At 68.3% G+C, this 56,715-nt stretch carries 47 protein-coding genes and 2 pseudogenes; 24 read left to right on the top strand and 25 right to left on the bottom strand.

Going from position 1 to position 56,715, the window contains the following annotated elements; translation table 11 throughout:
• Positions 1 to 205: 205 nt before the first annotated feature.
• The gene (dnaA, locus tag AC1DIQ_RS12310) at positions 206 to 1,540 is read right to left on the bottom strand and encodes a chromosomal replication initiator protein DnaA (protein ID WP_046272260.1); all 1,335 of its coding nucleotides are present in this window, start codon (positions 1,538 to 1,540) and stop codon (positions 206 to 208) included.
• Positions 1,541 to 1,793: 253 nt separating this feature from the next.
• On the opposite strand from dnaA, the gene rpmH reads away from it, so the two are divergent.
• The 5 genes from rpmH (at position 1,794) to AC1DIQ_RS12285 (ending at position 6,771) form a co-directional block, all read left to right on the top strand.
• Positions 1,794 to 1,934 (top strand): 50S ribosomal protein L34, encoded by a 141-nt coding sequence (gene rpmH, locus AC1DIQ_RS12305; protein WP_006404565.1) that lies wholly within the window; start codon positions 1,794 to 1,796, stop codon positions 1,932 to 1,934.
• A 5-nt stretch (positions 1,935 to 1,939) separates the two neighbouring features.
• The gene (gene rnpA / locus AC1DIQ_RS12300) at positions 1,940 to 2,431 is read left to right on the top strand and encodes a ribonuclease P protein component (RefSeq protein WP_121043725.1); all 492 of its coding nucleotides are present in this window, start codon (positions 1,940 to 1,942) and stop codon (positions 2,429 to 2,431) included.
• Complete coding sequence (gene yidC, locus AC1DIQ_RS12295) at positions 2,431 to 4,128, top strand: membrane protein insertase YidC (RefSeq protein ID WP_121043722.1); 1,698 nt, start codon at positions 2,431 to 2,433, stop codon at positions 4,126 to 4,128. Before rnpA ends, yidC begins: the two co-directional genes overlap by 1 nt.
• Positions 4,129 to 4,236: 108 nt before the next feature.
• Positions 4,237 to 5,580, top strand: coding sequence for a tRNA uridine-5-carboxymethylaminomethyl(34) synthesis GTPase MnmE (gene mnmE, locus AC1DIQ_RS12290; protein ID WP_121043719.1), 1,344 nt, complete (start codon positions 4,237 to 4,239; stop codon positions 5,578 to 5,580).
• A gap of 135 nt (positions 5,581 to 5,715) precedes the next feature.
• Positions 5,716 to 6,771 carry a glycerophosphodiester phosphodiesterase gene (locus tag AC1DIQ_RS12285; RefSeq protein WP_478050238.1) on the top strand — a complete coding sequence of 352 codons (1,056 nt, stop codon included), beginning with the start codon at positions 5,716 to 5,718 and terminating at the stop codon, positions 6,769 to 6,771.
• A 35-nt stretch (positions 6,772 to 6,806) separates the two neighbouring features.
• Here AC1DIQ_RS12285 and AC1DIQ_RS12280 read toward each other — a convergent pair whose 3' ends face one another.
• Both AC1DIQ_RS12280 and AC1DIQ_RS12275 read right to left on the bottom strand, forming a co-directional pair.
• Complete coding sequence (locus tag AC1DIQ_RS12280) at positions 6,807 to 7,589, bottom strand: rhomboid family intramembrane serine protease (RefSeq protein ID WP_152152800.1); 783 nt, start codon at positions 7,587 to 7,589, stop codon at positions 6,807 to 6,809.
• A gap of 97 nt (positions 7,590 to 7,686) precedes the next feature.
• Positions 7,687 to 8,646, bottom strand: coding sequence for a TerC family protein (locus tag AC1DIQ_RS12275; protein ID WP_478050127.1), 960 nt, complete (start codon positions 8,644 to 8,646; stop codon positions 7,687 to 7,689).
• Positions 8,647 to 9,061: 415 nt separating this feature from the next.
• On the opposite strand from AC1DIQ_RS12275, the pseudogene AC1DIQ_RS12270 reads away from it, so the two are divergent.
• Positions 9,062 to 10,177 (top strand): annotated as a pseudogene (locus AC1DIQ_RS12270) (class I SAM-dependent rRNA methyltransferase); the annotation flags it as partial.
• Positions 10,178 to 10,296: 119 nt separating this feature from the next.
• Positions 10,297 to 11,547: a dipeptidase gene (locus AC1DIQ_RS12265; RefSeq protein ID WP_478050126.1), complete on the top strand. Its 1,251-nt coding sequence runs from the start codon at positions 10,297 to 10,299 to the stop codon at positions 11,545 to 11,547.
• A 125-nt stretch (positions 11,548 to 11,672) separates the two neighbouring features.
• Here the strand turns inward: AC1DIQ_RS12265 and AC1DIQ_RS12260 are convergent, their stop codons facing one another.
• From AC1DIQ_RS12260 to AC1DIQ_RS12250, 3 genes are all read right to left on the bottom strand, one after another.
• Entirely contained in the window at positions 11,673 to 13,085 is a 1,413-nt protein-coding gene (locus AC1DIQ_RS12260; RefSeq protein WP_313211280.1) for an amino acid permease, read from the bottom strand.
• 146 nt (positions 13,086 to 13,231) lie between these two features.
• Positions 13,232 to 13,642 (bottom strand): hypothetical protein, encoded by a 411-nt coding sequence (locus AC1DIQ_RS12255; RefSeq protein ID WP_478050125.1) that lies wholly within the window; start codon positions 13,640 to 13,642, stop codon positions 13,232 to 13,234.
• 101 nt (positions 13,643 to 13,743) lie between these two features.
• Positions 13,744 to 14,739: an aldo/keto reductase gene (locus tag AC1DIQ_RS12250; protein WP_478050124.1), complete on the bottom strand. Its 996-nt coding sequence runs from the start codon at positions 14,737 to 14,739 to the stop codon at positions 13,744 to 13,746.
• Positions 14,740 to 14,839: 100 nt separating this feature from the next.
• Between AC1DIQ_RS12250 and AC1DIQ_RS12245 the strand changes: the two genes are divergently transcribed.
• A complete protein-coding gene (locus tag AC1DIQ_RS12245) occupies positions 14,840 to 15,739 on the top strand; it encodes a LysR family transcriptional regulator (RefSeq protein WP_121043699.1) in 900 nt (299 codons plus the stop codon).
• A 10-nt stretch (positions 15,740 to 15,749) separates the two neighbouring features.
• Here AC1DIQ_RS12245 and AC1DIQ_RS12240 read toward each other — a convergent pair whose 3' ends face one another.
• The 3 genes and pseudogenes from AC1DIQ_RS12240 to AC1DIQ_RS12230 form a co-directional block, all read right to left on the bottom strand.
• A complete protein-coding gene (locus AC1DIQ_RS12240) occupies positions 15,750 to 16,106 on the bottom strand; it encodes a hypothetical protein (protein ID WP_121043696.1) in 357 nt (118 codons plus the stop codon).
• A 185-nt stretch (positions 16,107 to 16,291) separates the two neighbouring features.
• Entirely contained in the window at positions 16,292 to 16,918 is a 627-nt protein-coding gene (gene leuE, locus AC1DIQ_RS12235) for a leucine efflux protein LeuE (RefSeq protein ID WP_461770314.1), read from the bottom strand.
• Between the two features lie 16 nt (positions 16,919 to 16,934).
• Positions 16,935 to 17,902, bottom strand: a pseudogene (locus tag AC1DIQ_RS12230) (LysR family transcriptional regulator); the annotation flags it as partial.
• A 90-nt stretch (positions 17,903 to 17,992) separates the two neighbouring features.
• On the opposite strand from AC1DIQ_RS12230, the gene AC1DIQ_RS12225 reads away from it, so the two are divergent.
• The 4 genes from AC1DIQ_RS12225 (at position 17,993) to AC1DIQ_RS12210 (ending at position 21,680) form a co-directional block, all read left to right on the top strand.
• Positions 17,993 to 19,000, top strand: a complete 1,008-nt coding sequence (locus tag AC1DIQ_RS12225; protein WP_478050123.1) for a zinc-binding alcohol dehydrogenase family protein — start codon at positions 17,993 to 17,995, stop codon at positions 18,998 to 19,000.
• Positions 19,001 to 19,037: 37 nt separating this feature from the next.
• Positions 19,038 to 20,621: a DNA recombination protein RmuC gene (locus tag AC1DIQ_RS12220; RefSeq protein WP_478050122.1), complete on the top strand. Its 1,584-nt coding sequence runs from the start codon at positions 19,038 to 19,040 to the stop codon at positions 20,619 to 20,621.
• Positions 20,622 to 20,706: 85 nt separating this feature from the next.
• Complete coding sequence (locus tag AC1DIQ_RS12215) at positions 20,707 to 21,063, top strand: hypothetical protein (protein ID WP_152152814.1); 357 nt, start codon at positions 20,707 to 20,709, stop codon at positions 21,061 to 21,063.
• A gap of 56 nt (positions 21,064 to 21,119) precedes the next feature.
• A complete protein-coding gene (locus tag AC1DIQ_RS12210; protein ID WP_121043679.1) occupies positions 21,120 to 21,680 on the top strand; it encodes a glutathione peroxidase in 561 nt (186 codons plus the stop codon).
• Between the two features lie 57 nt (positions 21,681 to 21,737).
• On the opposite strand, the gene AC1DIQ_RS12205 is transcribed toward AC1DIQ_RS12210, so the two are convergent.
• From AC1DIQ_RS12205 to AC1DIQ_RS12180, 6 genes are all read right to left on the bottom strand, one after another.
• The gene (locus AC1DIQ_RS12205) at positions 21,738 to 22,739 is read right to left on the bottom strand and encodes an MlaA family lipoprotein (protein WP_152152848.1); all 1,002 of its coding nucleotides are present in this window, start codon (positions 22,737 to 22,739) and stop codon (positions 21,738 to 21,740) included.
• Between the two features lies 1 nt (position 22,740).
• A complete protein-coding gene (locus tag AC1DIQ_RS12200; RefSeq protein ID WP_121043673.1) occupies positions 22,741 to 23,052 on the bottom strand; it encodes an STAS domain-containing protein in 312 nt (103 codons plus the stop codon).
• Complete coding sequence (locus AC1DIQ_RS12195; protein WP_121043669.1) at positions 23,042 to 23,704, bottom strand: MlaC/ttg2D family ABC transporter substrate-binding protein; 663 nt, start codon at positions 23,702 to 23,704, stop codon at positions 23,042 to 23,044. The genes AC1DIQ_RS12200 and AC1DIQ_RS12195 overlap by 11 nt, the downstream gene beginning before the upstream one ends.
• Positions 23,701 to 24,228: an outer membrane lipid asymmetry maintenance protein MlaD gene (gene mlaD, locus AC1DIQ_RS12190; RefSeq protein WP_019183994.1), complete on the bottom strand. Its 528-nt coding sequence runs from the start codon at positions 24,226 to 24,228 to the stop codon at positions 23,701 to 23,703. The genes AC1DIQ_RS12195 and mlaD overlap by 4 nt, the downstream gene beginning before the upstream one ends.
• A gap of 81 nt (positions 24,229 to 24,309) precedes the next feature.
• Complete coding sequence (locus AC1DIQ_RS12185) at positions 24,310 to 25,059, bottom strand: MlaE family lipid ABC transporter permease subunit (RefSeq protein WP_019183993.1); 750 nt, start codon at positions 25,057 to 25,059, stop codon at positions 24,310 to 24,312.
• Positions 25,059 to 25,847, bottom strand: coding sequence for an ABC transporter ATP-binding protein (locus AC1DIQ_RS12180; RefSeq protein ID WP_019183992.1), 789 nt, complete (start codon positions 25,845 to 25,847; stop codon positions 25,059 to 25,061). Before AC1DIQ_RS12180 ends, AC1DIQ_RS12185 begins: the two co-directional genes overlap by 1 nt.
• 224 nt (positions 25,848 to 26,071) lie before the next feature.
• On the opposite strand from AC1DIQ_RS12180, the gene recC reads away from it, so the two are divergent.
• The 3 genes from recC to recD are packed head-to-tail and all read left to right on the top strand — an operon-like array spanning position 26,072 to position 34,949.
• A complete protein-coding gene (gene recC, locus AC1DIQ_RS12175; protein WP_478050121.1) occupies positions 26,072 to 29,419 on the top strand; it encodes an exodeoxyribonuclease V subunit gamma in 3,348 nt (1,115 codons plus the stop codon).
• A complete protein-coding gene (gene recB, locus AC1DIQ_RS12170) occupies positions 29,416 to 33,057 on the top strand; it encodes an exodeoxyribonuclease V subunit beta (RefSeq protein ID WP_478050120.1) in 3,642 nt (1,213 codons plus the stop codon). The genes recC and recB overlap by 4 nt, the downstream gene beginning before the upstream one ends.
• The gene (gene recD / locus AC1DIQ_RS12165) at positions 33,054 to 34,949 is read left to right on the top strand and encodes an exodeoxyribonuclease V subunit alpha (protein ID WP_461769723.1); all 1,896 of its coding nucleotides are present in this window, start codon (positions 33,054 to 33,056) and stop codon (positions 34,947 to 34,949) included. The genes recB and recD overlap by 4 nt, the downstream gene beginning before the upstream one ends.
• A gap of 14 nt (positions 34,950 to 34,963) precedes the next feature.
• Here the strand turns inward: recD and AC1DIQ_RS12160 are convergent, their stop codons facing one another.
• The 6 genes from AC1DIQ_RS12160 to AC1DIQ_RS12135 form a co-directional block, all read right to left on the bottom strand.
• Positions 34,964 to 35,359 carry a hypothetical protein gene (locus tag AC1DIQ_RS12160; protein WP_088435243.1) on the bottom strand — a complete coding sequence of 132 codons (396 nt, stop codon included), beginning with the start codon at positions 35,357 to 35,359 and terminating at the stop codon, positions 34,964 to 34,966.
• Positions 35,360 to 35,444: 85 nt separating this feature from the next.
• Positions 35,445 to 37,502 (bottom strand): FUSC family protein, encoded by a 2,058-nt coding sequence (locus AC1DIQ_RS12155; protein WP_461769722.1) that lies wholly within the window; start codon positions 37,500 to 37,502, stop codon positions 35,445 to 35,447.
• Between the two features lie 3 nt (positions 37,503 to 37,505).
• Positions 37,506 to 38,963: an efflux transporter outer membrane subunit gene (locus tag AC1DIQ_RS12150; protein ID WP_282260669.1), complete on the bottom strand. Its 1,458-nt coding sequence runs from the start codon at positions 38,961 to 38,963 to the stop codon at positions 37,506 to 37,508.
• The gene (locus tag AC1DIQ_RS12145; protein WP_282260671.1) at positions 38,960 to 39,868 is read right to left on the bottom strand and encodes an efflux RND transporter periplasmic adaptor subunit; all 909 of its coding nucleotides are present in this window, start codon (positions 39,866 to 39,868) and stop codon (positions 38,960 to 38,962) included. The genes AC1DIQ_RS12150 and AC1DIQ_RS12145 overlap by 4 nt, the downstream gene beginning before the upstream one ends.
• Entirely contained in the window at positions 39,865 to 40,074 is a 210-nt protein-coding gene (locus AC1DIQ_RS12140) for a DUF1656 domain-containing protein (protein WP_019183984.1), read from the bottom strand. Before AC1DIQ_RS12140 ends, AC1DIQ_RS12145 begins: the two co-directional genes overlap by 4 nt.
• An 83-nt stretch (positions 40,075 to 40,157) precedes the next feature.
• Complete coding sequence (locus AC1DIQ_RS12135) at positions 40,158 to 40,613, bottom strand: MarR family winged helix-turn-helix transcriptional regulator (protein WP_121043644.1); 456 nt, start codon at positions 40,611 to 40,613, stop codon at positions 40,158 to 40,160.
• A gap of 159 nt (positions 40,614 to 40,772) precedes the next feature.
• Here AC1DIQ_RS12135 and folE point away from each other — a divergent pair, with 159 nt between their 5' ends.
• The 4 genes from folE (at position 40,773) to AC1DIQ_RS12115 (ending at position 47,339) form a co-directional block, all read left to right on the top strand.
• Entirely contained in the window at positions 40,773 to 41,375 is a 603-nt protein-coding gene (gene folE, locus AC1DIQ_RS12130; protein WP_019183982.1) for a GTP cyclohydrolase I FolE, read from the top strand.
• 127 nt (positions 41,376 to 41,502) lie between these two features.
• Positions 41,503 to 42,972 (top strand): DUF3375 domain-containing protein, encoded by a 1,470-nt coding sequence (locus AC1DIQ_RS12125; RefSeq protein WP_478050119.1) that lies wholly within the window; start codon positions 41,503 to 41,505, stop codon positions 42,970 to 42,972.
• Positions 42,959 to 43,660 (top strand): DUF4194 domain-containing protein, encoded by a 702-nt coding sequence (locus tag AC1DIQ_RS12120; protein ID WP_123730916.1) that lies wholly within the window; start codon positions 42,959 to 42,961, stop codon positions 43,658 to 43,660. The genes AC1DIQ_RS12125 and AC1DIQ_RS12120 overlap by 14 nt, the downstream gene beginning before the upstream one ends.
• Positions 43,661 to 43,706: 46 nt before the next feature.
• On the top strand, positions 43,707 to 47,339 hold the full coding sequence (locus tag AC1DIQ_RS12115; RefSeq protein ID WP_478050118.1) for an ATP-binding protein: 3,633 nt from the start codon (positions 43,707 to 43,709) through the stop codon (positions 47,337 to 47,339).
• 37 nt (positions 47,340 to 47,376) lie between these two features.
• Here the strand turns inward: AC1DIQ_RS12115 and AC1DIQ_RS12110 are convergent, their stop codons facing one another.
• Positions 47,377 to 48,153, bottom strand: coding sequence for a sulfite exporter TauE/SafE family protein (locus tag AC1DIQ_RS12110; RefSeq protein ID WP_121044016.1), 777 nt, complete (start codon positions 48,151 to 48,153; stop codon positions 47,377 to 47,379).
• Between the two features lie 62 nt (positions 48,154 to 48,215).
• Between AC1DIQ_RS12110 and AC1DIQ_RS12105 the strand changes: the two genes are divergently transcribed.
• Complete coding sequence (locus AC1DIQ_RS12105; RefSeq protein ID WP_121043632.1) at positions 48,216 to 48,611, top strand: YchJ family metal-binding protein; 396 nt, start codon at positions 48,216 to 48,218, stop codon at positions 48,609 to 48,611.
• Here AC1DIQ_RS12105 and AC1DIQ_RS12100 read toward each other — a convergent pair.
• Positions 48,590 to 49,897 (bottom strand): GGDEF domain-containing protein, encoded by a 1,308-nt coding sequence (locus AC1DIQ_RS12100; RefSeq protein ID WP_121043629.1) that lies wholly within the window; start codon positions 49,895 to 49,897, stop codon positions 48,590 to 48,592. The genes AC1DIQ_RS12105 and AC1DIQ_RS12100 overlap by 22 nt on opposite strands.
• A gap of 171 nt (positions 49,898 to 50,068) precedes the next feature.
• Here AC1DIQ_RS12100 and egtB point away from each other — a divergent pair, with 171 nt between their 5' ends.
• The 4 genes from egtB to AC1DIQ_RS12080 are packed head-to-tail and all read left to right on the top strand — an operon-like array spanning position 50,069 to position 55,121.
• Complete coding sequence (gene egtB / locus AC1DIQ_RS12095; protein ID WP_478050117.1) at positions 50,069 to 51,355, top strand: ergothioneine biosynthesis protein EgtB; 1,287 nt, start codon at positions 50,069 to 50,071, stop codon at positions 51,353 to 51,355.
• The gene (gene egtD, locus AC1DIQ_RS12090) at positions 51,352 to 52,326 is read left to right on the top strand and encodes an L-histidine N(alpha)-methyltransferase (RefSeq protein WP_478050116.1); all 975 of its coding nucleotides are present in this window, start codon (positions 51,352 to 51,354) and stop codon (positions 52,324 to 52,326) included. The genes egtB and egtD overlap by 4 nt, the downstream gene beginning before the upstream one ends.
• 54 nt (positions 52,327 to 52,380) lie before the next feature.
• The gene (locus AC1DIQ_RS12085) at positions 52,381 to 54,549 is read left to right on the top strand and encodes a lytic murein transglycosylase (protein WP_478050115.1); all 2,169 of its coding nucleotides are present in this window, start codon (positions 52,381 to 52,383) and stop codon (positions 54,547 to 54,549) included.
• Positions 54,546 to 55,121, top strand: a complete 576-nt coding sequence (locus AC1DIQ_RS12080; protein WP_121043616.1) for a DUF2628 domain-containing protein — start codon at positions 54,546 to 54,548, stop codon at positions 55,119 to 55,121. Before AC1DIQ_RS12085 ends, AC1DIQ_RS12080 begins: the two co-directional genes overlap by 4 nt.
• A 4-nt stretch (positions 55,122 to 55,125) precedes the next feature.
• On the opposite strand, the gene AC1DIQ_RS12075 is transcribed toward AC1DIQ_RS12080, so the two are convergent.
• Both AC1DIQ_RS12075 and AC1DIQ_RS12070 read right to left on the bottom strand, forming a co-directional pair.
• Positions 55,126 to 56,316, bottom strand: coding sequence for a benzoate/H(+) symporter BenE family transporter (locus AC1DIQ_RS12075; RefSeq protein WP_121043613.1), 1,191 nt, complete (start codon positions 56,314 to 56,316; stop codon positions 55,126 to 55,128).
• A 32-nt stretch (positions 56,317 to 56,348) separates the two neighbouring features.
• Positions 56,349 to 56,715, bottom strand: a 367-nt coding sequence (locus AC1DIQ_RS12070) for a hypothetical protein (RefSeq protein WP_478050114.1), incomplete at its 5' end; no start/stop codon positions are given.

The following is a 56,715-nucleotide window of genomic DNA, read 5'->3' as shown; positions in this document are numbered from 1 at the left end:
AATCGCGGGAAAACACGACTAAGCCTTTGTAAACAATAGGGTTTTTGACCGCGAAACCCTCTGCATTACTAGCCCCCAAGGGGTGGGGAAAGGTGTGGATAACTTTACCGTCGAATCCGCCGGCTTTTTTATCCACAACCTATACCTCGCTTACTACCGGATTCTGCACCGTTTTATGCGATGACGCCTTAGCGGCGTACATGCATCATTCGCTCAACTTCCGGATCAGCTTGTCCCAGTCTTCCCGCAACTTGCCGTCCGCTTCCATCAACGTCCGGATCTGCCGGCAGGCATGCAGCACCGTGGTGTGGTCCCGGCCGGCAAAGGCGTCGCCGATTTCCGGCAGGCTGTGCTCGGTCAGTTCCTTGGTCAGGGCCATGGCGACCTGACGGGGACGGGCCAGCGACCGGGTCCGACGCTTGGACAGCAGATCCTTGATCTGCAGCCCGTAGTAGTCGGCCACGGTTTTCTGGATGTTGGGAATGCTGATCGCCTGCTGCTGGGCGCGAAGCAGGTCGCGCAGGGTTTCCTGGGCGAAATCAGTGGTGATCGCACGGCCGGTGAAGTTGGCGCGTGCGGCCAGGGTATTCAACGCACCTTCGAGGTCGCGGACATTGGAGCGCATCTTCTTGGCAATCAGAAACGCCACATCGTCGGGGATATCGGTGCCACGCTCGCGGGCCTTGGCCAGCACGATCGCTGCACGCGTCTCGAAGTCCGGCGGCTCGATCGCCACGGACAGGCCCCAGGCCAGGCGCGACTTCAGCCGTGCTTCCAGGCCCTCGACTTCGCGCGGGTACCGGTCGCAGGTCAGGATGATCTGCTGCTTGCCGTCGAACAGGGCGTTGAACGTATGGAAGAACTCTTCCTGGGTACGGTCCTTGCCGGCGAAGAACTGGATGTCATCGATCAGCAGCGCGTCGACCTGCTGGAACTGGCGCTTGAACTGGTCCATGGTTTTTTCCTGCAGCGCACGGATCATCGCGCTGAAGAACTGTTCCGAACGCAGGTACAGCACCTTGGCCGCCGGGTTGGCCTGACGCATCGCATTGCCGGCCGCGAACATCAGGTGGGTCTTGCCCAGGCCGGTCCCGCCGTACAGCAGCAAGGGGTTGTGGGCGCGGTCGCCCGGCTTCTGCGCCGCCTGGAACGCCGCGGCCAGCCCCAGCTGGTTGCTGCGGCCTTCCACGAAGTTGGCGAAGGTGTAGTGCGAATCCATGTTGCCGGCGAACGGCACCAGGGGTTCGGCCGGCGCCGCCGGTGCGGACAGGCCCGGAATCGGCGCGATCTGCGCCTCTACCGGACGCGGACGCGAGCCGATTTCAAGAAAAACGTCGCCGAAACCGGCGAAGTGCGCCAGCAGCTCCTTGATGCGCGGCAGATACAGCTCGCGCACCTGGTCGACGATGAAGGCGTTTGGCGCATAAAGCACCAGGCTGTCCGCGCGCAGATCTGCCTGCAGCGGCTTCAACCAGGTGTGAACATCCTCGGGCGGAAACTCCGCTTCGAGGCGTTCGAGAGAACGAGACCAGGCATCCATCGGCAATAATCGTCTGGGGCCAGCGGATAGGCGAACAAAAGCGCCGCACCGCAGGCCGGAAGGGGGGAAGAATGGATGGCGCAGACTACCACCGACGAGGGGGGCCGGGAATGGTTGTCCCAAAGTTATTCACAAAACGATCCACAGCTATTGCACAGCCCGGTGAATTCCCGTAGTGACAGACACTTGACGGGACCTCGATGAGGTCTATAGAATTTCCGGTTCTTTCCGTCCCCTTCATATAGAGGCCCGCATGGCCACCAAGCGCACTTTCCAACCCAGCAACCTCAAGCGTAAGCGCGACCATGGCTTCCGTGCCCGTATGAAGACCGCTGACGGCCGCAAGATCCTGTCGCGTCGCCGCGCCAAGGGCCGTAAAGTCCTGAGCGCTTGATTGCAATGCCGCTTTCCGCGGCAGACGCAATCCTGACTGTGAGCAGTTCCGACCCGCGCAAGCGATTTCCTCGCTCTGCGCGGGTTCGTACGCGTGCCGAATATACAACGGTCTTCAACGGCGCCCGCCGTGTGTCCGATCCGCTGATGACCCTGCACTGGCTGAAGAGCGATACGCCAGCCAGGTTGGGTCTTGCCGTGTCGCGCAAAGTCGATCCCCGAGCCGTGGGTCGCAACCGAGTGAAGCGTGTGTTGCGCGATGCCACACGCCACGTACGGCCGTGGATGAGTGCCGGCGATTACGTCGTCGTTGCCCGCAGTGCCGCCCGTACCGCCAGCAATTCAGATATCCGCCAGGCCTTTGAACGCCTGCTGCGCCGCCTTGGCGCATTGCCCATGCCGGGCGCGGACGGCACAATGCCGCCGCCCCTGGGCGTTGCACCCCTTTCCCAGTCCGAGCCGGCATTGCGTGCCGGCCCCGTCGAGCCTGCACGCTGATGAACCAGACCCGCGTTTTCCTGATTTTTGCCTGGCTGATGGTGGCCGTGTTGCTGTGGATGGAGTGGGGCCGCGATAAAGCCGCGCCACCGACCCCGGCCGTGGCGACCCAGACCACCCAGGCCAGCGTGCCGGGTGCGGCTGCCGGGAGCATCCCCGGTGCGCCCGTGCCCCAGGCGGACGGTTCCCTGCCGGCGGCACAGCCGGCCGCGCAGACCGAGGCCGGTCCGGCCCGCGTGACCATCACCACCGACGTGCTGCGTCTGGTGCTGGACGGTGGCACGGTGCTGGATGCCGAGCTGCTGCAGTTCCCGCAGACCAAGGAAGAAGGCAGCCCGCCGGTCCGCCTGCTGACCGAAGAGGCGACCCACCCGTACCGCGCGGTGAGTGGCTGGATCAGCGAAGACAAGACCATGCCGGTGCCGGCCGCCAACGGCTTCAAGCTGGTCGGTGAGAACCACGACTTCGTGCTGGCCAAGGGCCAGGACGAGGTCACGGTGCCGTTCGAATGGACCGGCCCGAACGGCGTGACCATCCGCCGCACCTACTCGCTGGGTCGCAATGAGTACGCGATCACGGTGAAGGATGAAGTGGTCAACGGCGGCAGCGCCCCGTGGAGCGGCTACGTGTTCCGCACCCTGGACCGCACCCCGACCATCCTCTCGCGCAGCATGACCAACCCGGACTCGTTCAGCTTCAACGGCGCGACCTGGTTCAGCCCGCAGGACGGGTACGAGCGCCGCGCGTTCAAGGATTACCTGGACGACGGCCATCTCAATCGCACCATCACCGGCGGCTGGCTGGCGATGCTGCAGCACCACTTCTTCACCGCGTGGATTCCGCAGGCCGACCAGGCCGCGCAGTACTCGCTGGCGCAGAACAACGGCCGCGACCAGATCGAAGCGCGTGGCCCGGCCTTCACCGTGGCCCCGGGCCAGCAGGTCAGCACCGAAGCCCGCCTGTGGGTCGGCCCGAAGCTGGTCAACCTGATCGCCAAGGAAGACGTGAAGGGCCTGGACCGCGTGGTCGACTACAGCCGCTTCTCGCTGATGGCGATCATCGGCCAGGGCCTGTTCTGGGTCCTCAACCAGGTCCACAAGGTCGTCAACAACTGGGGCTGGGCGATCGTCGGCCTGGTGGTGCTGCTGAAGCTGGTGCTGTATCCGCTCTCGGCCGTGCAGTACAAGTCCGGTGCCAAGATGCGTCGCTTCCAGCCGCGCATCGCGCAGCTCAAGGAACGCTATGGCGATGACCGCCAGAAGTTCCAGACCGCGATGATGGAGCTGTACAAGAAAGAGAAGATCAACCCGATGGGCGGCTGTCTGCCGATCCTCATCCAGATGCCGATCTTCTTCGCGCTGTACTGGGTGCTGGTGGAATCGGTGGAACTGCGCCAGGCCCCGTGGCTGGGCTGGATCCAGGATCTGACCGCACGTGACCCGTACTTCATCCTGCCGGTGATCAACGTGGCGGTGATGTGGGCCACGCAGAAGCTGACCCCGGCACCGGGCATGGACCCGATGCAGGCCAAGATGATGCAGCTGATGCCGCTGGTGTTCGGCGTCATGATGGCCTTCATGCCGTCTGGTCTGGTGCTGTACTGGGTCGTCAACGGTGGCCTGGGCCTGCTCCAGCAGTGGTGGATGACCAAGCGTCATGGCAGCGATCCGCTGCCGGTCGTCACCGCCAAGAAGTAAGCCACACAGGAGACCCGCCGCAAGGCGGGTTTTCTGCATCTGCGGCCCGGCCAACCGTGCGGTCCGTAGAATGCCCAATGATTCCCCGCACGCTGCAGTGAGCCCGACATGACCCATGCCCCCGACACCATCGTGGCCATCGCCACCGCGCCCGGCGCGGGCGGCGTCGGCATGCTGCGGCTGTCCGGCCCGCAGGCGCGGCCCATCGCCGAGGCGATCGGCGTGCGCGCGATGCAGCCACGCCATGCGCATTACGCGCGCTTGCGCGATGCGGCCGGCGAGGTGATCGACGACGGCATCGCGCTGTGGTTCCCGGCGCCGAACAGCTTCACCGGCGAAGAAGTGGTGGAACTGCAGGGGCATGGCAGCCCGGTGGTGCTCCAGCAGCTGGTCGCGCGCTGCATCGCGCTGGGGGCTCGGCAGGCGCGGCCGGGTGAGTTCAGCGAGCGGGCCTTCCTCAACGGCAAGCTCGACCTGGCCCAGGCCGAGGCGATCGCCGATCTGATTGCCGCCAGCGATACCCGCGCAGCGCGCGCGGCCCGCCGCTCGCTGGACGGGGTGTTCTCGCGCCGCGTGGACGAGGTCGCAGAACAGCTTGTTCTGCTGCGGATCCACGTGGAAGCAGCGATCGACTTCGCCGACGAACCGCTCGATACCCTCGGCGGCGCGCAGGTCCGCAGTGGCCTGGTCACCGCGCTGCAGGCGCTGATCCGGCTGCGCGAGGATGCCGAACGCGGCCGCAAGTTGCGCGACGGGCTGCACGCCGTCCTGGTCGGGCCGCCGAACGCCGGCAAGAGTTCGCTGCTCAATGCACTGGCCGGCAGCGAGCGGGCGATCGTCACCGACATCGCCGGGACCACCCGCGACACCCTGCGCGAGACCATCCGCATCGATGGCCTGGAACTGACCCTGGTCGACACCGCCGGTCTGCGCGAAGGCGGCGATGCGATCGAGCGCGAAGGCATGCGCCGGGCGCGCGCGGAGATGCAGCGCACCGACCTGGCCATCGTGGTGGTCGATGCGCGCGAGCCGCAGGCCGGCCGCGACGCCGTGGGCGACAGCATCGCCGACGTGCCGCAGCAGCTGTGGATCCACAACAAGAGCGATCTGCTGGCCGCGATGCCGTCCGACGCTCCTGCGGACGTGGTGCATGTCTCGGCCGCGACCGGCCTCGGGCTGGATCAGTTGCACGCACGCCTGCGCGCGCTGGCCAGCGGCAGTGCCGGCGACAGCGTGGACGGTGAGTTCTCCGCGCGTGCCCGCCATGTGGAGGCGATCGGCCAGGCGATCGGCCATGCCGAACGCGCCGAATCGGAGCTGGTCCACGAGCACCTGGAGCTGGCGGCGGAGGAACTGCGCCTGGCCCATGAGGCGCTGGGCGAGATCACCGGACGGATGAGCGCCGATGACCTGTTGGGGCGGATTTTCTCGAGCTTCTGTATCGGGAAGTAGGCGGACGCCTTTCTTCGCGCTGTCACACCCTTGCAGCAGACTGACCGTGATCTTTATCGACAGGGATTTGCAGTGTCCAAGCAGTTGTGGGGATGTGTGTTGCTGGTGTCGCTGGCCGTGGCACCATCGGTGGCCATGAGCGCTGAATCGTCTTCCTCCACGCCGGCCAAGGCCGCCGTCTACGGCCACCGCGGTGCCAGTGCGCTGCTGCCCGAGCACACGCTCGCCGCGTACGCGCAGGCCATCGCCGATGGCGCCGACTACATCGAGCCGGACCTGGTGATGACCAAGGACGGCGTGCTGGTATCGCGCCACGAGAACGAGATCGGCGGCACCACCGATGTGGCCGCGCACCCGGAGTTTGCCAGCCGCAAGACCGTCAAGAGCATCGACGGTGAGCGCATGGAAGGCTGGTTCACCGAAGACTTCACCCTGGCCGAACTGAAGACCCTCTACGCCCGCGAGCGTCTGCCGCAGCTGCGCAGCACCGCGTTCGACGGCCAGTTCCGCATCGCCACGCTGGATGAGATCATCGCCTTCCTGGTGCAGCAGGCCGGGCGCGCCAACCGCGGCATCGGGCTGGTACCGGAGATCAAGCACGGCACCTACTTCAGGAGCATCGGCCTGCCGATGGAAGACAACGTGGTCGCCGCGCTGCAGGGCAACGCCTACACGCGCGTGGCGCCGGTGACGATCCAGTCCTTCGAGGTCGGCAACCTGCGTTACCTGCGCGGCAAGCTCGGCCGCGACAGCAACATCCGCCTGCTGCAGCTGCTCGGCGATCCCAAGCAGCAGCCCGGTGACGTGCTGGCCGCCAAGGGCAGCCAGCGCTATGCCGACCTGATCACCCCGGCCGGGCTGCGCGATGTGGCCACCTACGCCGACGGCATCGGCCCGAGCCTGCGCATGGTCATTCCACTGGATGCGCAGGGGAAGCTCGGCACCCCGACCTCGCTGGTGCGTGATGCGCATGCGGCCGGGTTGATGGTGGTGCCGTATACGTTCCGGCCGGAGAACTCCTTCCAGGCCGCGGAGTTCCGCAGCGGCGAGCCGAATGCCCGCAATGCCGAAGGCTCGGTGGCCGAGATGCGGGCCTACCTGGCCACCGGCATCGATGCGTTCTTCACCGATGACCCGGCGCTGGGCCGGCGTGCGGTGGATGGGGATGGCACGACCGCAGCCAATCCCTGAGCGTGTAGAGCCACGCCATCAGATGGCGTTGCCGGTCAGTCCAGCGATGACCCTTCATCGCGCCGCCGGAACGGCAGCACCACGAAGTCGCGGCCCTCGCGCGGTTGCCACAGCACCGGCACGCGGGTCGGGGAGGGCGGCTCCAGATCGGCATCGCGCGCTGCCTCGATGTCATCCTCTTCCTCGTCCTCCCAGCTATAGCGCTTGCGCGGCGCCATCGGGTCGGAGAGGCGGAACAGCAGCGCGCTGATGATGCCGGCGAAGGCACCGCCCATATGCGATTGCCAGGACACGCCCGGCTCGTGCGGCAGGATGGTCAGCAGCATGCTGCCGTAGAACAGGAAGGCGATCAGCCCGGCCGCGATCGCTGGCCGGTCGCGGCGCAGCAGGCCGAGCACGAACACCAGGAACATCAGGCCGTGGGTGATGCCACTGGCGCCCAGATGGCGGCTGCCCAGATCGCCCAGCAGCCAGGCACCGAGCCCCGAGCCGACCCACAACAGGGGCAGCGCGCGCACGGTGGCTTTGGGATAGACGCTGCCGGCCAAGGTGCCGAGGATCAGCAGGGCCGCCGCATTGGCGCCCAGATGCTGGATCGAGCCGTGCAGCAGCGGGGCACCGAGAATGCCGAGCAGGCCGGCCTTGTCCAGCGGGGCAACCGCCCACGGACGCCAGTCGACATGGCCCTGGGCGGTATACACCGCGACCAGCAGCAGCACGAAGGCCAGGCTCAGGTTGAACGCCCGCAGTACACCACCACGGTCGTTGCGGGACGGAACCGGCGGCGCGCCGGTGGGCTGGGGCAGGTTGGCGTTCATACCCTTAGGGATGGCGTCGCCCCGGATGAACACAAGGGCAACGTCGTGGGAGAGAGAGGTACCGCCTGCGGGACAATCCCGCAGGCGGCACGGTCGGTCAGGCGTGGCCGCCTTCCTTCGGCGGATTCTTCAGGCTCAGCACCACGGTCGCGGCGATGATCACCGCCACCACACCCAGCGAGATCGGGGTGGGGATCTTGAAGAGGTCGATCAGCATCATCTTGATGCCAATGAAGGCCAGCACCAGGGCCAGGCCGTACGGCAGCAGGTGGAAGCGATCGGCCATGCCGGCCAGCAGGAAGAACATCGCGCGCAGGCCCAGCACCGCGAAGACGTTGGAGGTCAGCACGATGAACGGGTCGGTGGTGATCGCGAAGATCGCCGGGATGCTGTCCACCGCGAAGATCACGTCGGTCACCGCGATCAGGATCAGCACCACGAACAGCGGCGTGAACCAGCGCTTGCCATCGCGCATGACGCTCATCGCGTTGCCGGCATAGTCGGGCAGCAGGTGCAGGTGCTTGCGCATCCAGCGCAGCGCAGGGTTGGTCTCAAGATCCGGCTCGCTGCCGGCCGAGAACCACATCTTCCAGCCGGTGAAGAGCAGGAACGCGCCGAACACATAGAGCAGCCAGTGGAACTTGGTCAGCAGCACGCTGCCGGCGAAGATCATGATGGTACGCAGCACGATCGCGCCCAGGATGCCGATGATCAGCACCTTCTGGCGCTGTTCCTCGGGCACCGCGAAGTAGCCCATGATCATCAGGAACACGAAGATGTTGTCCACGGCCAGGGCTTTCTCGACCAGGTAACCGGTCAGGAACTCCAGGCCGACCTTGTTGGCCACCACTTGGCCCGCAGTCTCGTTCAGGTAGTACCAGAGGCCACCGTTGAAGGCCAGGGCGAGGGCAACCCAGCCGATGGACCACCACAGGGCTTCCTTGAAGGTGACCTTGTGTGGGCCGCCGTGTCGCATCAAGACGAGGTCGACCAGCAGCGCGATGATCACCACCGCGCCGAAGCCGCCCCACAACCACACATTACCGATCGTCTGCATTGGGTTTATCCGTTGGAAAAAATAGAGTGCCTCAAGCCGGATGGCGAGGATCTGCAACGGAGGATCGGGGGGATCCAGGGACAGAGCTTCGCCATACGGCGAAGGTCTCGCTCGCAGTCCCGATGGGTGGGACTGCCGTTGCACCGGAGCCTGCGGGCTCGAATTGACGGCGACAACGTCTGGGAGCTACTCCCCTTCTGAGGCCGATTCTGCGGGGTGCCGGGGCCGGCGTCAAATCCTTTCCATGCCCCGGTGCTGCTGAACCCAATGCCCCAACCGGTAGTGACGGCCGCTGGCCGTCAACCACGTAGCGGCCGGGTTTACCGCGCTGACGGCCAGCGGCCGTCACTACCAGAGCGCCAGCGGCGTCGCTCCCAGCGCCGAGGGCTGCAGGCTTCCCGTTTACAATACGCCCATGAATACCCCTGCCCCCGTTGTCCGCCTCAAGAACGCCTGGCGCTCCAGCCACCCGTGGATCTTCCAGAAACTGGTCGAAAAGCCGGCCGTCCGTCCCAAACCCGGTGCCATCGTCGACGTCGTCGGCGTGGACGGGGAGTGGATCGGGCGTGGCTTCTACAACGGTCATTCGCGCATTGCCGTGCGCATCCTGGAGACCGATCAGGCCATCCCGGTCGACGCCGGCTGGTTCTCGCGCAAGATCGCCCAGGCGGTGTCGCTGCGCCGTGAGGTGCTCAAGCTGGACGAGATCTCCGATGCCTGGCGCGTGGTCCACAGCGAAGGTGACGGTCTGTCCGGCCTGGTGGTGGACCGCTACGGCGATCTGGTCGTGGTCGAATTCTTCGCCGCCGGCATGTTCCGCCACCGCGAGTGGGTGTATGAGGCCCTGCGCGAACAGTTCCCGGGCTGCCGTTTCCACAGCTTCGCCGACGAGCACGTGCAGAAGCAGGAAAGCTTCGACTTCCACGGCAACACCACCACCGAAGCCTCGGTGATCACCGAGTACGGCGTGAAGTTCCGCGCCGACCCGGCCGGTGCGCACAAGACCGGCTTCTTCGCCGACCAGCGTGAGAACCGCCAGTGGCTGAGCCAGCAGGTGGAAGGCAAGACCGTGCTGGACCTGTGCTGCAACACCGGTGGCTTTGCGGTGTACGCCGCCGCGCGCGGTGCGGCCGAGGTGGTCGGCATCGACATCGATGAAGACGTGATCGCCATCGCCAAGGGCAACGCCAAGCTCAACAACGTGCGCCCGAAGTTCATCCAGTCCGACATCTTCCCGTGGCTGCGCGATGCCTCCAACCGCGGTGAGAAGTTCGACGTGGTCATCCTCGACCCGGCCAAGATGACCCGCGACCGCGACCAGGTCATCACCGCGCTGAAGAAGTACCTGGACATGAACAAGCTGGCGCTGGGGGTGGTCAAGCCCGGTGGCCTGCTCGCCACGTTCTCGTGCACCGGCCTGGTGGCCGAAGACCAGTTCCTGGACATGCTGCGCCGCGCCGCGTTCTACGCCGGCCGCACCATCCAGATCCTGAAGGTGGCCGGCGCAGGTCCGGATCACCCGTTCATGGCCGCCGCTGGCCGGCTCCTCCTGGTCTCCGATTGTCGCGGGGAGCCGGCCAGCGGCCGGCACTACCGTTTGTTGTCCTCTCGGCGCTATGGTCTGACGCTTCCCATCCAAGGTGAGGCGTCATGACGTTGCGCAGTCTGTCTTTGCTGGTTTCGCTGGCGTTGTGCACGCCACTGGCCGCCCACGCGATCGAATTCACCCCGCAGGAGCTGGCCAGGGCATCTACGCTGCAGCACCGGCTGCTGACCTTGGACAGCCACCTCGACACGCCGGCCAACTTCCACCGCGACGGCTTCGACATCACCCAGCGGCACGACCACAACGCCCTGTCGCAGGTGGACTACCCGCGCATGGTGGAAGGCGCGCTGGATGGCGGCTTCTGGGCGATCTACACCGATCAGGGCGACCGCAGCGCACAAGCGCACCAGCATGACCGCGATGCCGGCCTGCTGCGGCTGACCGAGATCCGCGAGATGCTCGCCGCGCATCCGGACACCTTCCAGCTCGCGCTGACCGCCGCCGATGCCGCGCGCATCAAGGCCGCCGGCAAGCGCGTGGTCTACATCAGCATGGAGAACGCCAGCCCGCTGGTCGACGATCCCACGCTGCTCAGCTACTACCACCTGGCCGGCCTGCGCCTGCTCAGCACGGTGCACTTCGCCAACAACGAGTTCGCCGATTCGGCTACCGATCCCAAGGGTGCCGAGTGGAAGGGCCTGAGTCCGGCCGGCAAGGCGCTGGTGGATGAAGCGGTGCGGCTGGGTATCGTCATCGATCAGTCGCATGCCGCCGATGCGGTGTTCGATGATCTGATCGAGCGCATGCCGGTGCCGTTCGTGCTCTCGCACAGCTCGGCCAAGGCGATCTACAACCATCCGCGCAACCTCGATGATGTGCGTCTGAAGCGGCTGGCCAAGGCCGGCGGCGTGATCCAGGTCAACGCCTATGGTGGTTATCTGATCGACACCGCCAAGAGCGAGGCGCGCAAGGCGGCCGAGACGGCGCTGATGGCGCAGCTGGGCACCGATTACGACGGCATGAGCATCCAGCAGGGCGTCGCGCTGAAGAAGGGGCTGGAGGAGATCGACCAGCGCATTGCGCTGCGCAAGGCCACGCTCGACGATTTCTTCGCCCACTTCGAGCACATCCTCAAGGTGGTCGGCCCCGAACACGTGGGCATCGGGCTGGACTGGGATGGCGGCGGTGGCCTGGCGGATCTGCCCGACGTGAGCCAGCTGCCGAAGATCACCGCGTGGCTGCTGCGCAAGGGCTACAGCGAGAAACAGATCGCCGGTATCTGGGGCGGCAACCTGCTGCGCGTCATGCAGCAGGCACAGGATCACGCGGCCAAAGTTGCCGCCGCGAAGCCCTGAGGCCAGTGGCGCGTCGCGCGCTGCCCGGCAGGGCGGCGTCACCAGCGCCCGCAAAGAAAAAGGCAGGCCCAGGGCCTGCCTTTCTCACACCCGGTCATCGCCGGCCCGGTGGCCGGCGCGATAGCTCAGCGCTTGCCCAGCACCGCATTGCGACGCCCGTAGGCGAAGTAGGCGATCAGGCCCAGAACGTTCCACGCCAGGAAGTACAACTGCGTGGTGCTCGGCAGGCTGAAGAACAGGTACACGCAGCCGATCACCGCCAGCGGGCCGACCACGTAGGCCAGCGGCGTGCGGAACTTGCGCACGCGGTTGGGTTCGCGCTTGCGCAGCACCACCAGGCACAGGCCCACCGCGGTGAACGCGGCCAGCGTGCCGGCGTTGGCCAGCGCAGCGATCTCATCCAGACGTGCCACGCCGGCCAGCGCAGCAACCAGCACCGCGGTGAACAGCGTGGTGGCGACCGGCGTGCCGGTGCGCGCGCTGACCTTGGACAGACCACGCGGCAGCAGGCCATCGCGCGACATGACGAAGAAGATGCGGCTCTGGCCGTACAGGAAGGCCAGCAGCACGGTCGGCAGCGCGATCACCGCCGCTGCGCCGATCCACTTGGCCGCACCCGGGCTGCCCAGCTCGCGCAGGATCAGCGCCAGCGGCTCGGCGCTCTGGCCGAAGATCGTGTAGCTCATCGCACCCACGGCGGCCAGCGCCACCAGCACGTAGATGATGGTGCAACCGACCATCGAGCCGATGATGCCGATTGCCAGGTCGCGCTCGGGCTTCTTGGTTTCTTCAGCGGCGGTGGAGATCGCATCGAAGCCGTAGAACGCAAAGAAGATGATCGCGGCGGCCGCCATCACCCCGCGTTCCACGCCATCGGCGCCCAGCGACTTGACGAAGCCGAACGGCATGAACGGCTCCATGTGGCCGGTATCGAAGTGCGGCAGGGCGATCGCCACGAACACGGTCAGCGCGATGATCTTGATCACCACCAGGACTGCGTTGAGGGTCGCGCTTTCCTTGGTGCCGGCCATCAGCATGCCGGCCACCAGGAAAGTGATCAGCACCGCCGGCAGGTTGATGAAGCCGCCTTCCACGTGAGGGCCGGCGGTCAGCATCAAGGGCAGGTCGATCCCGAAGCCGTGCAGGAAGCCGACCGCGTAGCCGGACCACCCGACCGCGACCGTACTCACCACCAGCGAGTACTCCAGGATCAGGCTCCAGCCGACCACCCAGGCCACCACCTCGCCCAGGGCGGTGTAGCTGTAGGTGTAGGCGCTGCCGGCGGCCGGCATCATCGTGGACAGTTCGGCGTAGGACAGGGCCGCGCAGGCGCAGACCGCGCCGGCGATGGCAAAGGAAATCAGCACTGCGGGGCCGGCCAGGTTCGCGCCGACACCGATCAGGGTGTAGATGCCGGTGCCGACGATCGCGCCGATGCCCAGCGCGATCAGGTGCGGCCAACTCAGGGTCGGGATCAGTTGCCTGCCGGCTTCATGGACGGTGACGGTGTCTAGGGACTTGCGCCGGAGCAATGACATGGGGCCTCGCGGTGGATGACTGTGAACGACAAGTCTGCGAGTTTTACCGAACGCGGCGCAGCATTACTACTGCCAAGCGTCGTAAGCGGCTGCACGGCCCGCATGACTGAGGCGAAGGTGACGAAACGGGCACAAAGGCCGGACGCTCATTCCCAGTGGCAGCCGGTGTCGGTGATCGCCTCGAAGTCTTCGCCGAAGGCGGTCTGCTGGCCGGTGCGCGCGTTGGTGTAGGAGAAGCCATAGATGCGCGCGCCTTGGGTGCTGATCGCGTAGTGGCCAATCACCTTGCCGTCCAGGTGCTCGTCCCACACCGTGTCGAACTGCCACGGGCGGTCTTCGGCCAGCACCGTGCTCTCCTGCGAGGCCAGGGTCAGCCGCAGCCACGCGGTCTTGCCGGCGTAACGCACATGGCTGACCCGCTCACCGTCCGCGGTGCCCTCGGGGAGTTTCCATTCGAGGTGGATCTGCTGGCGGCTGCCGCCGGTCAGGCAGCGGATGTCATCGGCGTGCGCCGGCGCGATGGCCAGCAGCAGCAACAGCAGGGCGAGCCAGCGCATGGGGCAGGGTTCATCCAGACAGAAAGAGGGCCATTGTCCTCCCGCGCGCGCGCTGCCGGCAGCATCAGCCGGATCGAGCATCCCGATCCGGCAGGTGGGCGTCAGCGGTTCAACGTCGCCATGGCCGCAGGGGCATAGCGCGGGCCGGCGGCGGCATGCGCCGGGAAGATCGCATCGATCCGGGCCAGCGCGTCGGCGCTGAGCTGCACCTGCAGCGCGCCGAGGTTTTCTTCCAGATAGGCCAGCCGCTTGGTGCCCGGGATCGGCACCAGGTCTTCGCCCTGCGCCAGCACCCAGGCCAGGGCTAGCTGCCCGGGGCTCACGCCCTGGGCCTTGGCCATCGCGGTGACCGCGTCGACCAGGGCCAGGTTGCGGTCGAAGTTCTCGCCCTGGAAGCGCGGCGATTGGCGGCGGTAGTCGTCGGCGTCGAAATCGGCCGGGCTGCGGATCGCGCCGGTCAGGAAGCCACGGCCCAGCGGCGAGTAGGGCACGAACCCGATGCCGAGCTCGCGCACCGTCGCCAGCACACCGTTGTCTTCCGGATCGCGCGACCACAGCGAGTACTCGGTCTGCACCGCGGTGATCGGATGCACCGCATGGGCGCGGCGGATCGTGCCGGCCGAGGCTTCGGACAGGCCCAGGAAGCGCACCTTGCCCTGTTCGACCAGCCGCGCCATCGCCCCCACGGTGTCCTCGATCGGCACCGTGCCGTCCACGCGGTGTTGGTAGTACAGGTCGATGTGGTCCACGCCCAACCGCTGCAGGCTGGCCTCGCAGGCGGCGATCACGTACTCCGGGCGGCCATCGACGCTGCGCGCGGCGGTGTCGCTCGGCTCCAGCTTGATCCCGAACTTGGTGGCGAGGAACACCTGGTCGCGGCGGCCGGCGATCGCCTTGCCGACCAGCACCTCGTTGGTGTGCGGGCCGTACATGTCGGCGGTGTCGAGCAGGGTGACGCCGCGCTCCAGCGCGCGGTGGATGACCGCGATCGCGTCGGCATCGCTGCCGCGGCCGCCATAGAACGCGCTCATGCCCATGCAGCCCAGGCCGAGCGCGGAAACGGTGGGGCCATCACGGCCAAGGGTGCGGATCTGCATGCGGTACTCCGGGGAAGGGAAGGAACAGGACCAGCATCCTCCTGCGGACTATGTGGATAAACTGGCTGCTCCTGCATCGTCCTTGAAGCCAGCCTTCACAATGAGCGCTCAGCATCCTCTGCCCGCCGTGGTTGCCTTCGCGCGCGTCGCGCACCATGCCAGCTTCACCCGGGCCGCCGACGAGCTGGGCGTATCGCCCTCGGCGCTCTCGCAGACGGTGCGCGCGCTGGAGGCCCACCTTGGCGTGCGGCTGCTGCAACGGACCACGCGCCGGGTCGGCCTGACCGAGCAGGGCGCGCGCTTCCTGGCGCAGGTACGTGAGGGCCTGGCCCGGATCGATGCCGCGTTCGACGACCTGGACCAGCTGCGCGATGTCCCCGCCGGCAAACTGCGCATCAACGTGCCGAGGATCGCTGCCGAACTGCTGGTGCTGCCGCACCTGCCCGGCTTCCTGGCGCGTTATCCACAGATCGAGGTGGAGCTGTTCGTGGAGACCGCGCTGACCGATCTGGTCGCCGGCGGCTTTGACGCGGGGATCCGCTTGGGCGAAAGCCTGGCCCGCGGCATGATCGCAGTGCCGATCGGGCCGCTGGAACGCCAGGTGGTGGTGGCCACGCCGGATTATCTGGCCATGCATGGCGTGCCCGTGACCCCGGCCGACCTGGTCGGGCACGAGTGCATCGTGCACCGGCTCAGCACCGGACGGCGGATGGCGTGGGAGTTCACCGGCGAGGGGCGCGATTTCGAGGTCGAGGTCGCGGGCCGGCTGGTGTTCAACGATGCCGGGCTGATCCATGCGGCGGTCACCCGGGGTATGGGCCTGGCGCAGGGGTTCGAGGCGCTGTACGCCGGCGATGTGGCGGCCGGCCGCCTGCAGTGCGTGCTGCAGGACTGGCAGCAGCCGTTCGCCGGCTTCCACCTCTATTACCCGGCACGCGAGCAGATGGCGCCCAAGCTGCGGGTGTTCATCGACCATCTGCGTGAGGCGATGCGGCGCTGACGCGTGCGGCTCAGCCGGTGCCCGGCAGCAGGGCGCGTGCCCAGTCTGCCTGCGGTGGATGGCCCTGTGGATAGATCACCTGCGCATCCCCGGGGAAGCGCTTGCAGCACAACACGCCGTTGGCATCGAACAGACGCCAGCCCTGCGCCGCCGCTTCGGCCTCGGCGATGCGATGGCGCAGCCCAAGCACCAGGCTGGCGTGGCAGTCGAACAGGCACGTACGAAGATCGATCCGGTCCAGCGGCTGAAGCCCCGCGACAATGCGGGTCACGGCTGGATGGGCCAGATCGATGCGCCGGGTGTGCATGCCGAGCAGACGTTCGTCATGACCACTCAGGTGCTGCACGAAGTAGACAGGTGGCGGCATGGGTCCCCGCAGTGTTGCGCACGCGCCGGTGAGGCGACGTTGGACGATGGCGCCGATTGGACACCTCGCCGGTACGCAGGGGAATCTCAATGTTTGAATGAAAACCGAGCGTCGCGATGATGCTGCCTATCCGCGGCCGAACGCGGCGCGCCCTGTCGTCGTGCACCACGCTTGCCTGCAAGGGCTCAGCCGCTCACGCCCAGCCGCACACCGAAGCCGACCAGAAACACCCCTGCCACCCGCCTCAGCCAAAGCCCGACACGCGGGTGCTGCAGAATCCGACGGCGCAGCAGGTTGCCCACCCCGATCAGCACCGAGCAGTAGGCCAGCCCCATGCCGAAAATGATCAGCGCCATGGTCGCAAACGTCACCACGCCCTGGTGCCGTGCCGGATCGATGAACAACGGCAGGAAGGCCATGTAGAAGATGATCGCCTTCGGGTTGAGCAGGTTGATCAGTACCGCCTGGCGGAAGTAGTGGCCCGGCGTGAGGCGGATGCCACCTTCCTCGCCCTGGGCGCGCGGCTGGCGCAGCAGGCCGATGCCGATCCACACCAGGTACGCCGCGCCGAGGTACTGCACCGCGTGGAACACCAGCGGGTTGGCCTTGAGCAGCGCCGCTACGCCGGCCACCGCCAGCCACATCAGGATCTGGTCGCCCAGCAGCAGGCCGAACAGCGCCGTGTAACCGCCGCGCACGCCGCCGCGGCCGGTGGCGGTGAGCAGGGTGAAGGTGCCCGGGCCCGGCAGTGCCAGGAACACCAGCACGGCAGCAACAAAGGTCCACAGATCCTGGATGCCCATCCACGGCATGGCGGCGACTCGACGACGGGGGAGGAGCATTGTCCGGCAGCCGCGCGCCGGGCGATAGCGTCAGCGCGCGCCGGCCGGCAAGCCGGCGAGCAGCGGCTGCAGCCGTTGCGCGAACATCGCATGCAGCTGCCGGATCGCCGGCGAGAACTGCTTGCGGTGCGGGCACACCAGGTTCAACGGCAGGCTGTCGCCGGCCCCGTCCAGCAGCACCTGCAGGCGCCCGGCCTGCACATCGGCGCAGATATCCAGCCACGATTTGAACACGATGCCTTCTCCCGCCACTGCCCAGCGCCGGACCACGTCGGCATCGTCGCAGACCATGTTGCCGCGCACCGGGATCACCGTGCGCCGTCCATCGGCCTCGAAACTCCAGCGGTCATAGGCTCGCCCAGCCAGTTGATACAGCAGGCAGTGGTGCTCCTTCAGCGCCTCCAGGCTGTCCGGCGCACCGTGCCGGGCCAGGTAATCCGGTGACGCGGCCAGCACCCGGCGATTGCCGGGCAGCAGGGGCAGGGCGACATAGCTGGCGTTGTCGAAGCGGCCCAGGCGGAAGGCGATGTCGACCGGGTCGCGGAACACATCGGCAACCTGGTCGGACACCTGCAGGCGCAGCTGCAGCTTCGGATGCGCGGCGCGGAACTCGGTCAGCCATGGCAGCAGCAGGTTGCGGCCCAGATCCGAGGGTGCGGCCACCTGCAGCGTGCCGCGCAGTTCGGCATCTGCGCCCCGCACCCGGGCCTCGCCCTCGCGCAGCGCGGCCAGCACCTCCTGCGCATAGGGCAGGTACAGCGCGCCCTCGGCAGTCAGGCGCAGGCTGCGGGTGGAGCGCACGAACAGGCGCAGGTCCAGCTCGCGTTCCAGCCGCGCCACCGCCGCAGCGACCTGACCGGGCAGCAGGCCCGCCTCGCGCGCGGCGTTGGAAAAGCTGCCCAGCGCGGCGGTGCGGACAAACAGGGCGAGGTCATCGAACCGGACCATTTTCATTCCTGCAGTGAAAGTGCTGCCCGATTTTGCGCCTTTCTCTGCCAGGGCGTGAAGCGCAGGCTGTCCGTCTTCCCCAACGGATCTCCCCCGATGAAAGCCGTCGCCTATACCCAGCATGGCCTGCCGATCAGCGACCCCGCCGCGCTGGTGGACATCACCCTGCCGATCCCCACCCCCGGCCCGCGCGACCTGCGGGTCGAGGTCCGCGCGATCTCGGTAAACCCGGTCGATACCAAGGTCCGCACCGGCGTGGCGGTCACCGAGCCGCGCGTACTGGGCTTCGACGCAGTCGGCATCGTGGATGCGGTGGGCGACGCGGTGACGCTGTTCCAGCCCGGTGACGCGGTCTTCTACGCCGGCGCGATCGGCCGCGCCGGCAGCAATGCCGAGTACCAGCTGGTGGACGAGCGCATTGTCGGCCACAAGCCGGCCAGCCTGGACGATGCCGCCGCCGCGGCGTTGCCGCTGACCGCGATCACCGCCTGGGAGCTGCTGTTCGACCGTCTGCGCATCGCGGAAAACGGCGGCGAAGGGCAGACCCTGCTGGTGATCGGCGCCGCTGGTGGCGTCGGCTCGATCCTGGTGCAGCTGGCCCGCCAGCTGACCCGCCTGACCGTGATCGGCACCGCCTCGCGCCCGGATACCCAGGACTGGGTCTACGCGCTGGGTGCGCACCATGTGATCGACCACACCCAGCCGCTGGGCGAAGGCCTGCAGCGCCTGGGCATCGCCGAGGTCAGCCATGTGGCCAGCCTGACCCATACCGACCAGCACTACGATCAGATCGTTGCCGTGCTGGCGCCGCAGGGTCAGCTGGCGCTGATCGACGATCCCGGCCAGCTCGACGTGATGGCGCTCAAGCGCAAGAGCCTGTCGCTGCACTGGGAATCGATGTTCACCCGCTCCAGCTTCAACACGCCCGATGTGCAGCGCCAGCACGACCTGCTTGAGCGCGTCGCCGCGCTGATCGACGCGGGCGTGCTGCGCACCACGCTCGGCGAGCACTACGGCCGCATCAACGCCGCCAACCTGCGCCAGGCGCACGCCCTGATCGAGAGCCACCGCGCGCGCGGCAAGCTCGTGCTCGAAGGGTTCTGACGCAGCCAATGAGACCGCCGCGGCCTACACTTGGCGCATGCAAACCGAATTCCTCATCCTCGGCGGCCTGGTGTGTGCCGTCCTCGTGCTGCAGCTGCTCGCGCTGCTGCGGCGTTCCGGCCATGGCGACCTTGAACAGACCCTGCGCGAGGAAGCGCGGGTCGGCCGCAGCGAACTGCGCGAGCAGCTCGAAGGCCTGGGCCGCCAGCAGGATGCCCGGCTGGAAAGTTTCGCGCGCGCGCTGACCGATCTCTCCACCCGTACCGACCAGCGGCTGGACCTGCTGCGCGATGCGCTCGGTGAAGACGCGCGCAAGGCCCGCGAGGAAAGCACGCTCAGCCAGCAGCGCACCGGCGACCTGCTGGCCCTGCGCATGCAGGAAGTGCGTGCGCAGCTGGAAGCGTTCGGGCAACAGCAGCAGGCGCGCATCGAAGCGTTCGGCCAGCAGCTGGTGGAACTGACCACGCGTACCGACAGCCACATGGCCGCGCTGCGCCAGGCCCTGGCAGAAGACGCTCGCCTGGGCCGCGAGGAAACCGGGCAGTCGCAGCAGCGCCTGGCCGAATCGCTGGGCCTGCGCCTGCAGGAGATGACCCAGCGCAACGAGCAGCGTATCGGCGAGATGCGTGCCACGCTCGAGCAGCAGCTCAAGAGCCTGCAGAGCGACAACGCCGAGAAGCTCGACCAGATGCGCGTGACCGTGGACGAGAAGCTGCAGACGACCCTGGAGACCCGCCTGGGTGCTTCGTTCCAGTTGGTCTCCGAGCGGCTGGAGCAGGTCCAGCGCGGGCTCGGCGAAATGCAGCAGCTGGCCACCGGTGTGGGCGACCTCAAGCGCGTGCTGACCAACGTCAAGAACCGCGGCAGCTGGGGCGAAGTGCAGCTGGACAACATCCTCGAGCAGACGCTCACCCAGGAGCAGTACGCGCGCGGCGTCAAAGTACGCCCGGACAGCAACGAGATCGTCGATATCGCCGTGCGCCTGCCGGGCCGTGGCCATGAAGACACCCCGGTGTGGCTGCCGATCGATTCCAAGTTCCCGCGTGAGGATTACGAGCGCCTGCTCGATGCGCAGGAGCAGGGCGACGTCGAGGGTGTGCGGGTGCAGGGCGCGCAGCTGGAACGCGCGATCCGCATCCAGGCCAAATCGATCTGCGACAAGTACATCGCGCCGCCGCACACCACCGATTTCGCGGTGATGTTCCTGCCCACTGAAAGCCTGTACGCCGAAGTGATCCGGCGCCCTGGCCTGATCGACCTGCTGCAGCGCGACCATCGCGTGGTGGTGGCGGGCCCGACCACCGTCACCGCGTTGCTCAACAGCCTGCAGATGGGCTTCCGCACGCTGGCCATCGAACAGCGCTCCAGCGAAGTGTGGGGCTTGCTCGGTGCGGTCAAGAGCGAGTTCGGCAAGTTCGCCGGCATCCTGGAAAAAGCCGAGAAGCAGATCACCACGGTTGGCCGCAGCCTCGGCGAAGCCAGCCGCAAGACGCGCACCATCGAGCGCCGCCTGCGCAGCGTGGAAACGCTGGGCAGTGAACAGACCCAGGACCTGCTCGGCGACATGAGCGGCGAGGACGAGGACGTGGCAGGCGACGAGACCAGCCCCGCGCAGGAGTGAACGCCGACGCCGTGCATGCAGGTGATCGCGCATGCTGCGCGGCACGTCTTTTCCCTGCCGTCTTCAACCTTTCAAGGAACCGCCCATGCGTCTGACCCTGATGCTGTCCCTCCTGTTCGCCCTGGCCGGGTGCAGCAGCACACCGCCTGCCGATACCACCGCCGCCACGCCTGCCACGCCCAGCGCCGCCGAATGCACCGCCGCCGGTGGCAGCCTGCAGCCGCTGGGTCGCCTGCAGCGCGTGCAGTGTGTGGTGCCCTACGCGGATGCCGGCAAGGCCTGCAGCGCCAAGGCCGACTGCACCGGCCAGTGCCTGGCCACCGGCGATGCCGCACCGGGAACGGCCGCGCGTGGCGTCTGCCAGCGCGATGTCAGCCAGAACTTCGGCTGCCGCCAGCGCATCGATGGCGGTGTGGCGATGGGCACGATCTGCGTCGACTGACCGCCCCCCGGCACGGCTATGCTGTGCCTCCCCCGATCCAACGCAAGGAACCTGCCGTGAGCCAGACCGTCTACGACATCCCCGTGACCACCATCGAAGGTCAGCCGACCTCGCTGGCCGACTACCGCGGCAAGGTGCTGCTGGTCGTCAACGTCGCCTCCAAGTGTGGCCTGACCCCGCAGTACGAAGGCCTGCAGGCGCTGTACGCCGACAAGCAGGCCGCCGGCCTGGAAGTGCTGGGCTTCCCGGCCAACAACTTCCTGGCCCAGGAGCCGGGCAGCGAAGCGGATATCCAGCAGTTCTGCCAGCTGGAATACAACGTCAGCTTCCCGATGTTCGCCAAGATCAGCGTCGCCGGTGAGGACACCCATCCGCTGTACCAGCAGCTGACCGCCGCGCAGCCGGCCGCCACCGGCGAAGGCCCGATGCGCGAGAAGCTGCAGGGCGCCGTGGCCAAGTATCCGGAGCTGGTAGTCAACGCCGCCCCGGGCGTGCTGTGGAACTTCGAGAAGTTCCTGGTCGGCCGCGATGGTCAGGTCATCGCGCGCTTCGCCCCGGACGTGCCGGCCGATGACGCACGCCTGGTCGCGGCGATCGACGCCGCGCTGGCGGCCTGATCGGCGGACCCGGAAACACAAAAAAGCCCCGCTTCGGCGGGGCTTTTTCGTGGGGCTTCAGTTACCCCAGTTCGGCATCGGCATCGCATCGACCGGAATCGGTGCGGTGTCGTCGGCGTCCTTGCCGCGCGCGTGCTTGCCACGCAGGTCGTTCTCGATCTGGTAGTTGCGACGTTGCAGCCACGCATCGCGGGTGAGGGCGTACTCGTCCACGGCGTTGTCGCGGATGTCATCCAGCGCCATCAACTGCGATCGCATGTCCACCAGCTGCAGACCCTGAAGACCGATACGAATCTTGTCTTCTTCAATGGTACGGATCGGCGAGAGCGGAATGTCGCCCGCCAGGCCGAACACGTCGCGCACGGTACGCGGGCCGAAGAACGGCAGCTCCACATAGCGCGAGCCGCGCCAGCCCCAGGCACCCAGGGTCTGGCCGAAGTCCTCGCTGCGTCGCGGCACCATCGCCTTGCTGGCCGGATCGAACAAGCCACCCACGCCCAGCGTGGAGTTCATCAGGAACCGCCCCAGACTGTCCCACGCATCGCCAGGGCGACCCTGCAGCACCTGGTTGGTGATGGTCACCGGTGCCCGCAGATTGCTGAAGAAGTTGGTCACGCCGGTACGGGCGAAACGTGGCACCACACGCGTGTACGCAGTGGCAAGCGGTCGTGCCACGGCGCGGTCGACCACGTTGTTGAAACTGTGCACCTTGCGGTTGAAGGGTTCCCAGGGATCGTAGGCCGTACTGCCGCCTTCACTGCCCTCCGCGGTCGGGGCCGGGCCACCATACAGCGCGGCAAAATCGTCCTCGGCATTGGTCGGTGCGGTGCCGCCACTGACTGGCGCGGTGGCCGGGTCGGTGCCGGCCTGAGCAGCGGGGGGCGTCGTGTCGGCGACGATATCGGCCGGTACGGCATCGGCGTCGGCCGTCGCGGTCGTCGGTGCCGTCACGGGGGCGACCTCGACGCTGACCGGTGCGCTGTCGCGTGCGGGTTTGCCGGCACAGGCGCTCAAGGCCAGCGCCAGCACGAGGAGGGGGAGGGTGCGTATGACGTTCATGTCAGCTCGCCGCAGAAAGGGCATGGAAATCCAGGGTGGGTGCCAACCGGTAGGCGGCACTGAGGTCGGTGAAACCGTCCGGGCTGCCGACGATCGTCGGTGGGGTCCCGTCTGCACGCAGGCGTGCGGCCAGCTCGGCCAGCAGCGCCAGACCGGCGCTGTCGAGCCGGCTCACCGCCGCCAGATCCACCTGCTGCACGCCGTCCAGCGCGGTCAGCGAGGGCCACAGAGCCGTCACCGCCGCGCGGTCGAGCTCCCCGCTGAACACCAGCGAGGTGCCGTTGCGTTGCACGCTGGCGCTGTTACTTGCCACGCGGGGCCTGCCCGGCCTGCATGCTGCCGTTGCGCAGTTCGGTGGCGACCTGCTGGATCGACTTCTGGCGCAGCGGGGCGTCGAACTGGGTCTTGAAGGTCTGCACGTAGGAGATGCCTTCGATCATCACATCGAAGATCTTCCACTGGCCGTTGACGTTGCGCATCAGGTAGTCGACCGGGGTCGGCTCGCTGCCGGCGCGGATCAGCTCGGTGGACACGCGCACGCCACGGTTGCCCGGCAGCGGCGACTCGGTCTTCAGGCGGAAGGTCGGCTTGCCCTGGATCTCGAGCAGGGCCGAGCCGTAGCGCTGCATCAGGTTGTCGGCCATCGCATCGGCGAACAGCTTGACGTCGGCATCGGAGGCGCCGCGGCCGTGCACGCCCAGCACGAGGCGGGCGGCGTAGTCACGGTCGAAGGTCTTGTTGAGCTCGCTGTTGATGAAGTCACGCAGCACGGCCGGGTTGGCCCGGAACTCGGTGCGGCGCTGCTGCAGCGAGGTCAGGATGCGGGTGCTGGCGTCCATCACGGCCTTGCTGGCCTGGCCCTGCTGGGCGGCAGCGGCCGCCGGGGCGGCCTGGGCGAAGGAGAGAGAGGGCGTGGCGGCGAGCAGGGCCGAGGCCAGCAGTGCCGGGATCAGGGTCTTTTTCATGGTTGCGGTTCCGTTGCAGGCGCGGGCGCGCCGTTGCCATCGTGGGAGTCAGCGCCACCGGTGTTGGCCGGACCGCTGAACATGTACTTGCCGACCAGCTGCAGCAGGTCCACCGCCGGCTGGGTGAAGACGATCTCGTCGCCGGACTTGAGTACGTCCGGATCTCCGCCCGGCTGCAGTCCGATATAGCTCTCGCCGAGCAAACCGCTGGTGAAGATGCCGGCCGAGGTGTCGGCGGGCAGATCCTTGAACTTGCCGTCGAGCTTGAGGGTCACGATCGAGTCGAACTTCTGGGGATCCAGTTCGATGCCCGAGACCTGGCCGATGGTGACGCCGCCGATCTTGACCGGGGCCTGCTTGCGCAGCTGGCCGATCTGGGTGAAGCGCGCCTTGAGTTCGTAGCCGCTGCCACCGGTGCCCCACCGTTGATTGGTGGAGGCCACGGCCAGCACCAGCAGCGAGGCCAGCGCCAGCAGCAGGAACGCGCCGACGGAAAATTCGAGTCTGGGACCGCGGATGGCCATGGGATATCTCACTGTTCTTTGTCAGGTGCCTGGACAGGTGTCCGGGCGGGAAGTCTTTGCGTACCGACCAACGGTCGGTACCTACTGGAACATCATGGCGGACAGCACGAAGTTGAAGACCAGCACCAGCAGCGAGGCGTTGACCACCGCACGCGTGGTGGCGACCGAGGTGCCTTCGATGGTGGGTTCGGCATGGAAACCGACATAGGAGGCCACCAGGGCCGCCGTGCCGCCGAAGATCGCCGACTTCAGCATCGCCACGCCGAAGTCGTCCCAGAAGTCCACGCTGTTGCTCAGCGCCGACCAGAACACGCCATTGTCCAGGCCGAGCACGTGCACGGCCTCGAAGTAGCTGGCACTGATCGCCAGTGAACAGAAGATGCCGGTCAGCAGCGGCACGGTCAGTACCGCCGCCCAGAAGCGCGGGGCAACGACCTTGGCGACCGGGTCGATCGCCATCAGCTCCAGGGCCTTGATCTGGTCGGTGGCCCGCATCAGGCCCAGCTCGGCGGCGATCGAGCTGCCGGCGCGGCCGATGAACAGCAGCGCGGTCAGCACCGGGGCCAGTTCGCGGTACAGCGACAGGCCGAGCAGCGTGGACAAGGCATCGGCGGCACCGAAGGTGGTCAGCGTGCGGTAGCCCTGCAGGGTCAGCACCAGGCCCACGAAGGCACCGCCCACGGCGATGATCGGCAGCGAACGTGCACCGATCTTGTAGATCTCGCGGGTCAGCTCGGCCAGGAAATCGGCGGTCGGCAGCGAGCCGCGCAGCACCGTCAGCGAGAACAGGCCGGCGCGACCGAGCGAGCGGGTGGCGTCAACGAACGGCATCAGGCAACCCTCGCACGCGGTGCGGCATCGAAGGGGATCGGGCCGTCCGGCTCACCATGCAGGAACTGCCGCAGCAGCGGGTCCTGGCTGGATTCGAGCGCGGCCGGGCTGCCCTGGAACACGATGCCGCCGTTGGCGATCGCGATCACCTGGTCGCAGATCGGCAGGGTCTCGTGCACGTGGTGGCTGACGATGATGCTGGTCAGCCCCAGGCTGTGGTTGAGGCGCTGGATCAGGCTCATGATCACGCCCGAGGCGATCGGATCCAGCCCGGTCAGCGGCTCGTCGTAGATCATCAGCGGCGGGTCCAGTGCCAGCGCGCGGGCCAGGGCCACACGGCGCGCCATGCCGCCGGACAGCTCGCGCGGCCAGGCATCGGCAGCGGCCAGCAGGCCGACCGCATGCAGCTTCATCTGCACCAGGCGGCGCAGCACGGGCTTGGGCAGGCGGGTGTGGGTGCGCAGCGGCAGCGCCACGTTCTCGGCCACGGTCAGGTCGGTCAGCAGGCCGTTGCCCTGCAGCAGTACGCCTACGCTCTTGCGCATCTCCAACAGCGCGCGTGCGCCGGTCGGGATGGGCTGGCCGAACAGGGTGACCTCGCCGGCAACCGGCCGCAGCTCACCGGTCAGCGCGGCCAGCAGGGTGGACTTGCCACTGCCTGACGGGCCGAGCACGGCCGTGATGCTGCCGCGCGGAACGGTCAGCGAAACGTCGCGCAGGATCGTACGTCCGCCGCGGTCGATGCGGACGTTGGACAACTGCACCAGACTCTCTTCGGAAACCGTCATGAGCGCCATTAACAAAATTCCAACGTTGTAAGATCATGGTGAACGGCTGAACATAACCGAACTGCACCGTGCAGTATTGTCGCACGGGCAGGTGAGGGCAGCGCCCCGGCAACCAGGCCGTGGGCTGCAACACAGCGTGTCGGGCCGGTATCGGCCACGGGCTTTTCCGCGTCCGGACACCGGCCAGCGCTGCGTTCGTGCGCGGGCTGCGGCACACTCCTGCGATGACCGACGCCGCTTCAGACTTCCGCCTGTACCACTCCAACTCGCTCGATGTGCTGGCCGCCCTGCTGGCCACGACGCTGCGCACGCCCGTGCCGGGCCAATCGATCCTGGTGCCCGAGGTGGTCCTGATCCCGCAGGTCGCGATGCGCCGCTGGCTGCAATCGACCCTGGCGGCCGAGTATGGCATTGCCGCCAACCTGGAGTTCCTCACCCCCGGTGAGCTGGTCGCCCGCGCCCTCAACGCCAACGTGCCCGGCGAACATGACGATCTCAATGCCGAGGGCCTGCGCTGGAGGCTGTACGCCGCGCTGCGTGACCCGGTGCTGATGGCGCAGCCGCCGATGGCGGCCCTGCAGGCGTATCTGTCCGCGGCCGATCCGCTCAAGCCGTGGGCGCTGGCCGCCGAGCTGGCCTCGGTGTTCGAGAAGTACCAGGCCTGGCGCCGCGATTGGCTGCTGCGTTGGGAGGCCGGCGCGGCACCGAACGACCCGCAGGCGATCCTGTGGCGGCATATCGCCAGCGGCAAGCAGTACCGTGCGCGCCGCATCGATGCCTATCTCGCCCGTTTCGAGGGCGCTGGCCAACCGCTGCCGCAGGGCCTGCCGGCGCGGGTGTTCGCCTTCGCCACGCTCAACATCTCCCCGGACGTGCTGCGGGTGATGGCCACCCTGGCGCGGGTCGGCACGATGCACTTCTATCTGCCCACACCGACCCAGGCCTACTGGGGCGATCTGCAGACCCTGGGCGAGAAGCTGCGCAGCGGCGCGCCCGATCCGTTCGGCGAGGCGGCCGGCGAGAACCGCCTGCTGCAGGCCTGGGGCGCGGCGGGCCGCGACTTCATGGCGGTGCTGGGCAGCTACGAGGTCGTGCACCCCTCCGGTGAGATCGCCGCCTACGACGATCCCGAAGAGGACGCGCGCCCGGACATGGACGCCGGCGGCCTGTCCGACAGCCTGCTGCATCGCCTGCAGCGCGACCTGTTCCACCGCCGCGGGCAGCCCGCCGGGCCTCTGCGCGAGGCGCTGCGCTACGACGACCCGAGCCTGCAGGTGCATGCCTGCCATACCCGCCTGCGCGAACTGCAGGTGCTGCACGACCAGCTGCGCGGCCTGCTCCAGGACCCGCGCTTCGATCCGCCGCTGCAGGCGCGCGAGATCGCGGTGCTGGCGCCGGACATCGATCCCTACGTGCCCTACCTGGAAGCGGTGTTCGGCGGGCGCGGCGGCGGCGATGACCACATTCCCTATGCGCTGGCCGACACCAGCCCGCTGGCGGGTGAACCACTGGCCGATGTGTTCGTGCACCTGCTCGGGTTGCCGGTCTCGCGCTTCGGCTTGAACGAAGTGCTGGATCTGCTCGCCAGCGCGCCGCTGGCCGAAGCGGCCGGTCTGGATGCGGCGGCGTTTGACCGCCTGCACGACTGGCTGCAGGCCGCCGGCGCGCGCTGGGGGCTGGATGCCGCCCATCGCGGCCAGCACCAGGCCCCGGTCGATGACGCCTTCACCTGGCAGTTCGCACTTGATCGCCTGCTGCTCGGCCATGCCAGCGGCAGCGACGGCGATATCGCCGGGGTCGCGCCGTGGCCGGAGCTGGAAGGCAGCGCGCTGGATGCGCTGGACCGCCTGCTCGGCCTGCTGCGGGTGCTGGCGCGCTACCAGAAGGCGTTGGGAGAGGCGATGTCGCCCGGCCAGTGGCGGCAGCGTCTGCTGGCGCTGCTCGATGCGCTGCTGCCGGAGCCGCCGCAGGCCGCCAACAGCCAGCGCGCGCTGGAGCGGCTGCGCAAACTGATCAACGAGTTCGCCCGTGATGCGGATACCGCCGGCTTCGAGGGCGACGTGCCGCCGGAGGTGCTGCGCGCGCATTTCGCCGGCGTGCTCGCGCAGGCCGATACACGTGCGCCGCTGCTGACCGGCGGCGTCAGTTTCGGGCGGATGGTGCCGATGCGCCTGCTGCCGTTCCGGGTGATCTGCGTGCTCGGGCTGAACGATGGCGATTTCCCGCGCCGCGACCCGGCTGCGGGGCTCAACCAGCTCACCGCCGAACTGGGCACCGACAAGCGCCGGCATGGCGACCGCTCGCTGCGCGAGGACGACCGTTTCCTGTTCCTGCAGCTGTTCGCCTCGGCGCAGGACGTGTTCTACCTGAGCTACCTGGGCGCCGATCCGCGCGATGGCAGCGTGCGCGAACCGTCAGTATTGGTCAGCGAGCTGATCGATGCCGCTGCCGAGTACCACCTGGATCCGCCCGCGGCGGCCAAGCGGATGACGGTGCGGCACTCGCTGCAGCCGTTTGCACCGGCGGCCTTCGGTGGCGGTGAGGAACCGCGACGTTTCAGCTATCGCCAGCAATGGCACCCGGCCGCCGGCTCGCTTGGCGGCGCACGGCGTGCGCTGGCGCCCTGGTTCGCACGGCCACTGCCACCGATGGAGAGCGTGGTGGGCGAGGCGGAACTGAGCGTGGATGCGCTGCGTCGCTTCCTCACCGATCCGGCCAGCCAGTTCCTCTCGCAACGGCTCGGCCTGCGCCTGCCCGACGACGTGGACAACGCCGAGGATGTGGAGCCGTTGGTGATGGCGGCGCGCGGTGGCGATACCGTACTGCTGCAGCAGGCGGTGATCGAGGCCACCCTCGACGAGGATGCCGCGCCGTTGTACCCCCGGCTGCGCGCGCGTGCGCTGCTGCCCTCCGGTGCACTGGGGGAGCGTCAGTTCGCGCTGCTGCAGGCGCAGACCGAACCCTACGCACAGGCGCTGGCGCAGTGGCAGGCCGGTACCGCTGCCGGCAGCCGCCGCTACGAAGTGGATATCGACGGGGTGCGTCTGCACGGCCGCGTCGACGGCCTGCATCCGCATGGCCTGGTGCGCCTGCGCCCGGGCCCGCTCAATGGCCGCGCCGCGATCCGCCAGGGCCTGGACTGGCTGCTCGCCAACGCCGCCGGCGACCCACAGCCGCTGGTCCAGTTCCACGACGCGGGCGATGACGGGCTCGGCCCGCACACGCTGCCGCCGCTGGAGGCCGAACGTGCGCACGAGGTGCTGCGCCGCCTGCTGCAGCTGCGCAGCGAAGGGCTGCGCGCGCCGCTGTTGTACGGCCCGTCCACCGGCTGGGTGCTGTACACCGCCGCCGAGGCCAAGCGCGAAGCCGAAGGCCGCGCCAAGTGGCATGGCAGCGACCGGACCTGGGGCGAATCCACCGGCGCGGGCTACCAGCTCGCGCTGCGTGGCCATGATCCGTTCGCCAGCGCGGACAGCTACCGACACGTGCTGCACAACAGCTTCGTGGTGTTTACCGCGGTGCGCGAAGGCCGGGTATTCCCGGGCTTTGATGAGGAAGGAGCCCTGCGATGATCGACCATGACCTGCTCAACGATCCCTATCTGGCGCTGCCGCTGGAGGGCGTGCGCCTGATCGAGGCCAGCGCCGGTACCGGCAAGACCTTCACCCTGGCCACGCTGTTCACCCGGCTGGTGGTGGAGAAGGGCTGGCGCATCGGCCAGATCCTGGCGGTCACCTTCACCGATGCCGCGACGCAGGAACTGCGCAAGCGCATCCGCGAGCGCCTTGCCTTGGCCGCACAGCTGGTCGAGCGCGCACCGAGCGAACAGGACAGCCCGGAGGTCGTCCTGACCCGGGCGATCCTGCACCGCCAGCTCGCCCTCGGCGAAGAAACACCGGCCGCGCTGGCGCGCCGGCTGCAGACCGCGGCCGACGAAATCGACCTCGCCTCGATCTTCACCATCCATGGCTTCTGCACCCGCATGCTGCGTGAGCATGCCCTGGAGAGCGGACACACCTTCGATCCGCCGACCCTGCTGCCGAGCGAACGCGCGCTGCACGAGGAACTCGCCGCCGACCTGTGGCGCGTGCATGCCAACGACGCGGCCACGGTCGATGCGCTGACCTGGCTGTGGTCCTCGCCCGAGGCGCTGGCCGGCGATCTCACCACGCTGATCAAGCCGTTGCCGTTGCTGCCGGCGCGACCGACCCACACCTTCGACGACCCCGCGCCGCAGCTGCGGCTCGCCGCGGCCGCGCTGGCCGAGGCGATCGAGAGCCACGGCGAAGACGCGCAGGCGCAGATCGCCACCGCCTTCGATCGCAAGGTCTTCGACGGCCGTCGTGCCAAACGGCCGAGTTTCGACAAGGCCTTCGGCGAGCTGTTTGCCGGCCGCAGCGCGCAGCACTGGCCGCGCGGCGACAAGAGCCACCTGGGCAAACTGCTGCCGGTGCAGCTGCTGGCCTTCTGCAAGGACGGCATGGACGGCCAGTGCCCGGCGTCGCCGCTGTTCGATGCGTTGCAGGCCTGGTGGCATGCCGCCGATGCGCGCGAGCAGTGGCTGCGCCAGCAGGCCACCGCCTTCCTGCATGACCTGCGCGATGAAGCGCGTGCGCGCCTGGCCGAGCTCAAGCGGATCGGCCGCGTGCAGACCTACGATGACCTGATCGAGGGCGTCGCCGATGCACTCGACGGCCCGCATCGCGCCACCCTGGTGCAGCAGCTGCGGGCGCAGTACGCGATCGCGCTGGTGGACGAGTTCCAGGATACCGACGACCGCCAGTGGGGCATCTTCCAGCGCGTGTTCGGCGATTCGCGCGAGACCCGCGAGGCCGGCCTGGCACCGGCATTGTTCCTGATCGGTGATCCCAAGCAGGCGATCTACGGTTTCCGCGGCGGCGATATCCACACCTACCTCAAGGCCAAGCGGCAGGCCGATGCCGCGCCCGCGCTGGACCGAAACTTCCGCTCGCGCCCGGCGGTGCTGCACGCGATCGAAGCGCTGTACGCCAATGCCGGCGAACGCGCCTTCCTCGAAGCCGACATCGCCTTCGAGCCGGTGCACCCCGGCAGCACCCGCGTGGATGCGGATTTCCTGCGCGACGGGATTCCCGCACCCGGCCTGACCGTGCGCGTGCTGCACAACACCGAGGCCGGCGATCTCAAGGCCGATCCCTCGCGCCAGCAGGCCAGCGACGCCTGCGTGGCCGCGATCCACCAGATCCTCAGTGAGGCCCGGCAAGGGCGCGCGCTGCTGCGCGACGTGCCGGTACAACCCGGCGACATCGCGGTCCTGGTGCGCTCGCACAAGGAGGCCACGCGCATCCAGCAGGCGCTCGGTGCGGTGGGTATTCCCGCCGTCGCCGCGGGCAAGCAGAGCCTGTACGCCACACCCGAAGCGCACGACCTGCGCCTGCTGTTGCTGGCCCTGCTGCAACCGGCAGATGAAGGACGGCTGCGCGCGGCGCTGTCGACCGTGTTGCTTGGCGAAGATGCCGAGGCGATCGATGCGCTGGAGCGTGAAGGGGATGCACAACGCTCGTTCCAGGTGCGGCTGCTGGAATGGCGTGAGCGCTGGCAGCGCGGCGGCCCGTTCGCGGTGATCGCCGATCTGTGTGCCGAGCACGCCGAGCGCCTGCTCGGCCTGCTCGATGGCGAGCGCCGCTTGACCAACTACCTGCAGCTGGGCGAACTGCTGCAGCAGGCGGCCGGGCAGACGCTGGGCATGCACGGCCTGCTCGACTGGCTGCAGGTGCAGATGGCGCACGCCGACCAGAACGACGAACAGCAGCTGCTGCGCCTGGAATCGGATGCGCGCCGCGTGCAGATCATCACCCTGCACAAGAGCAAAGGCCTGGAGTATCCGCTGGTGTTCCTGCCGTTCGTGGGCATCGGGGGTGGCGCGCCGAACACCGAGGCCAACTGCACGGTGTACGCCAACGGCCGCCGCGAGTTGCACTGGAAGCTGGACAAAGATGACAGCTGGAGCGCGGCCAGCACGCGCAGCGCGCAGGAACAGGAGGCCGAAGACGCGCGCCTGCTCTACGTCGGGTTGACCCGCGCCGAGCACGCGCTGTGGATCGCCGCGGGTGATCTGGCCGGCCTGGCGAAGACCCGCCTGGCACCGATGCTGTCCAACATGGCCGCCCTGCGTGACCACCCGGACATCGCCGTGATCGAAGGCCCGGTGGAGACCCGGCCGGCACAGCTCGCCTTCGAACGCGAGGGCGAACTGCCGCCGGTACGCGCGCTCACCCGCCGCGTGCCGCACGATTGGTGGGTGTACAGCTTCACCCAGCTGGCGCATGCCGACGCCGGCCACGACACCGATGCCGCCGCGACCGAAGTGCCGGCCCCCGCGGCCGACGAACCGGCCGGCGTGGACCTCACCCTGGACGCCGAGCAACCGGCCGTGGCCAGCGACGAAGTCGACCCGCGTTTCATGGGCAGCCGCTTTGGCAATGTGCTGCACGATGCGCTGGAGAACACCGATTTCGCGCTGTGGGGCGGCTGGCAGGCCGGGCAGCCGGCCCCCGGCGAGGAAGCCGAGGTCCTGCGTGCTTCGCTGCGCGCCGAAGGCTATGCCGAGGAAGATCTGGACGATGGCGTGGCCATGTTGACCGCGCTGGTCGGCCAGACCCTGACCGTGCCCCTGCCGGAAGGCGGCGCACTGCACGACCTGCCGGCCGATGCACGCCGTGCCGAGATCGAGTTCCACTTCGCGATGCAGCCGACCGCCGTTCCAGCGCTGCTGAGCCTGCTGCACGCGCACGGACTGGTGCGTGACCGCCATGGCTTCGGCACCCGCCGGCGGCTGGAGGGCCTGATGACCGGCAAGATCGACCTCACCTACGTGCGCGCGGACCGCTGGTACGTGCTTGATTACAAATCCAATCGCCTGCCCGGCTACGACGCAGCCCGGCTGGCCAGCGCCATGCAACACAGCGAGTACGACCTGCAGGCGCTGATCTACACCGTGGCACTGCATCGCTGGCTGCGCTTCCGGCTGGGCGCGCAGTACGACTACACCCGTGACATGGGCGGCATCCGCTATCTGTTCTGCCGCGGCCTGGATGCAGGCCGCGAGGACAGTCCCGGCCTGTATGCGCATCGCTTCGATCCGGTCCTCGTGGATGCGCTGGATGCGCTGTTCGCCGGTGGCGAACACGCCCAGGCCCGCATGGCCGCCCGCGCACGGGGGGACGCATGAGCCTGCTTACCACGCTGTACCGCGGCAATGCGCTGCGCACACTCGATCACGCGCTGGCGCAGAGCCTGCGCCGGTTGCGCCCGGACACGCCCGAGCCGGTGCTGCTCGGTGCTGCACTGGCCTCGCTGGCGGTCTCGGAAGGCCATGCCGGCCTGGATCCGAGCCAGCCGCAGCGGCTGATCGATGCAGAGATCGAGTGGCCCGCGCCCGAGGGTTGGTTGGCGCAGCTGCGCAGCTCGCCGTGGGTGGAGGTGCCGGATGCAGATGACGCGGTCTCCGGCGATGCACCGCTGGTGTTGGAGAACGGGCTGCTCTATCTGCGCCGCTACCGCGAATACGAGCGGCGGCTTGCCGCGGGCCTGCAACGCATCGCCACGCATCCGCTGGCCGAGGCCGATCCCGGCCGTCTGGCCACCCTGTTTGGCCAGTTGTTCCCGCAGGCGCGCGAGGGGATGGATCACCAGGCCCGTGCGGCGGCCGTCGCCCTGTGCCATCCGCTGGTGCTGGTGACCGGCGGCCCCGGCACCGGCAAGACCACCACCATCGCGCGGCTGCTGGTACTGCTGGCCGCACAGGCGGTGCAGGCGGACCAGGCATTGCCACGGGTCGCGCTGGCCGCGCCGACCGGCCGTGCCGCCGAACGCATGGCCGAGAGCCTGCGCCTGGCCGTGCAGCGGCTGCGGCTGGTCGGCATCGCGCCGGCCCTGTGTGATGCGATGCCGAGCACCGGCACTACCCTGCATCGCCTGCTCGGGGTGATCCCGGATTCGCCGCGCTTCCGCCATCACGCCGACAACCCGCTGCCGTATGACGTGGTGGTGGTGGACGAGGCCTCGATGATCGATCTGCCGTTGATGACCAAGCTGGTCGAGGCGGTCGCCGATGGCAGCCGGCTGGTGCTGCTCGGCGATCCGGATCAGCTGCCCTCGGTGGAAGCCGGCGATGTGCTCAGTGCGATCCTGCGTGCCAGTGGCGATGGGCTGGGCACGCAGGCCGACGACGCGCAGGCATTACGCGCGCTGCTCGCGCCCGACGCGCTGCAACCGCTGGCACCGCCACGCCGGTTCGCGGGCCGGCGCGTGCAGCTGCAGCGCGGCTACCGGCAGACCGACGCGCTCGATCTGGCGCCGCTGGCGCATGCCGTGCGCGAGGGCAACAGTGCCACCGCACTTGCCCTGTTACGCGCGGGCACGCTGGCCGGTGTGCACTTCCACGAGGACCAGAGCGACCCGCTGCAGCATCATCGCGAGCACCTGCTCGGGCATTGGCGTGGCCTCGGCGAAGCCGCCGATCCCGGTCAGGCGCTGGCCAATGCCGGCCGCATCCGCCTGCTTACCGCCGTGCGCGAAGGCCCCCAGGGTGCGCGCGGGCTCAACGCGCGCATCGAAGCACTGCTGGCCGGTGTGCCGCGGCCGGGCATGGCGCCGGGCTATTTCCACGGTCGGCTGCTGCTGATCACTGAAAACAGCTACCGGCACCGCCTGTTCAACGGCGACATCGGCATCTGCCTGATTGATCGGCACGGCAGCGTCACGGCATGGTTCCCCGGCGAGACGCCGGACCAGCCGCGCGGCTTCCACCCGGGTGCGTTGCCCGCTCATGAGAGTGCGTTCGCGATGACCGTGCACAAGGCACAGGGCTCGGAGTTCGATGAGGTCTGGCTGCAGCTGCCGCGGCGCGACAACCGCGTGCTGTCGCGCGAGCTGATCTACACGGGTATGACCCGTGCGCGGCAGTCGCTGCACGTGCTCGGCAGTGCGGAAGTGTTGGAAGCCGCGTTGGCGCGGCATGCCAGCCGTTTGTCGGGCCTGGCGGCGCGCCTGCAAGGCGGCCAGGGCGACGCAGTAGCCGACGCCGTCGTGACGGCGCCGGCCCAGGGGCAGTTGTTCTAGCCCCGCGTCCGGTTTTACTCCGGAATCACCACGGTGCCATCGGGGAACACGATGGCACCGTCACCGCTGACATCGAAGAAGCCCAGCTGGTGGGTGTTGGCCAGCACCTGCACCAGGCCGTGCGCGTTCTCGGCCACCTCGTCATCGAACGAGGCATAGACCACGTGCTGGCCGATACTGTAATCGGTCACTTCCGGGCGGTCATCTTCCTCATCGGACAGCGGGCCGTCCATCGGCGGGTAGTGCTCGGCGAGCGCGGCGAAGAACGCCTGAAGCGCCGGCACCGACACCTTGGGGTCGTCGTAGTCGTGCGTCTCGTTCCATTCGGTCTGCGCGTCGTACCACTGCAGGAAGGCCTCGGCCTCGCGCGGGGCGACGGCGGGGTCGAACACCATCAGGTCGTAACTCATCGGAAATCACCTTGATCCATGCGCAAATGCATGCGTCAGGATAGCCCTGATCGGTGTGGGCCGGCCGGTCTGCGGCCAGGCCGGTTCAGCGCGGCGCGGGCAGGCCGGGTGACGCTGCGGGGGTCTCGGCAGGGGTATCGACCACCGGCGCGTCGGGGAACAGGGCATAGCGCAGCCCGATCAGGCCCATCAGCGCCTCATCGCGGGCCTTGCCGGCCGCCACGGTCTGCACGCGCTTGAGCGAGGCCTCCAGCCGGGCCTGCAGCCCGGTGGGGGCGGGCACCGGCCGGCGCTGCGCGGCCTGGGCGCGGTAATGGCGGGCGGTATCGTCCAGGATCGCGTCGATCGCGGCCACGCTGGCCGGCGGCAGGCCGTGCCGTGAGCGGCGCAGCTGCAGGATGTTCAGGCCGATCCGCGCCTCGGTGAGCATGTCCACCGAGGCGATATCGCTGCCTTCCGGCGTCGCCGCCAGCCGCGGTGCCAGCAGGCCGAGCAGATCGAGCATGCGTGCGGCGAACTGCTGGCGGTCCTGCTGGCCACGGCCCTCGGCTGCATCGGCCAGCGTGTTCCAGCCCTGGCGCACCAGCCGGCGTGCGGTCCACTCGGCACCCACCGAGCGGAACAGCCGCGTCATCACCACCGCAAAGCCAATGCCGATGAACATCGCCACGGCAGAATTGATGAAGCTCTGGATGTTGGCGCTGTAGGTGTTCTGCACGTTCAACAGCGCGACCAGATTCACCGTGAGCGGCAGACCGATCAATGCGGTCTTGGGCCGATGCAGCAGCAGGCCCAGCGGCAGGAAGATCACCGCCAGCACCAGCACCAGGCTGCCGAAGTCGTGCACGGCCGGGAAGATCCCGAACAGGTACACGCCGGCCACCAGGCTGGCCACGATCGCCCAGAGCAGGAAGGACAGCATGCTTGGCGCCGGATCATCCTGCGCGGCGAAGAATGCGGCAGCCACCGCGGCCATCATCGCGCCGTTGCCGCCGCCCTCCCAGCCGAGCCCGATCCACAGCACGCAGTACGTCATCAGGGCGACGCCGGCACTGGCGGCCGAGAACAGCGCCATGCCGTAGTCCACGTGGCGCACGTGGTCCACGCGCTGGGTGCGCACGCGGTAGTGCGCGGTATCGCTCGGCGCGGTGCCGGCATCGATGGCGGCGTGCAGGGTGGTGCAGTCCTGCCAGAGGTCCACCAGTTCTTCCAGGCGCAGCAGCAGGGTCACCAGCAGCAGGTGATCCAGCTCGCCGTCCACCGCCGGCTTGAGCGCGACGATGCGGGCGCGCAGTGTGGCGTACGTGCTGGCGCTGGAGCGGCCGGGCTGCTCCAGCCACTGCGCCAGATCGGCGATCAGCGTCTCCAGCCCAGGCGGCAGCGCACGGCCACCCGCGCGCAGCGCCCCCAGCCGGTCGGCGATCGAGGAGAGCACCGGCAGCATCAGCAGCATGCGCTCGCGCAGTCGCTCCATCGAGACCGCCGCACCGGCATGGCGCGGGTCGTCGCGACGCATGAATTCGATCAGCGCCTCGAACTGGACCAGATCGGCGGCCAGCCGGTTGCGCGGGCCATGCGCGTGGCCGCGCGTCAGGATCTGCCGGCACCAGTCGGCGGCATCGCCCATCCAGTTGCCGATCCGCGCGCGCAGCATCGGCCGCACCGAGGCCGGGAAGAACAGTGAGGCAAACAGCACCGCCACCACCGTGCCGAGGATGATCTCCTCGCTGCGCGCCACTACGGTGTCGAAGATGGTGTCCGGCGAGGTCACCGCCGGGAAGCCGATGAAGGCGGTGGTGTACCCGGCCAGCAGGAACGCGTAGCCGCGCGGGCCACGGTTGAGCAGCGCGATGAACAGACACCCCGACAGCCACAGCGACATCGCCGCGCTCAGCAGCAGCGGCGTTTCCACCAGGTGCGGCAGCATCCACAGTGTCGCCGCACCGGCGATCAGCGTGCCGAGGATGCGGTAGGCGCCCTTGGCACGGGTCGGGCCCAGCATCGGCTGGGTCACGATGTAGACCGTGGCCATCGCCCAGTACGGCCGCGAAAGATTGCCGGCCAGGCCGATGTACAGCGCCGCGATCGCCGCCAGGAAGGTTTTGACCGAGAACAACCAGGCCTGTCTGTCCAGCAGCAGCATGGCTTACCTCGCGGCCGTGCCGGTGGCGACGGCGTCGGCATTCCAGCCGCCGCCGAGCACCAGGAACAGCTGGATCTGGTCGCGCGAGACCTGCGCCTGCGCGTCCGCCAGGGTCGCATCGGCGCTGGCCAGGCTGCGGTCGGCATCCAGGCTGGCCAAGTAGGGCGTGCGCCCGCCCTGATAGAGGCGGCGGTTCTGGCTGGCAGCCAGATCGGCCTGCTGCTGTGCCTGCTGCAGGAACTGCAGCCGCTGCAGATCCTGGGCATAGCGGCTCAGCGCGGTCTGGGTTTCGCGCAGGGCCTGCAGCACGCTGTGATCGAACTCGGCCAGCGCGGCATCGGCACCGGCCTCGGTGGCGTGGATGCGCGCATGCGTGCCGGAAGAGGGCAGCGTCCAGGAAATCAGCGGGCCGATCGACCATTGCTGGGTCAACGGCGTACCGAAGTCTTCCAGTAGGCCGGCCGCACCGACCGAGGCGCCCAGGCGGATGTCCGGGTAGAGCTCGGCGGTGGCCACGCCGATCCGCGCGGTGGCGGCGGCCAGCTTGCGCTCGGCCTGGCGGATGTCTGGGCGGCGTTGCAGCAGCGCGCGGCCATCGCCGATCGGCAGGGCCTGGGCCAGGGTCGGGGCCTGGCTGCAGTCGCTCACGCCCTCGGGCAGCTGGCCTGGCGTTCGGCCGAGCAGGGCGGCCAGCTGGTATTCGGAGGCCTGGCGGTGTGCACGCAACGGCGGCAGCGCGGCCTGCAGCATCGCGACCTGGGCATTGGCGCGGGCCAGCTCCGGCGGCGTACCGCGGCCGGCCGTGATCAAGCGCTGGGTGACCTCGCGGCTGCGCTGCTGCAGCTGCAGCGAGTGCTCGGCCACGTGCAGCTCATGGTTGGCGTGGCAGATGTCGGCGTAGCTGCCGGCCACCTGCGCGACCAGCGACACGCGCGCCAGGTCCATCGCGGCGGCGGTGGCCTGCTCGTCGGCATGCGCGGCCTCGGAGGCGCGCTTGAGCTTGCCGAACAGATCGAACTGATAGGACACCGCGAATTTGCCGTCGGCCAGGTTGATCGGCGGCAGTTCGTGCTCAAGCAGGAACGATTCGGCCGAGAGCTGCGCGCGGCTGACTCCGGCCTCGGCCTCGTACTCGAACCCACCCGCATCCAGCGCCTGCTCGTACACGGCGGCGGCGCGGCGCAGGTTGGCATCGGCCACCTTCAGTTCCACGTTGTCGCGCAGCGCCTGCTGCACCAGCGCGTTTAGGGTGTCGTCCTGGTACAGCTCCCACCAGCGTGCGGGCAGCGCGGCGCCAGCGGCGACCTGCGGGTTGCCGGTGTCCAGGAAGGCGGCGTTCGCCTCCGGCCGCTGGAAGGCGGACCCGGCCGGCACCGCGTAGTCCGGGCCGACGGTGCGGCACGCGGCCAGCGTGGTCAGTGCCACCCCCAGGGCGATGCGGTGAAGCGCCGGGCGGTTCACAGCGCCGTCCGTGCCGGTTGCGCTGGCGTGGCCTGCGCGGTGTCCGGCTGGATGGTGACGGTGGCGGTACGCCCTGCGATCAGGTTCACGCCGGCCGGCACGCGGTCGATATGGATGCGCACCGGGATGCGCTGGGCCAGCCGCACCCAGTCGAAGGCAGGCGTCACGTTCGGCAGCAGGCTGCTGCCTTCGCTGCGGTAACGGTCTTCGATGCCGGCGGCGATGCTCTGCACGTGGCCCTGCAGCGGCTGCGCTTCGCCCATCAGGCGGATGTCGACCTTCTGCCCGGCATGCACGCCCTGCAGGCGGGTTTCTTCGAAGTAGCCGTCCACGCGGAACGAGCCGGTATCGAGCACGGCCATCACCGGGCGCCCGGCGGTCACGTAGTCGCCCGCGCGCACGGTGCGGTCGTTGAGGTGGCCATCGCTGGGGCTGCGCACTTCGGTACGCGCCAGGTTGAGCTTGGCCAGATCGACGGCGGCCTGCGCGGTGGCCATCGAGGCCTGCGCGGCGAGCAGCTTGGCGCGGCGCACTTCGGCATCCTCGGCGGCGACCAGATCCTGCAGGCTGCGGTCGCGCGCGATCTCGCGGCGCAGCTGGTCCAGCGTGGCGCGGCGTTCGCCCAAGGCGGCCTGGGCCTGCTCCAGCGCTATCTCATAGCGTGCCCGGTCCACCACGAACAGCACCTCACCGCGCTTGACCGGCTGGTTGTCGGCCACCTTCACCGCCTCCACCAGCCCGGACACGTCCGGCGCGACCTGCACCACGTCGGCGCTGACATGCGCATCACGCGTCCACGGCTCATCCATGTAATAGGCCCACAGGTGGCGCAGCACCAGCACGGCGGCCAGTACGGCCACGGCGGTCAATACGACCGGGAATGTCTGCTTGAGGATCTTGTTCACGATTGCATCCAACGCATCAGGGAAAACAACCCGCCGAGCACGATCACGTACACGGCCAGGTTGAACAGGGCGGGGTGCCAGATGTGGCGGTAGGCGCCGGTGCGCTGCAGGACCACGCGCAACCCGCTCTTGAGCAGGTAGGCAAGCAGCATCAACCCGAGCAGGGTCGGGACGAACACACCATAGAGACTGAATTCACCGTACATCGAGGCAAAGGATTCACAGGGGAGCGGAAAGGGGATCGCCCGGCGTCGAGGGACGACACCGGGCGGTACAACGGGGAACAGGCTTACGTCACGCGGTCGGCCGCATCGGCCAGCAGCTGCCACAGCTTCAGGACGGTGCGCAGTTCATCCAGGGTCAACTCGCCGAACACATCCTGGCGCAGGCCGATCAGCTGGGTTTCCAGCTCGCTGACCAGGGCCTCGCCCTTGTCGGTCAGCCACAGCAGGTTGGCGCGGCGGTCGCTGGCGTCGCATTCGCGGCGGACCAGGTCGCTGGCGGCCAGCTTGTCCAGCAGGCGCACCAGCGAGGGCCCTTCCATGCCCAGCTGGTGGGCCAGCGCCACCTGGCGGATCCCTCCCCCGGCGCGCCCGATCATCAGCAGCGGCATGGTGCAGGCAGCGGAAATGCCGTAGCTGCCCAGGGCCTGGTCGGCCAGGCGCTGCCACTGCCGCCCTGCATAGAGCAGGCCGGAACTGAGCTGCATCTGCAGCTGGGTACGTTCGTCAAGGGATCGGTTCATTAGAATAGATAGGATACTACTAATTCGTCTCCTATCAATACCCGTGGCACAACCGCGGCCCAATGAATGCCTTTCCGAGCGCGGCCCGGGCGCCCCAGCGCAGGACGCCCGAGGGGTCTGTCGGGTACGATGCTCGCCCCCCTTCGGGTGCTGTATGTAATGAGCAAGCAAGACAACGACGCCAACCCCGTCACCCAGGCCGAGGCCGAATCGGCGGTGCGCACCCTGCTGCGCTGGGCCGGTGAAGATCCGACCCGTGAAGGCCTGCTGGATACCCCGCGCCGCGTTGCCGAAGCCTATGGCGACTGGTTCAGCGGCTACCGCGACGACCCGCGCGCCTACATGGAGCGGACCTTCGAGGAAGTGGCCGGCTACGACGAACTGATCGTGCTGCGCGACATCGAGTACGAAAGCCACTGCGAACACCACATGGCGCCGATCATCGGCCGCGTGCACGTCGGCTATCTGCCGGCCGGCAAGGTGGTGGGCATCAGCAAGCTGGCCCGCGTGGTCGAGGCGTACGCGCGCCGCTTCCAAGTCCAGGAAAAGATGACCGCGCAGATCGCCCAGTGCATCCAGGACGTGCTGCAGCCGGTCGGCGTGGGTGTGGTGGTGGAAGGTGCGCACGAGTGCATGACCACCCGCGGCATCCACAAGCGGGGCGTCAGCATGGTCACCTCGAAGATGCTGGGCAGCTTCCGCGAGGACGCGCGCACCCGCGCCGAGTTCCTGCGTTTCATCGAAGTGGGCGGCAAGCGCTGATTCCCCGCGCTGTCGCGCGCGGCCGGCAGGCGCTGGGCTTCGGCCCGGCCCTGCGGGTGCGTGCGCGTCCCGTTTCCCTCCCGGCCGCCGCGACCCGCGCGGCCCGTCTTCCTGTCCCCGGTCTCGAATGAAACATCGCGAGCGCATTACCCGTTACCGCCACCTGCGCGAACAGTCGCAGTGGAAGCTGCTGGCGGCCGATCACGCGCCGGAGATCATCGGCCTGCTGCAGAGCCTGCTGATGCAGGACGAGCGCACCCTGTCCACTGCGGTGCTGCACGAACGCCTGCAGCGCGCGCTGGATGATCTCAAGGCCGATGAGCTCTCGCGCGACCTGCCTCGCACCGCACAGGCCTACATCGCGCACTGGCTGGCCCAGGGCTGGCTGGAACGTCGCCTGCCCGAAGGCGCCGACCAGGAACAGTACGAACTGTCCACCCAGGCCGCGCAGGCGATCCGCTTCGCCGACAGCCTGGAGCAGGCGCGCGCTGCCGCCACCGAGAGCCGGCTGGCGCTGGTGATCGAGCAGCTCTCGCAGCTGGCCGCGCTGACCGAATCCAACCCGGATGCGCGCCTGTCCGCGCTGCGCGACGAGCGCGACCGCATCGATGCCGAGATCGCCCGTGTCAGCGGCGGCAAGGTCTCCTCGCTGGACGGCAAGCGCGCGCTGGAGCGGACCCGCCAGATCATCGGCCTGGCCGACGAGCTGACCGAAGATTTCCGCCGCGTGCGCGACGACTTCGAACGCCTCAACCGTGAATTCCGCGAACGCATCATCGATGATGAGGGCGAGCGCGGTGACGTCCTGTCCAAGCTGTTCGAAGGCGTGGACGTGATCGGCGACAGCGACGCCGGGCGCAGCTTCGAGGCGTTCTGGCGCCTGCTCAATGATGCCGAACAGAGCGCCCAGCTCGATGCCGCGCTGGAGACCGTGCTCGCGCGTGGTTTCGCGCGCAAGCTGGATCGCAACGAGCGCACCTTCCTGCGTGGCTTCACCACCACCATGCTTGAGCGCGGTGGCCAGGTCCACGACGTGCTGCAGCACTTCGCGCGCAGCCTGCGCGGCTTCGTGCAGAGCCGTGGCTACCTGGAACAGCGCCGCCTCAACCAGCTGCTCAAGCAGGCCCAGGGCGAGGCGCTGGGCCTGCGCGACCACATCCCGGCGCAGCGCGGCATCGGCCGCGACCTGCAGCTCACCACCAGCCGGCTGCGCTCGCTCTCGCAATGGAAGCTGCACGATCCGCGCCAGGCGCAGGTGGATGGCAGCGTGCAGCGCAACGACACCGCCGCGATCTCGCTGGAAAGTGTCGGCGACCTGGTGGCCGCCTCTGAAATCGACTTCCGCACCCTGCGCTGCGATCTGCACGAGCTGCTCGGCGCGCAGCCGCGGCTGTCGATCGCGCAGGTGCTTGAACACCGCGAGGCCCCGCAGGGCCTCGGCAGCATCATCGGTTACCTCTCGCTCGGCACCCGCCACGGCGAGGTCGCCACCGATCAACAGGAGATCGCGCAATGGCGCGGCGGCGATGGCCAATGGCGTCGCGCCCGCATTCCGCTGATCTGGTTCACCCAGGAGAAACGCCATGAGCTGGCATGAACAATCCACCGACACCCCGATCGACGGCGGCGCAGACGAGCACGACGACGAGCCGGTCGTGGTGACGCCCGTCCTGCGGCGTAACAATGACGTCTTCTACATGGGCGACACCGGCCGGCTGCCGCTCGATGGCCGCCGCGCGCTGTGCCAGCTGCTGATCGGCCCGAGCATCGACCAGCTGCGCCACGCCAAGCTATGGCCGGCGCTGATCCGCAGCGAAGCGGCGATCCGCTCGGCGCTCTCGGACCTGTTCCTGGAACTGGTGCTGGACCGCGAGAGCGGCGTGGCCTTCACCCGCCAGGCCGATACCGAAGATATCGATGCACCGGTGCTGCTGCGTACCTCGCCGCTGACCTTCATCGATTCGGTGCTGCTGCTGCACCTGCGCCAGCAGTTGGCCGAAGCCGATGCGCGCGGCGTGCGCGCGGTGGTCGAGGATGCCGAACTGGCCGAAGCACTGGCCGTGTACGAGCGCCACCTGTCCACCGACCGTGCCGGCTTCAACCGCCGCGTCGCCAGTGCCGTGCAGAAGATGAAGGACAACCACATCCTCACCCGCCTCGGCGGCGACGATGCGCGTCATGAAGTCTCGCCGGCATTGAAACTGATGTTCTCCGCCGAAGATGTCGCCGCCCTGGCCCAGGTGTACCGCCGCCTGCGCGAAGCGCCGGCCGACCTCGACGCCTGAGCGCGCGCCCGCGCGCCGCTGCCCTGCCTGGATTGCTAGCCCTGCCATGACCGTCCACATTCCCGCACCCGCTCTGTTCCCCGGCGACCAGCCCGACCCGCGCGCGCAGCAGTTCCGCATGCGCCGCCTGCAGGTCCACAACTGGGGCACCTTCTCCGGCCTGACCGAAGTGCCGATCGCCGAACGCGGCTTCCTGTTCGTCGGCCGCTCCGGCTCGGGCAAGTCGACCCTGCTCGATGCGATGTCCGCGCTGCTGGTACCGCCGGCCCTGGTCGACTTCAATGCCGCCGCGCGCGAAGCCGAACGCAGTGGCCGCGACCGCAACCTGGTCTCCTACGTGCGTGGCGCCTGGGCCGACCAGCAGGACAGCGGCACCGGCGAAATCGCCACCCAGTACCTGCGTAAAGGCGCTACCTGGACCGCGCTGGTACTGGAATACCGCAGCAATGACGGCCGCATTGTCAGCCTGGTGCGCCTGTTCTGGATCGCCGGCAACGGCGCGGCGGCGGCCGATGTGCGCAAGCACTACATGGTGGCCGAGCGCAGTTTCGACATCGCGCGCGACCTCGGCGGCTTCGACCTGGACCTGCGCAAGCTCAAGCAGCGCCTGGGCGATGTGCACCACTTCGACAGCTTCGCCGGCTATGCCGAACGGTTCCGCCACGTGCTCGGGATCGAGAACGAGATGGCGCTGCGCCTGCTGCACAAGACGCAGTCGGCGAAGAACCTCGGCGATCTGAACGTGTTCCTGCGCGACTTCATGCTCGATGCACCGCGCACCTTCGATGCCGCCGAGCGGCTGGTCGATGATTTCGCCGAACTCGATGGCGCCCACCAGGCCGTGGTCACCGCGCGCCGCCAGGTCGAAACCCTGCTGCCCGCACGTGGCCACTACGCCGATCTGCAGGCACTGCGCCGCCAGCGCGAAGACCTGGACGAGATGAAGCTGGGCATCGACGGCGTGCGCGAGCAGCGTCGCCTGGCCCTGCTTGAGGCCCGCCTGCTGGAACTGGATACCCGCGACCGCGGTCTGTTCGGGGAAGAAGGCCAGCGCCGCAGCGCGCTGGACAACCATGAAAGCCACCTCGCCGAGCTGGAAGCGCAGCGGCGCCAACAGGGCGGTGAGCGCATCGAAGAACTGGAGCGCGAACAGGGCCGTGTCGCCCAGGAACGCGACCGCCGACTGGCCAAGCGCAGCCAGGCCAACCATGCCAGCCGCGAACTGGGTGAAACCCTGGCCGAGACCGCGCACGGGTTTGCCGAGCAGCTCGCCCGCGCCCAGGCCCGCCTGGACGATGGCCAGCGCGCGGCGGCCGAACTGGATGAAGCCATCGCCGAGCGCATGGGCGGCAAACGCGACGACGAACGCCGCTTCGCCGAGGTGCGTTCGGAACTGGAGGCGCTCAAGCGCACCCCGTCCAGCATTCCCGCACCCATGCAGCAGCTGCGCGCACGTCTGAGCAGCGATACCGGCATTCCCGAGGCGGCGCTGCCGTTCGTGGGCGAACTGCTGCAGGTCCGCGACGAAGACGCCGCATGGCAGGGCGCCATCGAGCGCGTGCTGCACGGCTTCGCGCAGTCGCTGCTGGTCGATGAGCGCCACCACGCCCAGGTCTCGGAGTGGATCAACCAGACCCACCTCGGTACCCGCCTGGTCTACTACCGCGTACGCCGCAACGACGATGCGCTGCATGGCCGCGAGCCGGGCGCACGTTCGCTGCTGCACAAGCTGGTGCTGCGCGAGCACGGCTATGCCGGCTGGCTGCGCCGCGAGCTGGGCAAGCGCTTCGACTACGAATGCGTGGATGCACGCCACCTGCGCGATACCGACCGCGGCATCACCAAGGAAGGCCAGGTCAAGCACCCGGGCGAGCGCTTCGAGAAGGACGATCGCCACAACATCAGCGATCGCCGCCGTTGGCTGCTGGGCTTCAACAACCGCGACAAGCTGGACCTGTACGAGCGCGAAGCGATCGAACTGGCCCAGCGCATCGCCGCCTGCGACAGCGACGTGGCCGGCCTGCGCGCGCAGCGCGAACAGGACGGCAAGGCCCGACTGGCCTGCCATCAACTGTGCACGCTGGGCTGGGACGAGATCGATGTGGCCGCACCGCTGCAGCGCCTGGACGACATCGCCCAGGCCCTGCACGACCTGCGCGAAGGCAATGCCGACCTGCGCAAGCTGGGCGAACAGATCGAGAAGACCCGCGCCGACGTGGCCCAGGCCAAGCGCACCTATGAAGACGTGCGCGTGGAGCGCGGCCAGCTTGGCCGTGAACACGAACGCCTGGAACGCCTGCACGAGCAGTGCGCGCCGCTGGCCAAGCGCGTGGTCACCCCCCTGCAGCAACAGGGCCTGGACGAACGCCTGAAGGCACTCGGCGTGCTCAGCCTGGAGAACCTGGAAGCCCACTTCCGGCAGATCAGCAACACCCTCAATGAACAGCTCGGCGGTTCCCAGGCCGAACACAACCGGCTGGAGAACCTGCTGCTCGGCTGCTTCCGCCGCTACTGCCAGGCCTGGCCCGAAGACAGCGGCGACTTCACCGTCAGCTTGTCCAGCGCCGAGGATTTCCTGGCCCGCCTGCAACGGCTGGAGAACGATGGCCTGCCGCAGCACGAGGCACGCTTCTTCGATCTGCTGCAGAGCCAGAGCAAGAACAACCTGCTGGCCCTGCAGCGGCACACGGCCGAGGCGCGCAAGTCGATCGCCCAGCGCCTGGACGAGGTCAATGCCTCGCTGGAGCAGGTGCCGTTCAACCGCGGCACCCTGCTGACCATCGAACTCACCGATCGCCGCCTGCCTGAAGTGCTGGAGTTCCACCAGCGCCTGCGCGACGTGCTGTCCCAACAGCAGACCGAGCAGCGCGAACTGGCCGAAGCACAGTTCGCGGTCCTGCGTGAGCTGGTCGCCAAGCTCGGCTCGCAGGAGGGCGAGGACAAGCGCTGGCGCGAGCTGGTGCTGGACGTGCGCCTGCATGTGGAATTCGTCGGCGTCGAGCTCGACGCCGCCACCCGCCAACAGGTGGAGATCTACCGCAGCGGTGCGGGCAAGTCCGGCGGCCAGCGCCAGAAGCTGGCCACCACCTGCCTGGCGGCCGCGCTGCGCTACCAGCTCGGTGGCGCCGACGGCCAGCTGCCCAGCTACGCGGCGGTGGTGCTGGATGAAGCCTTCGACAAGGCCGACAACGAGTTCACCGCGCTGGCGATGAACATCTTCGACAACTTCGGGTTCCAGATGGTCGTGGCCACCCCGCTGAAGTCGGTGATGACGCTGGAGCCGTTCATCGGCGGTGCCTGCTTCGTGGAGATCAGCGGTCGCCACGACTCCGGCGTGCTGCTGATCGAGTACGACGACGAAGGCAAGCGCCTGAAGCTGCCCGAGCGTGCCCGCGCCGGCGAGACGACGGCGGCACCGGCACCGGCACCGGCCGTGATCGACGCGCCTGCCGTGGTGGATGCCCCCGAGGTGATGGCCAACGAGGTGATGGCTGCCTCGGTCGACGAGGACGCCCACGTCGAGGCCGAGGTCGAGGGCGTGGAGGCACCGGCAGCCGTGCCGGCATCCCGCGCGAAGAAGGCTGCGCCCCAGGTACCGGCGAAGAAAGCGGCAAAGAAGACGGCCACCAAGGCCGTACCCAAGGCGGCCGCAAAGAAGCCGGCCAAGCCCAGGCGCTGAGCAACCAACGGGTCAGCCCCAGGGCTGGCCCGTCCGGCTAACCGCCGAAGGTATCCCAGCCCATCCGGGCGATCAGCACCACCACCAGGCCGACGAACAGCTTGCGGATGAAGGGCGTGCCACCGCGCAGCGCCATCCGCGTGCCGACCACCGAGCCGATGATGTTGGCCGCGGCCATCGGCAGCGCGAACAGCCACAGGATGTTGCCGGTCGGCACGAAGAAGGAGATCGCCGCCACGTTGGTCGCCAGGTTCACCACCTTGGAGGCGGCAGACGCCCGCAGGAAGTCCAACCCGAAGAAGCGCACGAACAGGAAGATCAGGAAGCTGCCGGTGCCGGGCCCGAAGAAGCCGTCATAGAACCCGATCACCGCACCGATCGCCAACGCGGTGACCAGCTCCTTGCGGCCGATCTCGCGCGGGCGGTGCAGGGCACCGAAGTCCTTCTTCCACAGCGTGTAGCCGAGCATCGCCACCAGCAGCACGAGCACCAGCGGGCGCACCGCATCCTTGGGCAGCAGGCTGACCGCCGTGGCCCCGGCGAAGGAGAACACGAAGGCCGTGCCGGCCGCGAACAATACCGGCCGCCACGGGAAGCGCACATTGCGCGCGTAGCGGAACGCGGCGGCGGCCGTGCCGAACATCGAGCTGAACTTGTTGGTGCCGAACAGCATCGCCGGCGTGTGCTGCGGCAGGACCGTGAACAACCCGGGCAACTGCACCAGCCCACCGCCGCCGACGGCGGCATCCACCAGGCCGGCGATGAAGGCGATCGCCACCAACCACAACAGTTCAGGGGGAACCAGCTCAAGCACGGCGGCACATCGCGGCAGAAGGCGCGCCAGCATACGCCCGGTCATCGCGCGACAATACCCCCATGACCACCGCCCTCTCCGATCCCTGTCCCTGCGGCCACCCACTGGCCTACACCGCCTGCTGCGGCCTCTACCACGCCGGCACCCCCGCGCCGGATGCCGAAGCGCTGATGCGCTCGCGCTACAGCGCCTACGTGCGCCACCTGGCCGAGTACCTGCTGGCCAGCTGGCACCCGTCCACGCGCCCGGGCGAGCTGTCGCTGGACGAAGCACCCGGCCAGCGCACCCAGTGGCTGGGGCTGACGATCCACGCACATACCCGCTCAGATGCCGACCACGCCCAGGTCCGCTTCACCGCGCGCTACAAGGTCGGCGGCGGCAGTGCGGTGAAAATGCTCGAACACAGCCGCTTCGTCCGCGAAGACGGCCGCTGGTTCTATCTCGACGCGTTGCCCTGAGCCAGCGCGTTGGCGCGCACCGGCACGGTGCCCTGCTGCCCAAGCGCACGCACACAGTTGCGGCCGGCGTCCTTGGCTGCATACAGGGCCTGGTCGGCGGCCTTGAGCACTGCCTGCGGGCTGTCGGCGACCCGGCTGTCGGCCACGCCGATGCTCACCGTCACCTGCACCACCTCGCCACTGCCACCGCGTCCACGCTGCAGCTGCCCCACCGCATCGTCGCGGCTGCGCGCGGCCCGGTCACGCAGATGCATACGGACGCCTTCGATCCTGGCGCGGATTTCCTCCACCGACGCCACGCAGGCCGGGGCAGGGCGATCCAGGAACACCAGCGCGAACTCTTCGCCGCCGTAGCGGAATGCGCGGCCACCGCCCCCGATCTCGGACAGGCGCGCGGCCACCAGCTTGAGCACGTCATCGCCGGCATCGTGGCCGTGGGTATCGTTGAAGCGCTTGAAGTGATCCACGTCCACCATGGCGATGGTGTAGGTGGCCCCGACCCGCTGCAGGCATTCATTGAACGCGCGGCGGCCGGGCAACCCGGTGAGTTCATCGCGGAAGGCCATGTGGAAGGCTTCCTGCAGCATCGCCGAGATGACCAGCAACAGCGCCATGCAGCTGACGGCGGGCAGCAGGGCCGGCGAGACGAACACCCGTGGCAGCATCCACCACAGGCAGAGCAGGGCGATCAGCAGGGCGGTGTGCAGCGGCCGGGGCTGGCGCCAGGCCTGTACCGCCAGCGCGACCGTCGTCACCGCGAACAACAGCGCAGGCAGCTGGGCCAGCGCATTCCAGCCACTCGGCAGCCACGGCAGGTGGCGGTCCGACAACAAGGCATGCATGCCGACCGGGCCTTGTGCGGCCATCAGCAGGAAAATGCCGAGGGCCGTCCCGCTGACCACGCCACGCAGCAACAGGTCCTGGCGCAGCCGTCCGCGTTCGGGCCACAGCCCATGCAGCAGGAACAGCAGTGGCAGCCACCACGACACCGCGTGGAAGATCAGCGGGGTCAGCGCCGAAACAACGCCATCGCGCAGGAACGTGCCGACCACACCATGCAGCAGGGCGAACGCCGAGGCGATGGCCAGCATCAGGCACAGCGCCCGGACGCGGTTGTAGATCAGCGCCAGGCCGACACCCAGGCAGGCCAGCACCATCGGCAGCAGGCGATGCACCGAACTGCCGGCTTCCGCCGCGGGGGTGGCGGCCCACAATCCCAGCGCCACCAGTACTGCAGGCAGTACGAACAGATAGTGACTGGGCTGGCGTAGCAGATGCGTCCGCAAGAGGGGTTCCACGTGGTGGCCGGCGCGCCGTGGCTGCAGCGTGCAAACCGGACTACACAGGCGATGGGTCTTCCCCGGTAGCGGCCTGCGCGTATTCAACTTGAGCAATGTCACCGGATCGATGCGGTGCCATGACGTGGCACTCACCCCGGCTGGTCGATCCTCACCGCAATGAATACCGCCGTCGCTGCCGCACTACCGCACACTGCCGCCCCGCCATCGCCGCTGGCCGTCCGCTACGCCACCGTGCGTGCACGCACGCTCGCGCTGGCCGCACCGCTCAGTGCCGAAGATGCCATGGTCCAGAGCATGCCCGACGCCAGCCCGGCGAAATGGCACCTGGCCCATACCACGTGGTTCTTCGAGCGCTTCGTGCTGGCGACCCGCCCCGGCTACGCCCCGATCGATGCGGACTGGCACTACCTGTTCAACAGCTACTACCAGAGCATTGGCCCGGCCCATGCACGCCCACAGCGCGGCCTGCTCTCGCGCCCCACGCTGGACGAGGTGCTGCACTTCCGCGCGGAGATCGATCAGCGTGTGCTCGCCGCACTGCAGGCCGGCAATCTGAGCGAGCAGGCCCAGCATCAGCTGCTGCTCGGCCTGCACCATGAGCAGCAGCACCAGGAACTGCTGTTGACCGACATCAAGCACGCGTTCTGGTCCAATCCACTGCAACCGGCGTACCGCACCGATCTCCCGGCAAGCCCGGCGCGTGCGCGGCCGCTGCAGTGGCGCAGCAGCCCGGAACGGATCGTGGAGATCGGTGCACCGGTGTGGCCCACCCAGTCGACGTTTGCGTATGACAACGAATCGCCGGTGCACCGCGCTCTGGTCCCGGCGCATGCGCTGGCCAACCGCCCTGTCAACAACGAGGAATACCGTCAGTTCGTGCAGGCCGGCGGCTATCGCGAGCCGCGCTGGTGGATGAGTGAAGGCTGGACGCTGTGCCAGGAACAGCAGTGGCAGCACCCGCTGTACTGGGATGACGCGCTGGAGCGCGAGTTCACTCTGGGCGGCTGGCGCGCGCTCGATCCGCATGCGCCGGTCTGCCACCTGAGCTATTTCGAAGCCGACGCCTACGCGCGTTGGTGCGACGCCCGCCTGCCCACGGAGTTCGAATGGGAAGCGGCGACGGCGGGCCGCGCCCTGCGTGGCCGCTTTGCCGATGCCGATCAGCTGCACCCGGGCGGCGCAGAGGAAGAGGGGGACATCGTCCAGTTGTTCGGCGATGTGTGGGAATGGACCAGCAGCGCCTACGGGCCGTATCCGGGCTTCCGCACCTTCCCCGGCAACCTGGGTGAGTACAACGGCAAGTTCATGTGTGGTCAGTGGGTGCTGCGGGGCGGCAGCTGCGCCACGCCGGCCGATCATCTGCGCGCCAGCTACCGCAACTTCTTCGCGCCGTCGGCCCGGTGGCAGTTCGCCGGTCTGCGCCTGGCCCGGGACGTCGCATGAGCTCGGTCCGTGATGCGATGGATGCACTGACCGATCTACAGCCGGATCGTGACCGGATCACCGCCGACATCCTGCGCGGGCTCTCGTCCACGCCGCGCCAGCTGCCCTCCAAGTACTTCTACGATGCCCACGGCTCGGCGCTGTTCGAGCAGATCACCCGGCAGCCGGAGTACTACCCGACCCGGACCGAACTGCAGCTGCTGCAGGACTGTGCGCATGACATCGCCAAGGTGGTCGGCCCGCGTCTGCACGTGGTGGAACTGGGCAGCGGCAGCGGCCGCAAGACCGAGCTGCTGCTGCATGCGCTGCGTGAGCCGGTCGCGTACACCCCGATCGAAATCTCGCGCGCCGCTCTGCTGGACAGCATCACCCGGCTGGCACCGTCGCTGCCGGATATCGAAATGCTGCCGGTCTGCGCCGACTTCACCCACCCGGTCCAGTTGCCGTCGCCGCAGCGCGAGCCCGCCCGCCACCTGGTGTTCTTCCCCGGCTCGACGCTCGGCAACTTCGCCCATGATGACGCCATCGCACTATTGAAGGCGATGCGCCAGACCATGGGTCCGGATGGCATGGCCCTGATCGGCATCGACCTGCACAAGGACGCGGCGTTGATCGAAGCGGCGTACAACGATGCCGCCGGGGTCACTGCCGAGTTCACCCTCAATCTGCTGCGTCGGCTCAACCGCGACATCGGCAGCGATTTCGATCTGGACGGCTTCCGCCATCGTGCCCGCTACAGCGTGCCGCGGCTGCGCATCGAAACCGAGCTGGTCAGCCAACGCGCGCAACGCGTGCACGTGTATGGCCAGGCCTTCGAGTTCGCCGAAGGTGAAGCGATGACGGTCGAGTACAGCCATAAATACACCGATGCGGTGTTCGCCCGCATGGCCGCCGATGCCGGCCTGCAGGTGACCGCCCACTGGAACGCGACCGATCCCGCCTTCGGCCTGCGCCTGCTGCAGCCGGCCTGACCTGCGCGGCATTGCCGCTATGATGCAGGTCCACTGGCTGCAAGGATTCCGCCAATGCGATGGTCGCCCCTGTTGTTGTCCGGGCTGTGGCTCGGCGTACCCTCGTTCGCGGTCGCCGCGCCGGACGCCTTCTCCACGTGCCTGGTCACCCTCAAGGCCCAGGCCGGCAAGCAGGGCATCCCGGCTGAGCGTTTCGACGTGCTCACCGCCGGGCTGACCCCCGATCCCAGCGTGCTGCCGCTGCTGGATGCGCAGCCGGAGTTCACCACCCCGTTGTGGGACTACCTGGCCGCGCTGGTGGATACCCAGCGCGTCGATGACGGGCGCGCCCGTCTGATCGAGCACCGTGATCTGCTGGCCCGTGTTTCGGCCGAGTACGGCGTCGATCCGGCCACCATCGTCGCGGTCTGGGGCGTAGAGAGCGATTACGGGCGCGTGTTCGGCAAGCGCCCGCTGCTGCAGTCGCTGGCCACACTCTCCTGCGAAGGCCGCCGCCAGCCCTTTTTCCGCGGTGAACTGCTGGCCCTGATCAAGCTGATCGATGCCGGCGACCTGCGCGCCGAGGGCCTGACCGGCTCGTGGGCCGGCGCCTTCGGCCACACCCAGTTCATGCCGTCTACCTATGCGCGTATCGCGGTGGATGGTGACGGTGATGGTCGTCGCGATCTGGTCGCCTCCATTCCCGATGCGCTGGCCTCCACCGCCAACTATCTGAAGAAGGCCGGCTGGCGCACCGGGCAGCCGTGGGGCATCGAGGTGAAGATCCCGGCCGGCTTCAACACCGCCCAAGCCGGCCGCACCCAGCGCAAGCCATTGGCCGACTGGCGCGCGCTGGGCATCGTGCCGGTTGCCGGCGGAACGCTGGCGCCGGCGGGGCTGCCCGCCGACAGCACTGCCGCATTGCTGCTCCCGACCGGTGCCAAGGGCCCGGCGTGGCTGGTGTTCCGCAACTACGACGCGATCTACGCCTACAACGCCGCCGAGAGCTATGCCCTGGCGATCGCCACCCTGGCCGATCGCCTGCGGGGTGGCCCGGGTATCGTCGCCGCCTGGCCAACCGATGATCCTGGCATCGGCCGTACCGAACGCCGAGAGCTGCAGACCCTGTTGCTGGCCCGCGGCCACGACATCGGTACGGCGGACGGCATGATCGGTACCGCCACCCGCCGCGCCATCCAGGCCGAGCAGCAGCGCCTGGGCTGGGCCCCCGCCGATGGCCGTGCCGGCCAGCGCATCCTCACCGCCCTGCGCGGTGCTCCTCCTTCTTCCACACCGACCATGCCCGCATCCACCGTGTTCACCCTGCCGCCCAACCATGCCCAATACGTCCAGTCGCCGGCCGCGCCGCGCGCTGCCCTGCCCAAGGTGCCCGGACTCAGCCTGGCCGACATCCAGGGCTTCCCCGCGTGGAGGGTCGAGACCCCGTTCGCCACCGCTGCGATCAGCGTGTTCGGTGGCCAGCTGCTGTCCTATGTGCCCAAGGGCGGGCAGGACGTGATGTGGCTCTCGCCGAGCGCCCAGCCGCTGCCGACCCCGATCCGTGGCGGCAGCCCCGTGTGCTGGCCGTATTTCGGCCGCCAGGGGCAGGGCAATGACGTCCCTTCGCATGGCTTCGTCCGCAACGTGCCATGGACCCTGCAGCAGGCCCGTCGCGAGGCCGATGGCACCATGGTGCTGACCCTGGCCCCGCCGGTGCTGGAGAACCTGGATCTGCGCCTGCGCATGGAACTGCGGATCGGCCGCACCCTGGAACAGCGCCTGATCACTGAGAACACCGGCCGCCAGCCGGTCGCCTTCACCCAGGCCCTGCACAACTACTTCCATGTCAGCGATGCGATGCAGGTCAGCGTGGAAGGCCTGGATGGCCTGTCCTACCTGGACAAGTTCGAGAACTACGCGACCCCGCGCCAGCAGCAGGGCGACTGGAGCCTGCGCGACCCGCGCGATCCCGGCCGCAGCGACCGCATCTATACCCAGGCCGGTGGCCGCTATCTGCTCAAGGACCCGGGCCTGAAGCGCCGCATCGAGATCACCACCAGCGGCAGCCGCTCGCTGGTCGCGTGGAACCCGGGCGAGGCGGGCGCCAGCAAGATGGCCGATGTCGGGGCCGGCTGGCGCAACTATGTGTGCCTGGAGGCGGCCAATGCCGGCCCGGATGTGGTGACCCTGGCGCCGGGTGCGCAGCACGTGTTGCAGCAGACGCTGGCGGTTCGCCCGCTATGAGTACGGTTCCGCCCCCGGCCCGGATCGACGAGAGTGCCGGGAATCCTTATCGCGCGCCCAGCACCGCCATGCACGAGGCCATGATCGACGCCCAGATCGATGCGGCCGTGGCGGTGCATGACCGCCATCCGCTGCTGGCGAAGGCGGTGGGCGACAACTTCGCGTTGTATGCCCGTCGCTGGCATCTGGATGACGCCGGTGGCCGCTGGCCGCGCCCGTGGCACTGGCCGGCCGTCCTGTTTGGCTTCCACTGGCTCATGTACCGGCGCATGTACCTGGTGGCATTGGCGGTGCTGATCGCCGATTTCGCCATTGGCATGGCGATGGTCCTGCTGGACCTGGCGGTGGGCGGCGTCGTGTTATCGCTGGGTGTGCAGCTCTCGCTGGGCATCTTCGGCAATGCGCTGTACCGCTGGCATTGCCGCCGCATGGTGGCGCGGGCGCAGGCCCGTTTTACCGGGCAGCCGGAGCGGATCAACGCGGAACTGGTGCGCCGCGGGGGGACCAGCCGGCTCGCGCTGGGTGTGGGCCTGGCGCTGTTCGTCGTGCTGCGGGTAGTTGAAGGCGCGTGACCCGTCAGTGGGCGACCGGGCGCGGTCGCAACGCCACCAGGCAGATGCCGCCGGCCACCAGCCCCCAGAAAGCCGAGCCGATCCCGGCCAGCGACAGGCCCGAGGCGGTGACCAGGAAGGTCACCAGGGCCGCCTCGCGATCGGCCTCCTCACGCAGGGCCATCGCCAGGCTGTTGGCGATGGTGCCGAACAGCGCGATCCCGGCCACGCAGGCCACCAGTTCCTTGGGGAAGGCGGCGAACACGGCCGCCACCGTCGCCCCGAACAGCCCGACCACGATATAGAAGGCGCCCGCGGCCACGGCTGCGGTGTAACGCCGCGCAGGATCCTCGTGTGCTTCGCGCCCCATGCAGATCGCCGCCGTGATTGCGGCCAGATTGAGCCCAAAGGCGCCGAAGGGGGCGAGCAGCGTATTGACCACCCCGATCCAGCCGATCACCGGCGATACCGGCGTGTCGTAGCCGGAGGCGCGGATCACCGCCACGCCCGGGATGTTCTGCGAGGCCATGGTCACCACGAACAGGGGCAGAGCGATGCCGAACACCGCCGACCACGACAGCGTTGGCCAGGTGAACACCGGCGTGGCCAGCTCCAGCCGCACGTCCTGCATATGAAGCAGCCCCTGACCGGCCGCCACCATGACACCGACAAGCAGCGTGGCGATCACCGCATAGCGCGGGAACAGCCGTCGCCCGATCAGCCAGGTGGCGAACATCGCCAATGCCATGCCCAGCTGGGTGCCCATCGAGACGAACACATCCAGACCGAAGCGCAGCAGTACGCCAGCAAGCATGCCCGCGGCCAGCGCCATCGGCACACGCTTCATCAACTTCGCGAAGATCCCCGAGAAGCCGGCGAGCATGCCCAGCACCGCGGCAAGGACGAACGCACCGATCGCATCGCTGTAGCCGACCGCGCCCGCACCCACCACGAGCATTGCCGCACCCGGCGTGGACCATGCAGTGACGACCGGCATCCGATAGCGCAGTGACAGACCAATACAGGTCACGCCCATGCCAAGGCCCAACGCCCACATCCACGAGGCGATCTGCGCCTGGTCGGCGCCAACCGCGCGTGCGGCCTGGAACACGATCACCGCCGAACTGGCGAAGCCCACCAATACCGTAATGAAGCCCGCCATCACCGCAGGCAGGGAGAGATCGCGCCACAACGAACGTTTGCCTACCGCGGACATCGCATGCATTCCTGATGACTGGAGATGCATTGTTAGCAAGCCAGCGGCAGCACGCGCAACGCGCGTGCTGCCGCGCTTGTTGATGAGCAGCACGTATGGATGACGCGTTGATGAAAAAGATCGACGAAAACGCTTGACGAATTTTCAGAAGTCTTTAGTATTCGCTCCCTCGCTGCGACGCGGTCTTCACCCCGGTGAACACCCACCCGCAGCGACGGCAACAACCTTCGAAAGAAGGTGTTGACGGAAACGAAAAGCCTGACATAATAGGCGGCTCGCAACGACGAAAGCCTCTGAGGCGAACGACGAAGCGGCATCGGCAACAACGGTTCACTTCGGTGAAACGGCCTTGAAAAAAGGTGTTGACGAAGCAGATAAGCCGGTCTATAATGGGCGGCT

The sequence above is a fragment of the Stenotrophomonas sp. 05L413 genome, from assembly GCF_056397945.1.
Note: the sequence above shows the minus strand (reverse complement) of the source record. Positions and strands in the feature narration are given on the sequence as shown.

Excerpts from the sequence above, each read along its gene's own strand:
- dnaA (WP_046272260.1), bottom strand. The coding sequence starts at position 1,540 with ATGGATGCCTGGTCTCGTTCTCTCGAACGCCTCGAAGCGGAGTTTCCG.
- rpmH (WP_006404565.1), top strand. The coding sequence starts at position 1,794 with ATGGCCACCAAGCGCACTTTCCAACCCAGCAACCTCAAGCGTAAGCGC.
- rnpA (WP_121043725.1), top strand. The coding sequence starts at position 1,940 with ATGCCGCTTTCCGCGGCAGACGCAATCCTGACTGTGAGCAGTTCCGAC.
- yidC (WP_121043722.1), top strand. The coding sequence starts at position 2,431 with ATGAACCAGACCCGCGTTTTCCTGATTTTTGCCTGGCTGATGGTGGCC.
- mnmE (WP_121043719.1), top strand. The coding sequence starts at position 4,237 with ATGACCCATGCCCCCGACACCATCGTGGCCATCGCCACCGCGCCCGGC.
- AC1DIQ_RS12285 (WP_478050238.1), top strand. The coding sequence starts at position 5,716 with ATGAGCGCTGAATCGTCTTCCTCCACGCCGGCCAAGGCCGCCGTCTAC.
- AC1DIQ_RS12280 (WP_152152800.1), bottom strand. The coding sequence starts at position 7,589 with ATGAACGCCAACCTGCCCCAGCCCACCGGCGCGCCGCCGGTTCCGTCC.
- AC1DIQ_RS12275 (WP_478050127.1), bottom strand. The coding sequence starts at position 8,646 with ATGCAGACGATCGGTAATGTGTGGTTGTGGGGCGGCTTCGGCGCGGTG.
- AC1DIQ_RS12265 (WP_478050126.1), top strand. The coding sequence starts at position 10,297 with ATGACGTTGCGCAGTCTGTCTTTGCTGGTTTCGCTGGCGTTGTGCACG.
- AC1DIQ_RS12260 (WP_313211280.1), bottom strand. The coding sequence starts at position 13,085 with ATGTCATTGCTCCGGCGCAAGTCCCTAGACACCGTCACCGTCCATGAA.
- AC1DIQ_RS12255 (WP_478050125.1), bottom strand. The coding sequence starts at position 13,642 with ATGCGCTGGCTCGCCCTGCTGTTGCTGCTGCTGGCCATCGCGCCGGCG.
- AC1DIQ_RS12250 (WP_478050124.1), bottom strand. The coding sequence starts at position 14,739 with ATGCAGATCCGCACCCTTGGCCGTGATGGCCCCACCGTTTCCGCGCTC.
- AC1DIQ_RS12245 (WP_121043699.1), top strand. The coding sequence starts at position 14,840 with ATGAGCGCTCAGCATCCTCTGCCCGCCGTGGTTGCCTTCGCGCGCGTC.
- AC1DIQ_RS12240 (WP_121043696.1), bottom strand. The coding sequence starts at position 16,106 with ATGCCGCCACCTGTCTACTTCGTGCAGCACCTGAGTGGTCATGACGAA.
- leuE (WP_461770314.1), bottom strand. The coding sequence starts at position 16,918 with ATGCCGTGGATGGGCATCCAGGATCTGTGGACCTTTGTTGCTGCCGTG.
- AC1DIQ_RS12225 (WP_478050123.1), top strand. The coding sequence starts at position 17,993 with ATGAAAGCCGTCGCCTATACCCAGCATGGCCTGCCGATCAGCGACCCC.
- AC1DIQ_RS12220 (WP_478050122.1), top strand. The coding sequence starts at position 19,038 with ATGCAAACCGAATTCCTCATCCTCGGCGGCCTGGTGTGTGCCGTCCTC.
- AC1DIQ_RS12215 (WP_152152814.1), top strand. The coding sequence starts at position 20,707 with ATGCGTCTGACCCTGATGCTGTCCCTCCTGTTCGCCCTGGCCGGGTGC.
- AC1DIQ_RS12205 (WP_152152848.1), bottom strand. The coding sequence starts at position 22,739 with ATGAACGTCATACGCACCCTCCCCCTCCTCGTGCTGGCGCTGGCCTTG.
- AC1DIQ_RS12195 (WP_121043669.1), bottom strand. The coding sequence starts at position 23,704 with ATGAAAAAGACCCTGATCCCGGCACTGCTGGCCTCGGCCCTGCTCGCC.
- mlaD (WP_019183994.1), bottom strand. The coding sequence starts at position 24,228 with ATGGCCATCCGCGGTCCCAGACTCGAATTTTCCGTCGGCGCGTTCCTG.
- AC1DIQ_RS12185 (WP_019183993.1), bottom strand. The coding sequence starts at position 25,059 with ATGCCGTTCGTTGACGCCACCCGCTCGCTCGGTCGCGCCGGCCTGTTC.
- AC1DIQ_RS12180 (WP_019183992.1), bottom strand. The coding sequence starts at position 25,847 with ATGACGGTTTCCGAAGAGAGTCTGGTGCAGTTGTCCAACGTCCGCATC.
- recC (WP_478050121.1), top strand. The coding sequence starts at position 26,072 with ATGACCGACGCCGCTTCAGACTTCCGCCTGTACCACTCCAACTCGCTC.
- recB (WP_478050120.1), top strand. The coding sequence starts at position 29,416 with ATGATCGACCATGACCTGCTCAACGATCCCTATCTGGCGCTGCCGCTG.
- recD (WP_461769723.1), top strand. The coding sequence starts at position 33,054 with ATGAGCCTGCTTACCACGCTGTACCGCGGCAATGCGCTGCGCACACTC.
- AC1DIQ_RS12160 (WP_088435243.1), bottom strand. The coding sequence starts at position 35,359 with ATGAGTTACGACCTGATGGTGTTCGACCCCGCCGTCGCCCCGCGCGAG.
- AC1DIQ_RS12155 (WP_461769722.1), bottom strand. The coding sequence starts at position 37,502 with ATGCTGCTGCTGGACAGACAGGCCTGGTTGTTCTCGGTCAAAACCTTC.
- AC1DIQ_RS12140 (WP_019183984.1), bottom strand. The coding sequence starts at position 40,074 with ATGTACGGTGAATTCAGTCTCTATGGTGTGTTCGTCCCGACCCTGCTC.
- AC1DIQ_RS12135 (WP_121043644.1), bottom strand. The coding sequence starts at position 40,613 with ATGAACCGATCCCTTGACGAACGTACCCAGCTGCAGATGCAGCTCAGT.
- folE (WP_019183982.1), top strand. The coding sequence starts at position 40,773 with ATGAGCAAGCAAGACAACGACGCCAACCCCGTCACCCAGGCCGAGGCC.
- AC1DIQ_RS12125 (WP_478050119.1), top strand. The coding sequence starts at position 41,503 with ATGAAACATCGCGAGCGCATTACCCGTTACCGCCACCTGCGCGAACAG.
- AC1DIQ_RS12120 (WP_123730916.1), top strand. The coding sequence starts at position 42,959 with ATGAGCTGGCATGAACAATCCACCGACACCCCGATCGACGGCGGCGCA.
- AC1DIQ_RS12115 (WP_478050118.1), top strand. The coding sequence starts at position 43,707 with ATGACCGTCCACATTCCCGCACCCGCTCTGTTCCCCGGCGACCAGCCC.
- AC1DIQ_RS12105 (WP_121043632.1), top strand. The coding sequence starts at position 48,216 with ATGACCACCGCCCTCTCCGATCCCTGTCCCTGCGGCCACCCACTGGCC.
- egtB (WP_478050117.1), top strand. The coding sequence starts at position 50,069 with ATGAATACCGCCGTCGCTGCCGCACTACCGCACACTGCCGCCCCGCCA.
- egtD (WP_478050116.1), top strand. The coding sequence starts at position 51,352 with ATGAGCTCGGTCCGTGATGCGATGGATGCACTGACCGATCTACAGCCG.
- AC1DIQ_RS12085 (WP_478050115.1), top strand. The coding sequence starts at position 52,381 with ATGCGATGGTCGCCCCTGTTGTTGTCCGGGCTGTGGCTCGGCGTACCC.
- AC1DIQ_RS12080 (WP_121043616.1), top strand. The coding sequence starts at position 54,546 with ATGAGTACGGTTCCGCCCCCGGCCCGGATCGACGAGAGTGCCGGGAAT.
- AC1DIQ_RS12075 (WP_121043613.1), bottom strand. The coding sequence starts at position 56,316 with ATGTCCGCGGTAGGCAAACGTTCGTTGTGGCGCGATCTCTCCCTGCCT.